This is a genomic window from Sphingomonas bacterium, assembly GCF_028292945.1.
Lineage (GTDB): Bacteria > Pseudomonadota > Alphaproteobacteria > Sphingomonadales > Sphingomonadaceae > Sphingomonas.
Genome location: NZ_JAQGLJ010000045.1, coordinates 1 through 57,204 on the forward strand (window position 1 = coordinate 1; position 57,204 = coordinate 57,204).

At 66.9% G+C, this 57,204-nt stretch carries 49 protein-coding genes and 2 tRNA genes (1 of these 51 only partly in view); 28 read left to right on the plus strand and 23 right to left on the minus strand.

Annotated elements, in window-relative coordinates:
• Positions 1–15 precede the first annotated feature (15 nt).
• Together fabF and mltG are read left to right on the plus strand one after the other, a co-directional pair.
• Positions 16–1,272 carry a beta-ketoacyl-ACP synthase II gene (fabF, locus tag JWN21_RS05640; protein WP_299647123.1) on the plus strand — a complete coding sequence of 419 codons (1,257 nt, stop codon included), beginning with the start codon at positions 16–18 and terminating at the stop codon, positions 1,270–1,272.
• Positions 1,273–1,422: 150 nt separating this feature from the next.
• Positions 1,423–2,391 carry an endolytic transglycosylase MltG gene (mltG, locus tag JWN21_RS05645; protein WP_299647125.1) on the plus strand — a complete coding sequence of 323 codons (969 nt, stop codon included), beginning with the start codon at positions 1,423–1,425 and terminating at the stop codon, positions 2,389–2,391.
• A gap of 45 nt (positions 2,392–2,436) precedes the next feature.
• On the opposite strand, the gene pgl is transcribed toward mltG, so the two are convergent.
• The 5 genes from pgl to JWN21_RS05670 all read right to left on the minus strand — a co-directional run bounded on the left by pgl (position 2,437) and on the right by JWN21_RS05670 (position 6,342).
• Complete coding sequence (gene pgl, locus JWN21_RS05650) at positions 2,437–3,141, minus strand: 6-phosphogluconolactonase (RefSeq protein WP_299647127.1); 705 nt, start codon at positions 3,139–3,141, stop codon at positions 2,437–2,439.
• 172 nt (positions 3,142–3,313) lie between these two features.
• Positions 3,314–4,792, minus strand: coding sequence for a glucose-6-phosphate dehydrogenase (gene zwf / locus JWN21_RS05655; RefSeq protein WP_299647129.1), 1,479 nt, complete (start codon positions 4,790–4,792; stop codon positions 3,314–3,316).
• A gap of 8 nt (positions 4,793–4,800) precedes the next feature.
• On the minus strand, positions 4,801–5,715 hold the full coding sequence (gene argC / locus JWN21_RS05660) for an N-acetyl-gamma-glutamyl-phosphate reductase (RefSeq protein ID WP_299647131.1): 915 nt from the start codon (positions 5,713–5,715) through the stop codon (positions 4,801–4,803).
• Entirely contained in the window at positions 5,712–5,963 is a 252-nt protein-coding gene (locus JWN21_RS05665; RefSeq protein ID WP_299647133.1) for an SH3 domain-containing protein, read from the minus strand. Before JWN21_RS05665 ends, argC begins: the two co-directional genes overlap by 4 nt.
• Before the next feature lie 52 nt (positions 5,964–6,015).
• A complete protein-coding gene (locus tag JWN21_RS05670; protein WP_299647135.1) occupies positions 6,016–6,342 on the minus strand; it encodes a MarR family transcriptional regulator in 327 nt (108 codons plus the stop codon).
• A 207-nt stretch (positions 6,343–6,549) separates the two neighbouring features.
• Here JWN21_RS05670 and secG point away from each other — a divergent pair, with 207 nt between their 5' ends.
• The 3 genes from secG (at position 6,550) to JWN21_RS05685 (ending at position 10,264) form a co-directional block, all read left to right on the plus strand.
• Entirely contained in the window at positions 6,550–6,930 is a 381-nt protein-coding gene (gene secG, locus JWN21_RS05675) for a preprotein translocase subunit SecG (protein ID WP_299647309.1), read from the plus strand.
• An 84-nt stretch (positions 6,931–7,014) separates the two neighbouring features.
• Complete coding sequence (locus tag JWN21_RS05680; protein WP_299647137.1) at positions 7,015–8,649, plus strand: CTP synthase; 1,635 nt, start codon at positions 7,015–7,017, stop codon at positions 8,647–8,649.
• Positions 8,650–8,692: 43 nt separating this feature from the next.
• Entirely contained in the window at positions 8,693–10,264 is a 1,572-nt protein-coding gene (locus JWN21_RS05685) for a hypothetical protein (protein WP_299647139.1), read from the plus strand.
• 102 nt (positions 10,265–10,366) lie between these two features.
• Here the strand turns inward: JWN21_RS05685 and JWN21_RS05690 are convergent, their stop codons facing one another.
• The gene (locus tag JWN21_RS05690) at positions 10,367–10,834 is read right to left on the minus strand and encodes an Hsp20 family protein (RefSeq protein WP_299647141.1); all 468 of its coding nucleotides are present in this window, start codon (positions 10,832–10,834) and stop codon (positions 10,367–10,369) included.
• 239 nt (positions 10,835–11,073) lie between these two features.
• On the opposite strand from JWN21_RS05690, the gene JWN21_RS05695 reads away from it, so the two are divergent.
• The 7 genes from JWN21_RS05695 to JWN21_RS05725 all read left to right on the plus strand — a co-directional run bounded on the left by JWN21_RS05695 (position 11,074) and on the right by JWN21_RS05725 (position 22,040).
• Positions 11,074–13,530 (plus strand): TonB-dependent receptor, encoded by a 2,457-nt coding sequence (locus JWN21_RS05695; protein WP_299647143.1) that lies wholly within the window; start codon positions 11,074–11,076, stop codon positions 13,528–13,530.
• Positions 13,531–13,825: 295 nt separating this feature from the next.
• Positions 13,826–15,076, plus strand: a complete 1,251-nt coding sequence (locus JWN21_RS05700) for a lipoprotein-releasing ABC transporter permease subunit (protein WP_299647145.1) — start codon at positions 13,826–13,828, stop codon at positions 15,074–15,076.
• Positions 15,069–15,743: an ABC transporter ATP-binding protein gene (locus JWN21_RS05705; protein ID WP_299647147.1), complete on the plus strand. Its 675-nt coding sequence runs from the start codon at positions 15,069–15,071 to the stop codon at positions 15,741–15,743. Before JWN21_RS05700 ends, JWN21_RS05705 begins: the two co-directional genes overlap by 8 nt.
• Positions 15,740–16,342 (plus strand): GNAT family protein, encoded by a 603-nt coding sequence (locus JWN21_RS05710; RefSeq protein WP_299647149.1) that lies wholly within the window; start codon positions 15,740–15,742, stop codon positions 16,340–16,342. The genes JWN21_RS05705 and JWN21_RS05710 overlap by 4 nt, the downstream gene beginning before the upstream one ends.
• Positions 16,339–16,818, plus strand: a complete 480-nt coding sequence (locus JWN21_RS05715; RefSeq protein WP_299647151.1) for a glutathione peroxidase — start codon at positions 16,339–16,341, stop codon at positions 16,816–16,818. The genes JWN21_RS05710 and JWN21_RS05715 overlap by 4 nt, the downstream gene beginning before the upstream one ends.
• 39 nt (positions 16,819–16,857) lie before the next feature.
• Complete coding sequence (dnaE, locus tag JWN21_RS05720; RefSeq protein ID WP_299647153.1) at positions 16,858–20,439, plus strand: DNA polymerase III subunit alpha; 3,582 nt, start codon at positions 16,858–16,860, stop codon at positions 20,437–20,439.
• Between the two features lie 17 nt (positions 20,440–20,456).
• Positions 20,457–22,040 carry a long-chain fatty acid--CoA ligase gene (locus tag JWN21_RS05725; RefSeq protein WP_299647155.1) on the plus strand — a complete coding sequence of 528 codons (1,584 nt, stop codon included), beginning with the start codon at positions 20,457–20,459 and terminating at the stop codon, positions 22,038–22,040.
• Positions 22,041–22,097: 57 nt separating this feature from the next.
• On the opposite strand, the gene JWN21_RS05730 is transcribed toward JWN21_RS05725, so the two are convergent.
• The 7 genes from JWN21_RS05730 to JWN21_RS05760 form a co-directional block, all read right to left on the minus strand.
• Complete coding sequence (locus JWN21_RS05730) at positions 22,098–22,226, minus strand: hypothetical protein (protein WP_299647157.1); 129 nt, start codon at positions 22,224–22,226, stop codon at positions 22,098–22,100.
• Between the two features lies 1 nt (position 22,227).
• Positions 22,228–22,743, minus strand: a complete 516-nt coding sequence (locus JWN21_RS05735; protein WP_299647158.1) for a ferritin-like domain-containing protein — start codon at positions 22,741–22,743, stop codon at positions 22,228–22,230.
• Between the two features lie 56 nt (positions 22,744–22,799).
• Positions 22,800–23,873, minus strand: coding sequence for a PA0069 family radical SAM protein (locus JWN21_RS05740; protein WP_299647160.1), 1,074 nt, complete (start codon positions 23,871–23,873; stop codon positions 22,800–22,802).
• A gap of 43 nt (positions 23,874–23,916) precedes the next feature.
• Positions 23,917–24,258, minus strand: a complete 342-nt coding sequence (locus JWN21_RS05745) for a PilZ domain-containing protein (RefSeq protein WP_299647162.1) — start codon at positions 24,256–24,258, stop codon at positions 23,917–23,919.
• Between the two features lie 166 nt (positions 24,259–24,424).
• Positions 24,425–24,952: a molybdenum cofactor biosynthesis protein B gene (gene moaB / locus JWN21_RS05750; RefSeq protein ID WP_299647164.1), complete on the minus strand. Its 528-nt coding sequence runs from the start codon at positions 24,950–24,952 to the stop codon at positions 24,425–24,427.
• Positions 24,953–24,958: 6 nt separating this feature from the next.
• The gene (locus tag JWN21_RS05755; protein WP_299647166.1) at positions 24,959–26,737 is read right to left on the minus strand and encodes a lytic transglycosylase domain-containing protein; all 1,779 of its coding nucleotides are present in this window, start codon (positions 26,735–26,737) and stop codon (positions 24,959–24,961) included.
• Positions 26,734–27,432: a uracil-DNA glycosylase gene (locus JWN21_RS05760; RefSeq protein WP_299647168.1), complete on the minus strand. Its 699-nt coding sequence runs from the start codon at positions 27,430–27,432 to the stop codon at positions 26,734–26,736. Before JWN21_RS05760 ends, JWN21_RS05755 begins: the two co-directional genes overlap by 4 nt.
• Before the next feature lie 119 nt (positions 27,433–27,551).
• Here JWN21_RS05760 and JWN21_RS05765 point away from each other — a divergent pair, with 119 nt between their 5' ends.
• Entirely contained in the window at positions 27,552–29,213 is a 1,662-nt protein-coding gene (locus tag JWN21_RS05765) for an electron transfer flavoprotein-ubiquinone oxidoreductase (RefSeq protein WP_299647170.1), read from the plus strand.
• A 255-nt stretch (positions 29,214–29,468) separates the two neighbouring features.
• Here JWN21_RS05765 and tagH read toward each other — a convergent pair whose 3' ends face one another.
• The 3 genes from tagH to JWN21_RS05780 all read right to left on the minus strand — a co-directional run bounded on the left by tagH (position 29,469) and on the right by JWN21_RS05780 (position 33,982).
• Positions 29,469–31,322, minus strand: a complete 1,854-nt coding sequence (gene tagH / locus JWN21_RS05770) for a type VI secretion system-associated FHA domain protein TagH (RefSeq protein WP_299647172.1) — start codon at positions 31,320–31,322, stop codon at positions 29,469–29,471.
• On the minus strand, positions 31,319–31,882 hold the full coding sequence (locus tag JWN21_RS05775) for a hypothetical protein (protein WP_299647174.1): 564 nt from the start codon (positions 31,880–31,882) through the stop codon (positions 31,319–31,321). The genes tagH and JWN21_RS05775 overlap by 4 nt, the downstream gene beginning before the upstream one ends.
• A gap of 75 nt (positions 31,883–31,957) precedes the next feature.
• Entirely contained in the window at positions 31,958–33,982 is a 2,025-nt protein-coding gene (locus JWN21_RS05780) for a type VI secretion system Vgr family protein (protein WP_299647176.1), read from the minus strand.
• A gap of 258 nt (positions 33,983–34,240) precedes the next feature.
• Here JWN21_RS05780 and JWN21_RS05785 point away from each other — a divergent pair, with 258 nt between their 5' ends.
• The 12 genes from JWN21_RS05785 (at position 34,241) to JWN21_RS05840 (ending at position 48,368) form a co-directional block, all read left to right on the plus strand.
• On the plus strand, positions 34,241–34,960 hold the full coding sequence (locus JWN21_RS05785) for an OmpA family protein (protein ID WP_299647178.1): 720 nt from the start codon (positions 34,241–34,243) through the stop codon (positions 34,958–34,960).
• Between the two features lie 44 nt (positions 34,961–35,004).
• Complete coding sequence (locus tag JWN21_RS05790) at positions 35,005–36,042, plus strand: type VI secretion system ImpA family N-terminal domain-containing protein (RefSeq protein ID WP_299647180.1); 1,038 nt, start codon at positions 35,005–35,007, stop codon at positions 36,040–36,042.
• An 83-nt stretch (positions 36,043–36,125) separates the two neighbouring features.
• Positions 36,126–36,656, plus strand: a complete 531-nt coding sequence (gene tssB / locus JWN21_RS05795; RefSeq protein ID WP_299647182.1) for a type VI secretion system contractile sheath small subunit — start codon at positions 36,126–36,128, stop codon at positions 36,654–36,656.
• A 72-nt stretch (positions 36,657–36,728) separates the two neighbouring features.
• Entirely contained in the window at positions 36,729–38,216 is a 1,488-nt protein-coding gene (gene tssC, locus JWN21_RS05800) for a type VI secretion system contractile sheath large subunit (RefSeq protein WP_299647184.1), read from the plus strand.
• Between the two features lie 69 nt (positions 38,217–38,285).
• Entirely contained in the window at positions 38,286–38,768 is a 483-nt protein-coding gene (locus JWN21_RS05805) for a type VI secretion system tube protein Hcp (protein WP_299647186.1), read from the plus strand.
• A 30-nt stretch (positions 38,769–38,798) separates the two neighbouring features.
• Complete coding sequence (locus tag JWN21_RS05810) at positions 38,799–39,587, plus strand: type VI secretion system accessory protein TagJ (RefSeq protein ID WP_299647188.1); 789 nt, start codon at positions 38,799–38,801, stop codon at positions 39,585–39,587.
• Positions 39,588–39,597: 10 nt separating this feature from the next.
• Positions 39,598–40,134, plus strand: coding sequence for a type VI secretion system baseplate subunit TssE (gene tssE, locus JWN21_RS05815; protein ID WP_299647190.1), 537 nt, complete (start codon positions 39,598–39,600; stop codon positions 40,132–40,134).
• 4 nt (positions 40,135–40,138) lie between these two features.
• Positions 40,139–41,998, plus strand: a complete 1,860-nt coding sequence (tssF, locus tag JWN21_RS05820) for a type VI secretion system baseplate subunit TssF (RefSeq protein ID WP_299647192.1) — start codon at positions 40,139–40,141, stop codon at positions 41,996–41,998.
• A complete protein-coding gene (tssG, locus tag JWN21_RS05825; RefSeq protein WP_299647194.1) occupies positions 41,962–43,005 on the plus strand; it encodes a type VI secretion system baseplate subunit TssG in 1,044 nt (347 codons plus the stop codon). The genes tssF and tssG overlap by 37 nt, the downstream gene beginning before the upstream one ends.
• The gene (gene tssH / locus JWN21_RS05830; RefSeq protein ID WP_299647196.1) at positions 42,998–45,802 is read left to right on the plus strand and encodes a type VI secretion system ATPase TssH; all 2,805 of its coding nucleotides are present in this window, start codon (positions 42,998–43,000) and stop codon (positions 45,800–45,802) included. The genes tssG and tssH overlap by 8 nt, the downstream gene beginning before the upstream one ends.
• Before the next feature lie 77 nt (positions 45,803–45,879).
• On the plus strand, positions 45,880–46,749 hold the full coding sequence (locus JWN21_RS05835) for a hypothetical protein (RefSeq protein WP_299647198.1): 870 nt from the start codon (positions 45,880–45,882) through the stop codon (positions 46,747–46,749).
• Between the two features lie 158 nt (positions 46,750–46,907).
• Positions 46,908–48,368, plus strand: coding sequence for a class I SAM-dependent methyltransferase (locus JWN21_RS05840; protein WP_299647200.1), 1,461 nt, complete (start codon positions 46,908–46,910; stop codon positions 48,366–48,368).
• Between the two features lie 12 nt (positions 48,369–48,380).
• Here the strand turns inward: JWN21_RS05840 and JWN21_RS05845 are convergent, their stop codons facing one another.
• A complete protein-coding gene (locus JWN21_RS05845) occupies positions 48,381–49,130 on the minus strand; it encodes a YaaA family protein (RefSeq protein WP_299647202.1) in 750 nt (249 codons plus the stop codon).
• Positions 49,131–49,305: 175 nt separating this feature from the next.
• Here JWN21_RS05845 and JWN21_RS05850 point away from each other — a divergent pair, with 175 nt between their 5' ends.
• On the plus strand, positions 49,306–50,604 hold the full coding sequence (locus tag JWN21_RS05850) for a hypothetical protein (protein ID WP_299647204.1): 1,299 nt from the start codon (positions 49,306–49,308) through the stop codon (positions 50,602–50,604).
• Positions 50,605–50,637: 33 nt separating this feature from the next.
• Here the strand turns inward: JWN21_RS05850 and JWN21_RS05855 are convergent, their stop codons facing one another.
• Positions 50,638–51,105 carry an Lrp/AsnC family transcriptional regulator gene (locus tag JWN21_RS05855; protein WP_299647206.1) on the minus strand — a complete coding sequence of 156 codons (468 nt, stop codon included), beginning with the start codon at positions 51,103–51,105 and terminating at the stop codon, positions 50,638–50,640.
• Positions 51,106–51,291: 186 nt separating this feature from the next.
• On the opposite strand from JWN21_RS05855, the gene JWN21_RS05860 reads away from it, so the two are divergent.
• Positions 51,292–53,001, plus strand: coding sequence for a hypothetical protein (locus tag JWN21_RS05860; protein ID WP_299647208.1), 1,710 nt, complete (start codon positions 51,292–51,294; stop codon positions 52,999–53,001).
• Between the two features lie 56 nt (positions 53,002–53,057).
• Here JWN21_RS05860 and JWN21_RS05865 read toward each other — a convergent pair.
• The 5 genes from JWN21_RS05865 to JWN21_RS05885 form a co-directional block, all read right to left on the minus strand.
• Positions 53,058–53,134, minus strand: a tRNA-Pro gene (locus JWN21_RS05865).
• Positions 53,135–53,206: 72 nt separating this feature from the next.
• A tRNA-Ile gene (locus JWN21_RS05870) sits at positions 53,207–53,282 on the minus strand.
• A 171-nt stretch (positions 53,283–53,453) separates the two neighbouring features.
• Positions 53,454–53,723, minus strand: coding sequence for a hypothetical protein (locus JWN21_RS05875; RefSeq protein WP_299647210.1), 270 nt, complete (start codon positions 53,721–53,723; stop codon positions 53,454–53,456).
• Positions 53,724–53,760: 37 nt separating this feature from the next.
• Complete coding sequence (locus tag JWN21_RS05880) at positions 53,761–54,114, minus strand: hypothetical protein (protein ID WP_299647212.1); 354 nt, start codon at positions 54,112–54,114, stop codon at positions 53,761–53,763.
• A gap of 30 nt (positions 54,115–54,144) precedes the next feature.
• A complete protein-coding gene (locus tag JWN21_RS05885) occupies positions 54,145–55,560 on the minus strand; it encodes a M20/M25/M40 family metallo-hydrolase (protein WP_299647214.1) in 1,416 nt (471 codons plus the stop codon).
• 105 nt (positions 55,561–55,665) lie between these two features.
• On the opposite strand from JWN21_RS05885, the gene ettA reads away from it, so the two are divergent.
• On the plus strand, positions 55,666–57,204 hold the 5' portion of the coding sequence (gene ettA / locus JWN21_RS05890; RefSeq protein ID WP_299647216.1) for an energy-dependent translational throttle protein EttA. The gene runs 141 nt beyond the window's last position; the window shows 1,539 of its 1,680 coding nt (coding positions 1–1,539); the start codon lies at positions 55,666–55,668; the stop codon falls past the right edge of the window.

Sequence of the window (57,204 nt, forward strand, 5' to 3'; positions counted from 1 at the left end):
TTGAGGAGAGCGCGAATGCGCCGCGTCGTAATTACCGGAGTGGGAATGGTGACGCCGCTGGGCAGCGACGTCGAGACGGTCTGGGCCAGCCTGCTGGCGTCCAAGTCCGGGGCAGGCCCGATCACGCGCTTCGATGCATCGGACCATGCCTGCCGCATCGCCTGCGAGGTGAAGCCGGCCGATCATGAATGGGGCTTCGACGCCAGCAAGCGCGTCGATCACAAGGTCCAGCGCCAGGTCGATCCGTTCATCGTCTACGGGATCGATGCCGCCGGCCAGGCGATCGAGGATGCCGGCCTGCTCGACATGACCGAGGCGCAGCGCTTCCGCGCCGGCTGCTCAATCGGTTCGGGCATCGGCGGGCTGCCGGGCATCGAGAGCGAATCGCTCGTGCTCCATGCCAAGGGGCCGCGGCGGGTCAGCCCGCACTTCGTCCATGGCCGGCTGATCAACCTGATCTCGGGCCAGGTCTCGATCAAATACGGGCTGATGGGCCCGAACCATGCGGTCGTGACCGCGTGCTCGACCGGCGCCCATTCGATCGGCGATGCCGCGCGGATGATCGCGATGGACGATGCCGACGTGATGCTGGCCGGCGGCGCCGAGGGCGCGATCTGCCCGCTCGGTATCGCGGGCTTCGCCCAGGCCAAGGCGCTCTCCACGCGCAACGACGAGCCCGAGCGCGCCTCGCGGCCCTATGACAAGGATCGCGACGGCTTCGTGATGGGCGAGGGTGCGGGCGTGGTCGTGCTCGAGGAATATGAGCACGCCAAGGCGCGCGGTGCGAAAATCTATGCCGAGCTCGTCGGATACGGCCTGTCGGGCGATGCCTATCACGTCACCGCGCCGCACCCGGAGGGGTCGGGCGCGTATCGATCGATGGAGATGGCGATGCGCAAGTCGGGGCTCGCACTGGCCGACATCGACTATGTCAACGCGCACGGCACCTCGACACCGCTGGGCGACGAGCTGGAGCTGGGCGCGGTGCGACGGCTGTTCGGCGACGCGCTGGGCACCATGTCGATGAGCTCCACCAAGTCGGCTATCGGACATCTGCTTGGCGGTGCCGGTGCGGTCGAGGCGATCTTCTGCATGCTGGCGATGCGCGATCAGGTGGCGCCGCCGACGCTCAACCTCGACAACCCAAGCGAGAATTGCGTGGGCGTCGACCTGGTCCCGCATCAGGCGAAGCCGCGCAAGATCAAAGCGGTGCTCAATAACAGCTTCGGCTTCGGCGGCACCAATGCGTCGCTGGTGATGCGGGCGGTTTGAGGTGAACGCCGTGCCTGCGTCTTGCTCTTCCCCGGCGAAAGCCGGGGCGCAGTTTCGAGTACCCTGCCGAGCTTCGATCATCTTTGCCGACGCGGCCGACTGGGCCCCGGCTTCCGCCGGGGAGGGGCGCGTCGCGCACGTGATCTACTGATGCGGAAGCTAGGCTGTGTCGGTCTCGTCGCCATGTTGGTGGCGGTGATTGCCGGCTTCGTCGTCCTGCAAGGCTGGGGCGGTGCCGGCCCGAACCCCAGGACACTCACCTTCCAGGTGCCGCAAGGCGCGTCGCTTGGTTCCACCGCGCGCGACCTCGAAACGGCGGGCGCGATCGAGTCCGCCAGCCGCTTCCGCCTGCTCGCCCGTCTGTTCGGCTCGGGCGACCCGATCAAAGCGGGCGAATATCGCATCCCGGCGCGGCTCAGCCCGTCCGACATCCTCAAGCTGCTGCAAGGCGGCCGGACGCTGCAACGGCTGGTCGTCATTCCCGAAGGCCTGCCCTCGGTGCTCGTGCAGGAACGGCTGGCGGCCGCGCAGGGTCTGACCGGCGCCGCGCCGCTCCCCGCCGAAGGCACGGTGCTGCCCGATAGCTATAGCTTCGAACGCGGCGATACGCGTCAGAGCGTGGCCGATCGCATGGCGAAGGCGATGCAGACCTACCTCGCAAGCGCCTGGGCGAAGCGCAAGCCGACCACGGTGGTGAATACGCCGGCGGAGGCGATCATCCTGGCGTCGATCGTCGAGAAGGAGACCGGCAAGCCGTCGGAACGGCGGCTGGTCGCGGCGGTGTACTCCAACCGGCTGCGGCGCGGCATGCCGTTGCAGGCGGATCCGACCGTCATCTATCCGGTCACGCGCGGTCGTCCGCTCGGGCGGCGCATCCTGCGCTCCGAACTGGACGATAAGGGCAACCTCTACAACACGTACGCGCTCAGCGGCTTGCCGGTCGGCCCGATCGCCAATCCGGGCCGCGCCTCGATTGACGCGGTGCTCGACCCGGAACAGAGCCAGGCGCTGTACTTCGTCGCCGACGGCACGGGCGGGCATGTGTTCGCCAACACGCTGGCGGAGCATAATGCCAACGTCGCGAAGTGGCGGCAGTACCGGCGCGAGAAGGGGATCTGATTTCACCTCCCCCGCGCAGCGGGGGAGGTGCCGCTCAGACGCAGGTTACGGTGCCCAGTGGATGTCGACGGGCAGTTCGACCTCCGCCAGCACGCGACCGATCGGATAGCGCGACGACTCGCCCTGCGCGATCGCCTCCTCCAGCACCTTGCGCTTGGCGGCACCGGTGATGGCGATCGTCAGCACCTTGGCGGTGACGATACCCTGGCGCGACAACGAGACACGCGCGACGGGGGCTTCGGGCGGCAGCGGGTCGGGCATGACGCCCAGCGCGCGGCGTTCGCGCGGGCCGCTCAGCGCCTCGTCATAATCCGGTCCGGGGAAGATCGAGGCGGTGTGACCGTCCTCGCCCATGCCGAGCAGGCACAGGTCCAGCGGCCAGTGCAGGTCCTGCATCAATGCGTCCGCCGAACGCCCCGCAGCCTTGTGATCCGCCGTCGCTTGGGGAACGATGGGCATGACGCGCGCGCCCTTGGGAATGAATGTCTTGCCGATCATCGTCACGTTGGACAGCTTGTCGCCCAGCGGCACGATGCGCTCGTCGGTGGGGACGATCGTCACCTTCTTCCAGTCGAGCTTCGCGGCGGCGAGCTTGGCATAGATCGGCGCCGGCGTGGTGCCGCCCGCCAGCGCGATCACCGCAGCCCCGCGCGCATCGAGCGCCGATTCGATCACGAACTGCAGATCGCCCGCGACAGCGGCGGCGAACTCCGCCGTGCCCTCATATTCCCACCATTCGACTTCGGTCATTGTGTTTCCTTCTTAGCCCTCTCCCCGCAAGCGGGAGAGGGAAAGCTGCCGGAGGCAGCGAGGGTGAGGGCACGACGGACGATCAGCGCAGGCACCCGTCGAACCCGCGTCAGGCCCTCACCCTGCCGCTACGCGGCTGTCCCTCTCCCGCATGCGGGAGAGGGGTCAAGCGCTAATCATCCTGCCAGGTCACATCATCGCGCTCGGTCAGCGCGATCGCGGCAGACGGGCCCCAGGTGCCCGTGGGGTAGCTCTTTGGCTTCATGCCGGTCGTTGCCCAGCCCTCGCGGATACCATCGATCCAGCGCCATTGCGCCTCCACCTCATCACGCCGGACGAACAGCGTCTGGTCACCCTCGATCAGGTCGAGCAGCAGGCGCTCATAGGCGATCCGTCGCCTGGTGCCGGAGAACTCGTGATCGAGGCTGAGGTTCAGCGGCACCTCGCGCAGCCGCACGCCGTCGCGGTCCAGCCCCGGCTCTTTGGCCATCACCAGCAGCTGGACATATTCCTCCGGCTGCAGGCGGATGATCAGCTTGTTGGGTTGAAGCCGGCCGCTGGCGCTTCCGCGATCGGCGGACTGGAACATCGAATGCGGCACGGGCTTGAACTCGATCGCGATCTCCGATCGGCGCGTTGCCATGCGCTTGCCGGTGCGCAGGTAGAAGGGCACGCCCTGCCAGCGCCAATTGTCGATGTGCGCCTTGATGGCGACGAACGTCTCGGTCGCCGAGGGCTTGCCCAGCTCGTCGGTATAGCCCTTGACCACCTCGCCGGCCATCGCGCCTGAGCTGTACTGGCCGGTTACCGTATGCTGTTCGACATCGGCGGCGGTGATCGGGCGCAGGGTATGGAACAGCTTCGCCTTCTCGTCGCGTACCGCGGTGCCGTCGAAGCGGGCAGGTGGTTCCATCGCCACCAGCGCCAGCAACTGGAGGATGTGGTTCTGCACCATGTCGCGCAGCGCGCCCATGCCATCATAATAGCCGCCGCGCCCCTCCAGCCCGACCGTTTCGGAGATGGTGATCTGGACGTTGGCGATGCCGCGCGCGTTCCAGACCGGCTCGAAGAACGAGTTGCCAAAGCGCAGCGCGAGGATGTTCTGAACGGTTTCCTTGCCCAGATAGTGATCGATCCGGAATGTGCGCGGCTCGGGAAACGCCGCGAAGACCGCCTCGTTGATCTTGCGGCTGGACGCGAGATCATAGCCGAGCGGCTTTTCCAGTCCGATCCTGACCGTCTCGCCCGTCAGCCCGACCGATTGGAGACCCGCGATCGCCGCCTCGAACAGCGATGGCGCGGTCGACAGGAAAATCGCAAGCCCGCCCGAGACGTCACCGACCTTCTCGCCCAACGGCTTGAAGCTGGCCAGGTCGGACAGGTCGGCGGGGTTGAACCGCAGCCGTTCGAGGAAGCCGGCGATCGCGGCATCGTCCTTGCGGTCGTCGGGCAGGAATTCGTCGAGCGCCGCCTTGGCGAAGGTCCGGTAGCCGGCGTCGTCATGCTCGGTTCGCGCCGATCCGATGATGGCCAGCTGTTCGGGCAACAGGCCATCGGCGTGAAGATTGTACAGCGATGGCAACAGCATGCGTCGCGCCAGATCACCGGTCGCCCCGAACAGGAGCAGCTTCGCCACGGGATTGCGCTGCATTGCGGCTCCTACAGGATCAGACCGGCGAGCGGGTCCAGCCCGGCCATCAGATTGAGGTTCTGCACCGCCGCGCCCCCTGCGCCCTTGCCCAGATTGTCCAGCGTGGCGATCAGCCGCGCCTGCGTCTCGCGCGCATCGGTTGCTACGTAGAGATCGAGGCGATCGGTCGGCGCACCCGCGGTTGCGAGCAGCAGTTCGCCGGGCATGTCGTCGTGGACGCGGACCAGCGGCTGCCCGTCGAAAAAGCCATGCAAGGTCTCGAGTATCACTGCGCGCGACGGGCGGGCGGGAAGCGCGGCAAGCGACAGCGGCACCTCGACCACCATGCCCCGAAACGCGCGAACCACACTCGGCGCGAAGACGGGCGGGTGCGCGAGTCCCGCGTGGCGTTGCATCTCGGGAACGTGCTTGTGATCGAGCCCGAAGCCATAGCCGCGGAACGCCAGCGCGGGGTCAGCCTCGACCCGCTCGATCAGCGCCTTTCCGCCACCCGAATAGCCGGACACGGCATTGACGGTGAGCGACCAATCGGCGGGGATCACCCCGGCGCGGACCAGCGGCGCGACCAAGGCAAGGAAGCCAGTGGGATAACAGCCAGGGTTGGACACTAGCCGCGCGTCGGCAACCGGAAATCCGAGTTCGGGAAAGCCATAGGTCCAACCGTCCGCCACGCGATGCGCGCTCGACGCGTCGATGATGCGGGTGTCGCTTGCCAGCAACGCCACTGCTTCACGCGCCGCATCGTCCGGCAGGCACAGGATCGCGACGTCTGCGTCGTTCAGCGCCTCGCGCCGCGCCGCTGGATCCTTGCGTCGCTCGCCGTCGAGGACGACCAGAGACAGGTCGCCGCGCGTCGAGAGGCGATCAGCGATTTCCAGTCCGGTGGTGCCGGCCGCGCCATCGATGAAGACGGTGACGGTCACGCCAGTTCCAAGGCCAGGCGGTCGCAGTAACCCACCAGGCCGATGGCGGGCGCGATGCCCCAGGCACGGTCGCGCGTCACTTCCAGCAGTTCGAACGTGTCGCCAACGGCGAGTGCCGCGACTTCTTCACCGTCGGTTGATTTGCTGCGCAGAACGGTCGGACGAATCACGATACAAGGCATTGCTTGGGCATAATGAGGTGCGAACACCTGCTGCGCCAGTCGCACGTCGGCGAGGTCGCCGCGCACTGCGTGGAACCGGGGATCAAGCAAAGTCGATGGCCCGGTGAGCGTGAAGCGCTTACGCGTGGGCGTGCTGGAAGAGTGCGGGTCGCTGTTCGCCCTTGCCGATGAATTGCCCGAACTCGTCAAGAAAAGCCGCTCCCTTGGGCGTGCGCGCGACGAAAATGTTGCGCTTGTCGCTATCGTCACGCTGGCGGCGCAGATAGCCGAGGCCACCCAACCTGTTCAAGGCGCGCGTCACCACCGGCTTGGACACGTTGAGACCTCGTGCCAAGCCCCGCACCGTATGCGGACCGGGATCGAGATACACGACCATCAACAGCGCCATCTGGCGGTTGGTGAGGTCGGGCTCCCCGGAGCGGACATAGTCGACCAGGGTCGACATCCAGCTCGAAAGGGTCGGAATTAAACTCGCCACGCTAGGGTCGCTTCCGCTGTTCAGGCCCCGTGCGAGGCCAGTTTCAAAGACATAACGCTGTGGTTGATGGCTAGTTTCCCTGCCGGTAATTATCGCGACCAGCCGTTCCGGTTGCCCGACGGGCATCACCCGCCTATGTCGCGGCCGTTCTGCACCAGCCCCGAAGGCCGCCCCATGTTCCCGTTTCTGCTCGTCGTCCACGCGATCATTGCCGCTGTTCTGGTGACGGTCATCCTGATGCAACGATCGGAGGGTGGCGGGCTGGGCATGGGCGGCAGCCCGTCGGGGCTGATGTCCGCACGGGGCGCGGCGGACTTCCTGACGCGCGCGACGGCGGTGCTCGCCGTCGCCTTTGTCTCGCTGTCGATCCTGCTCGCGGTACTCGCTGCGGGCCGGCAGAACGCCAGCATCGACACGTCGCTTGCCAAGCCTGCGACGACCGCTCCGGCGGCCAGCACGCCGATCGTCGATCCGGGCGCGCCACCCGCGGCGGCGCCGAACATCAGCGACCCCGTCTCGCCGCCGGCGAACGGGCAGGTGCCGTTCGGGCAGTAACCCAGAGCTTTGTGCCGGTTGGTCGTCCGCACGACGCGCGGGCGCTTGCCGCGCGCGTCCCTTTCCCGCTAGGCGGATACCCCCATGGCCCGGTTCATCTTCATCACCGGCGGCGTGGTCTCGTCGCTGGGCAAAGGCCTCATGGCCGCTTCGCTCGCCGCGCTGCTGCAGGCGCGTGGTTATCGTGTCCGCATCCGCAAGTTCGACCCGTATCTCAACGTCGATCCGGGCACGATGAGCCCGTATCAGCATGGCGAGGTCTATGTCACCGACGACGGCGCGGAGACCGACCTGGATCTTGGCCATTACGAGCGCTTCACCGGCGTGCCGTCACGTCAGTCGGACAACATCACCTCGGGGCGCATCTACCAGCAGATCATCGCGCGCGAACGGCGCGGCGATTATCTGGGCGCGACGGTGCAGGTCATCCCGCACGTCACCGATGCGATCAAGGCGTTCGCGCGGGCGGAGACCGACGACTTGGACTTCGTGCTGTGCGAGATCGGAGGGACGGTTGGCGATATCGAGTCGCTGCCATTCATCGAGGCGATCCGCCAGCTCAAGAACGAAGCCGGGCGCGGCAACGCGGTGTCGATCCACGTCACGCTGGTGCCGTACATCTCCGCGGCGGGCGAGCTGAAGACCAAGCCGACGCAACATTCGGTGCGCGAGCTGGCCGCGCTGGGTGTGCAGCCGGATGTGCTGGTGTGCCGCTGCGAGCACCCGCTGCCGCCGTCCGAGCGCGCCAAGATCGCGCTGTTCTGCAACGTGGCGGCGAGCGCCGTCATTCCGGCGCTGGATGCGAAGAGCATCTACGCGGTGCCGCTGCAATATCACGGCGAGGGCCTTGATTCAGAGGTGCTGCGGGCGTTCGGGATCGAGCCCGGCGCGGCTCCCGATCTGAGCCGCTGGGTCGACATCCAGGACCGCGTGGCCAATCCCGAGGGCGAGGTGACGGTCGGTGTGGTCGGCAAATATGTCGGGCTGCAGGACGCGTACAAGTCGCTGAACGAGGCGCTGGTCCACGGCGGCATCGCCAACCGAGTCAAGGTCAACATCCGCTGGATCGACGCGGAACTGTTCGAGGGCGAGGAGCGCGAGGTCGCCGCCGCGCTGGAGCCTTGCCACGCGATCCTTGTCCCGGGTGCGTTCGGCGAGCGTGGTGCCGAGGGCAAGATCGCCTCGGTGCGTTTTGCCCGCGAGCGTCGCGTGCCCTATTTCGGCATCTGCTTCGGCATGCAGATGGCATGCATCGAGGGCGCGCGAGACCTGGCCGGGATCACAGACGCCAGTTCGACCGAGTTCGGGCCGACGCCCGAGCCGGTGGTCGGCTTGATTACCGAGTGGATGGGCCGTGACGGGTTGGAACAGCGCGAGGCGAGCGGCGACCTTGGCGGGACGATGCGGCTTGGCGCCTACGAGGCGCGGCTGGACGGCAATTCGGTGGTGTCGTCGATCTATGGCGACACGGCCATCTCCGAACGTCACCGTCACCGCTACGAGGTCAACACCGGCTATCGCGCGGCGTTGGAGGGCGGTGGCCTGGTGTTCAGCGGCATGTCCCCCGACGGCATGCTGCCCGAGATCGTCGAGCGACCCGATCACCCCTGGTTCGTCGGCGTTCAGTTCCACCCGGAGCTGAAGAGCAAGCCGTTCGATCCGCACCCGCTGTTCGCAAGCTTCATCGAGGCGGCTGTGAAGCAGAGTCGACTGGTCTAGTTCAGGGGTGCGCAGGTTTATGCGATCTTCACCATGATCTGACATGCGAGCGAGCCTGATGAAGGCGGCGCTGACCTCGTTCGAACGTTACCTTCGCCGCTTCGTTACCAGGCGGCCTCGCGTGACCGTGACGCTACTGACGCTCGGCCTCATGTTGATGGTGCTCGCGATCATTCCACGGCCGCTGTCGCCAGACGTGCTGGGGCAGCTGTGGATCGCCGACCGTCTGCGCGGCGGCGCGCGGCTGTACCTCGATATTAGCGAGGTCAACCCGCCGCTCTGGTTCTGGATGGCGGTTCCCCTCCAAGCGATGGCGGATGGGATTCATGCTCACCCGGATCGGGTGCTGGCAGTCTCGATCGGGGCTGCCGCGCTGCTGAGCCTGCTGACGACCGATCGGTTGCTCCGCGAGCGCACACCCGCGGCGCGCGTCATGTTCCTCGCCTATGCCGCCGCGATTCTGCTGATCATGCCGCTACGGGACCTCGGGCAGCGCGAGCAGTGGGCGCTGATCACGACGTTGCCGTATGTCGCGCTGATCGCGCGGCGGCGCGACGGGAGGCAGGTTCCGCACTGGCTGGCGCTGCTGATTGGGGTGCAGGCGGCCGTCGGGTTCGCGCTGAAGCATTACTTTATCGGCGCACCCATCCTCCTTGAGATCTGGCTGCTCCTGCGTCTGCGCCGGGACTGGCGGCCCATTCGCAGTGAGACGGTCGCTCTGGCAGCCTGCGCGATCGCGTACGCCGCTGCCATCATGGTCTGGACCCCAGCCTTTCTGGCGATTTCGGTCCCCGAAACGGCGCTGGCCTATTCTGCCGCGAGCGTGCCGGAGTGGCGTTACATGCTCCGCCCCGCACAGCCAATTTGGGCGTTGATCATTGCCGGCATTGTCATGCGGCGGCAGGCGACAAGGCAATCGCTCCCGGCGCTCCCGGCGCTGTCGATCGCGTTGTTGGTCGCGGCGGCGGGGTTCGGCATAGCGTGGTTGCTGCAGCTGAAGGGCTGGCCTTATCACAGCATCCCAGTCACCGGCCTCCTCGCGCTCGCGCTGGCGGCGCTGGTGATGGACATGCCACGACTAGGTCTTGTTCGGCCTGTCTTGCTGGCGGGGCTGTGTGCGCCACTCTTGCTTGCTGCCGTGCCGACCCAGTGGAGACCCACCCCGGAGGAGGACATCGCGCCTGCGCTGGCGGACCTCCGGGCGGGCGCGGTGGTGGGCGTGCTTGCAAGGGAGGGCTGGACGACATGGCCAGCGACGGCAGACCGAGGCTTTCGGATAAACGGCCGCCATGGTGCCTTGTGGATCCTGTCGGCAATCGACAGGAACGCGTCGGGCGCACGCGATCCGCGGATCTACGCGCTGGGCCGTCGGATGGTGCGGCGAACGGCGCGGGATTATCGCTGCCTGCCGCCCGAGCGTATCATCTTCTATCCTGGGCGAGCGTCGAAAACGGCCACTTCGGCATCGGACAACCCCCTGTTGTTCTTCAGCCGCGATCCTGAATTCGCCGCAGTGCTCAGCCACTATCGGCGCCTCGCGTTGCCGGGTCGGTTCGACGCGTTCACCCTAGACCGTCCGTTGCCTCGGTTGCCGCCGTCGCAATGCCCGAGGTGAGCGTGGTCCTGAAAGCTTAGCCGGCGCTGATCGACGAGGAGGAGCGCCCCGACCTTTCGGCCGGAGCGTTCCTTGGACGTCGATGACGAAATGCGCGTGCGATCAGGCCGCCTGTGCCTCGTCCTTGGCGCTCTCCACCGCAGCGAGCGGGGCGCCGGTCTTGATTGCCACGGTCTTGGGCTTCATCGCCTCGGGAATCTCGCGGACGAGATCGACCACGAGCAGCCCGTCGTTCAGCCGGGCATCCTGCACCAGGACGAAATCGGCGAGCTCGAATCGTCGCTCGAACGATCGGTTGGCGATGCCGATGTGCAGGAAGTCGCCCGACGGAGCCCTGTCGTCCTTGCGACCGGTGACGAGCAGCAGGTTCTGCTGCGCGGTGATCTCGATCTCGTCGCGCGTGAACCCCGCCACCGCCAGCGTGATGCGGTATCTATCGTCGGCAACGCGTTCGAGATTGAAGGGGGGATAATTGTCCGCTGTGGGCGTCTTCGCGCTGGTCTCCAGCAGGTCGAAGAAGCGATCGAAGCCGATCGTTGAGCGGCGGTAGGGGGTTAGGTCCAGACGCATGTTCAAATCCTCTTGTGAGCGAGTTGACATCGAGCTGGTCAGCCGTGGCTTTCCAGCCCGCATGGCCCTCAAAGGCGCCACGCGACGCGAAAATGGTAAGCGGTCGTCCGCCGTCAAGGGGGTGTCGGGCGACAGAATTTGCGCCGCTAAAGCTGTTCTTGCCGCCTCCCAACATTCGCGTGGGCGCATTTCCTACTGAAACAGTGGACGTTCCGACAATCTGATCTGCGGAGTGCCCCATGTCGCTGACGCTCGCCCTCTTGCTAACTGCTCAAGCAACGGCCCCATCGACCGAGCAGGCCGTTGCCGCACCGCCCGCGCAAGTGGATGAGGCGAGTGGCAGGCTAGGCACCGCGCAGCAGGGCGGCGGCGACGTGGTGGTCACGGCCCGGCGGCGTTCGGAGACTGTCCAGCGCGTGCCGATCGCGATTTCGGTCATCGGTGGCACCGCGATCGCGGAGACTGGCGCATACAACGTCAACCGGATCACGCAGCTGCAGCCGTCGCTGCAATTCTATTCGACCAACCCGCGCAACTCCGCCGCCAACATCCGTGGCCTGGGCGCGCCGTTCGGGCTGACCAACGACGGGATCGAACAGGGCGTCGGCATCTATGTCGACCAGGTCTATTACAGCCGCATCGCGTCGGCGACGTTCGACTTCACGGATACGGAGCGGATCGAAATCCTGCGTGGCCCCCAGGGAACGCTATACGGCAAGAACACCACCGCCGGCGCGATCAACATCTCGACGCGCGCACCGAGCTTCACGCCCGAGGCGCGGGTCGAGCTGACCGGGGGGAACTACGACTTCTTCCAGGGCAAGGCATCGATCTCCGGACCGCTCGTCGACAACAAACTGGCAATCCGACTGTCGACCTCGGTCACGACGCGGCGCGGCACGATCTACAATGTGCACCACGACAAGTATCAGAACAGCCAGGACAATCAGAGTTTCCGCGGGCAGTTGCTGTGGCGCGCGACCGACAATCTCGATCTGACGCTGTTCGGCGACTTTAACCGCCAGGCCCCCGAATGCTGCGTGCAATACTATGTTCGCACCGGTGCGACGCAGCGTCCGCTCAACAGGCAATATGCCGCGTTGGCCGTCGCGCAGGGCTATGCCGTACCGTCCAGCGATCCATTCGATCGCGTAACCGACGTCGACTCCCCGTTGCGCGCAAAGCAGGAGCTGGGAGGGGGATCGCTGCTAGCGAACCTTGATCTCGACTTTGGGACGATCACATCGGTGACCGCCTATCGTCTGTGGGACTGGAAGCCTTCGAACGACCGGGACTTCATCGGTCTGCCGATCACGCCGGTGTCGGCCAATCCCTCCCAGCAGAAGCAGTTCAGTCAGGAACTGCGTATCGCATCGAACGGAACGAAGCCGGTCGATTACGTGCTGGGAGCCTTCTACTTCCGCCAGTCGATCGACACCCAAGGGTCGCAGGTTCAGGGGCCGGCGGCGAGCCGGTTTCTGCTCAACCCCGGCAATGTCGCGCCCGGCGCGAGCGGCTGCGCCACGCCGACCACTGCCGCCTGCAACCCGGCGGTGCTGAACGGGCTCGCGTCGACGAACACGATCGGCTTCACCAACACGTCGGCGGCCCTGTTCGGCAAGCTGACATGGAACGTCTCCGACTCTTTCCAGATCTCGCCAGGCCTACGGCTCAATTACGACAAGAAGGACGGCTCGTACGTCTCCGTTGTCACCACCGGGGCGGGAAGCGCGACGCTGAACGCCGATCAGCGCGGCGTGCTCGCGCCGCAGACCTATGAGCCGGTATTCGATAACTGGAACTTGTCGGGCGATATCACCGCCGCGTGGCGGGTGACGCCGGACGTCAACGCGTATGCGACCTTTGCGCGATCCTACAAGTCGGGGGGCATCAACCTGTCCGGTCTGCCGCTGGACGCCGCGAACAACCCGATTCTGCTTGCCGCCACCGTCAAGCCCGAGAAGGTCAACCATTTCGAGCTTGGGCTGAAAACCCAGTTCGCCGATCGGCGCGCGACGCTCAACATCGCGGCGTTCCGCACCGACATCCTCGACTATCAGGCGACGGTCAGCAACGGGCAGTTGGGCGTGCTGCGCGGTTACCTCGCCAATGCCGGCAAGGTGCGGACGCAGGGCATCGAGGTCGATTCCGCATTCCGGCCGACGGCGCGGTTCAACCTGTACCTCAACGCAGGCTATACCGACGCAACGTATCGCCGCTTCGTCGATGCGCCGTGCCCGCCCGAGCTGACCGGTGGGGCGGCGGCAAGCGCCACCAATCCCGCCAGCCCGGCCGGTACGCCCAACGGCTTCAGCCCGGCCAATTGCGACATCTCCGGCCAGCGCCTGCCAGGCGTGTCCAAATGGGCGTTCTCGTTCGGAGCGGAATATGGCGTGCCGGCCAAGGTCGCCGGGCTCGATGGCCAGTTCTACCTCGGCTATGACGGCAGCTATCGGTCCAGTTTCTCGTCGAATCCCTCGCAATCCGCCTACACCCAAATCGCCGGCTACGCGCTCAGCAATTTCCGGCTCGGCTACAAGGCGCGCGACAGCTGGAACGTGTTCGGCTGGCTTCGCAACGCCTTCGACCGCAATTATCACGAGGTGCTCGCGGTGCAATCCGGCAGCACGGGCCTGATCGTCGGACAGCCTGGTGATCCGCGGACCTATGGGATCACGGTATCGCGAGCCTTCTGACCGGAAATGCAAACGCCCGAACTGCATTGCGTGCAGCCCGGGCGCCTTGCGTGACGATCGCTCGTCAGCCCCCAATACCACCTCTCCGCCCGCACGCTCCTGAGAGCGGGGCATGAGAAGCACCATCCCCGAACCACGGCCATTGCCTATGTCTCGATGTCCGTACGACTAAGTCGCGCCTGACGGTTTGTCACCAGCTGTTCCATGCGCGGACTCGATTGCGGCGAGTCTGTGGCCGTGCTGCCACAGGGCGGATCGGTTGCTCCGGGCGCGGGGGCGCCGTAGAGCGCGCATCATGCTCCTGACCCGCTATGAACGAATGATCGCCCGGCGGTATCTGCTGCCGGGCAAGGGGGAGCGGTTCATCGTCCTCGTGGCCGGGTTCAGCCTGGGCGCTGTGATGCTGGGAGTCGCGGCGCTGGTGATCGTCATGAGCGTGATGAACGGCTTTCGTGCGGAGTTGTTCGACAAGATCGTCGGGCTGAACGGTCATGCCGTCATCCAGGGCGTCGGCGGTCGCCTGCCGGACTGGCGCGCGATCGCGGCGCAGGCGCGCGCCACGCCGGGCGTCATATCGGCGCTGCCGCTGATCGAACAGCCGCTCGCCGCGACCTACAACGGCCGCGCGGAAGCGGTGCTGGTGCGCGGCATGCGGGTCGAGGATATCCGCGCCAATCCATCGCTGCGGGGTAAGGTGGTGGCGGGCTCTTTCGCGTCCGTGACGCAGGGGAGCAATCGCATCGCGATCGGATCGCGACTGGCCGAGATGCTGGGCGCGCAGATCGGTTCGGAGATCGCGCTGTTCAATCCGCAGGGTCAGACGACGCCGTTCGGCACCGTGCCGCGCATCGTCAGCTATCAGGTCGGCGCGATCTTCGAGATCGGCGTCTACGATCTCGACAAGGCGTATGTGGTCATGCCGATCGAGGACGCGCAGACGCTGTTGCTGATGGGCGACGCGGCGAGCATGGTCGAGGTGCAGACCACCGATCCCGATCGCGTCGGCGAGATCCTGGCGCCGCTCGCCGGCCGCATCGGCGGGCAGGCGGTGATCGCCGACTGGCGATCGATGAACGCCGAGCTGTTTGACGCGCTGGCAGTCGAGCGCGTGGCGATGTTCACCGTGTTGTGCATCATCATCCTGGTGGCGGCGTTCAATATCGCCTCGTCGCTGATCATGCTGGTGCGCGCGAAGACGCGCGACATTGCCATCCTGCGCACGATGGGTGCGGGCCGCGCGGCAATGCTGCGCGTCTTCATGGCGGTGGGCACGTCGATCGGCGTGCTGGGGACGCTGGCGGGGCTGCTGCTGGGGTTCGTGTTCCTGTTCTATCGCCAGGGGGTAGTCGGTATCGTCCAGTTCGTGACCGGGCAGAATCTGTGGGATCCGTCAGTGCGCATCCTGACCGAACTGCCGTCGCAACCCGATCCAGTCGAGATCGCGCTGATCGTCGCCATGTCGCTGTTGTTCAGCTTTCTGGCGACGCTGTATCCGGCGTGGAAGGCGGCCAACACCGACCCGGTGCAGGTTCTGCGTTATGAGTGAGCCGGTCCTCGAGACACGCGGTCTGGCGCGCTCGTTCACACAGGGCGACGAGACGATCGAGGTGTTGCGCGGGGTCGACCTGGAGGTCGCGCCCGGCGAGATCGTCGCACTGCTCGGCGCGTCGGGGTCGGGCAAGTCGACCTTGTTGCAGGCGGTTGGCCTGCTGGAAGGTGGGTTCGGCGGGTCGATCCGCATCGCCGGCGAAGAGGCCGCGCATCTGTCGGCCGCCGAGCGCACGATATTGCGCCGCGACCGGCTCGGCTTCGTCTATCAGTTCCATCATCTGCTACCCGACTTCACCGCGCTCGAGAACGTCGTCCTGCCGCAGCTGATCGGCGGTCGTGAGCGCGAGGAGGCGAACGCGCGAGCCGCCGAGTTGTTGACCGCGTTGGGCGTCGGTCACCGTCTGCAGCATCGCCCCGCCAAGCTATCGGGGGGCGAGCAACAGCGCGTCGCCGTTGCCCGCGCGCTCGCCAACCGGCCCGCGCTGGTCTTGGCTGACGAGCCGACCGGCAACTTGGACGAACACACCGCCGACAAGGTGCTGGCCGAGTTCCTGCGCCTAGTTCGCGGCGAACGCTCCGCCGCGCTGGTCGCCACGCACAACGAGCGACTCGCGGCGAAGATGGACCGCGTGGTGAAGCTGCACGAAGGACGGCTGGCGTGAGCGCTTGGCGCGGCACGCCGACGCTGGCCGGCGCGCATGTCTTGCTGCGACCGCTCGATGCGGCCGACCTGCCCGACATCGTCGCGGCGGCGCGGGCTGACGACCTGTGGGATACCTTCTATGCAGCCGTGGCGCAATTGAAGGACGCCGATGCGTGGCTGGCCTCTACGCTGGCGCAGCGCGATGCGGGGCGGGTGTTGCCGTTCACCGTGCTCGACGCGACCGGGGCGATCGTCGGCACCACGCGCTTCATGCGGATGAGCGAGGCCAACGCCCGTGTGGAGATCGGCGGCACCTTCTATGCGCGCCGGGTGCAACGCACCGGCCTGAATACCGAGGCCAAGCTGCTGCTTCTCGGCCATGCCTTCGACGCGCTCGGCTGTCAGTGTGTGCAGATCCGAACCGATTGGCTCAATCGCAACAGCCGGCAGGCCATCGAGCGGCTCGGGGCCAAGCTCGACGGCGTGCTGCGCGGGCATCAGCGGCTGCCGGACGGCCGCTTGCGCGACTCCGCCGTCTACTCCATCCTCGATCGCGAATGGCCCGGCGTGCGCGACAATCTGCGCCTGATGCTGGCGCGCGGTGGGAAGGGCAGATGACGGCGATCACCGACATCGAGGTGCGCGCGGCGGATGGCGGTTCGGTCGGCCTCGACACATGGCGGGGCAAGGTGCTGCTGATCGTCAACACCGCGTCCAAATGCGGGTTCACGCCGCAATATGAGGGGCTGGAGGAGCTGCACCGCCGCTACGGCGACCGCGGCTTCGAGGTGCTCGGCTTCCCGTGCAATCAGTTTGGCGCGCAGGAGCCGGGCGACGCGGCGGAGATCGCGACTTTTTGTTCAACGGTTTACGACGTGACCTTCCCGATGTTCGCGAAGGTCGACGTCAACGGCCCCGCCGCCCACCCGTTGTTCCAGCGGCTAAAGGAAGATGCGCCGGGGGTTCTGGGGTCGCGCGGGATCAAGTGGAATTTCACCAAGTTCCTGATCGATCGCGACGGGAAGGCCGTGCGCCGCTATGCGCCCTCGGTGCGCCCCGACGCGCTGACGAGCGATATCGAGGCGTTGCTGTAGCTGGTTCCCAGAATCGTTAACGCCCGCCATAGTCGCGCGATGCACGCCGGTTTCGTCCCTCTCCGCATCTTCTCCTGCTACACGATGCTCGACGGGGCGATCGAGCCCAAGGACATCGCCGCCCAAGCCGCCAAGCTGAAGTTTCCCGCCGCCGCGCTGACCGACCGTAACGGGCTGTACGCCGCGATGGCGTTTGCCGACGCGGCCGGGAAAAAGGGCGTTCAGCCGATCATCGGCACGATGCTGGCCGTGGCGCGGCCTGACATGCCCGATGGCAGCACGCCAGTGCTCGACTGGCTGGCGCTCTACGCGCAGGACGAAGGCGGATACCAGGCGTTGTGCGCGCTGGTGAGCGAGGCGCATCTCGACCGGCCGATCGAACAGCCGCCGCATGTCTGCTTCGCGGCGCTGGAGGGTCGCACTGCGGGTCTGCTCGCGCTGACGGCGGGCGGGGAGGGCGCGCTCGCACGCCTGTTCGCAGAGGATCAGCCAGCACGCGCGCATGCCTATGCCGATCGCCTGCAGGCGCTGTTCGCCGATCGGCTCTACGTCGAATTGAGTCGACGCGACGATCCGATCGAGCAGGCGGCAGAGCTGGCACTGATCGAGCTTGCCTATGCGCGCGATCTGCCGCTGGTCGCGACCAACCCCAGCTGCTTCGCCGAAGCCGCGTTCGGCGACGCGCACGACGCCATGCTGTGCATCGCCAGCTCCTCCTATGTCGACAGCGAGGACCGCCAGCGCAGCTGCCCGCATGCCTGGATTAAGCCGGCCGACGCCATGACGTCGTTGTTTAGCGATGTGCCGGAGGCGATCGCGAACACGCTGGTGGTGGCACAGCGGTGTGCAGTGTCGGCGCCGGCACGCAAGCCGATCCTGCCCAGCCTTGCCGGCGATCCGTCGGCGGAGGCGGAGCTGCTGCGCCGGGATGCACATGCGGGTCTGGAGGCGCGGCTGGATCGGATCGATGCGCTGAAGTCCCCCTCCTGCTTGCGGGAGGACTTAGAGGAGGGGCTGTCGAACAGCGAACGCATCGTACCTGAACAATCCCACCGCCAACCCCTCCCCCACGGGGGAGGGGAGCAATGGCGGCAACCTTATCGCGACCGCCTCGCCTTCGAGCTCGACGTCATCATCCAGATGGGCTTTCCCGGCTACTTCCTGATCGTCGCGGACTTCATCGGCTGGGCCAAGGATCACGACATCCCCGTGGGACCGGGGCGCGGCTCGGGCGCCGGGTCGGTCGTCGCCTGGTCGCTCAGGATCACCGACCTCGACCCGCTGCAACTCGGCTTGCTGTTCGAGCGCTTCCTGAACCCCGAGCGCGTGTCGATGCCCGATTTCGACATCGACTTCTGCGAAACGCGGCGCGGGGAGGTGATCCGCTACGTTCAGGAGAAATACGGTCGCGACCAGGTCGCGCAGATCATCACCTTTGGAAAGCTCAAGGCGCGCGCGGTGCTCAAGGACACCGGGCGCGTGTTGCAGATGAGCTATGGTCAGGTCGACCGGCTCGCCAAGCTGGTCCCCAATCACCCGACCGACCCGTGGACGCTCGACCGCGCGCTCAATGGCGTCAGTGAGTTGGCGCGCGAATATGCCAACGACAATCAGGTCCGCCGGCTGCTCGATCTGGCGCGTCAGCTGGAAGGCTTGCCACGTCACTCCTCGACTCACGCCGCGGGTGTGGTGATCGGCGACCGACCGCTCGCCGAACTGGTGCCGCTATATCGCGACCCGCGCTCCGACATGCCCGTCACGCAGTTCGACATGAAGTATGTCGAGGGCGCGGGGCTGGTGAAGTTCGACTTTCTCGGCCTCAAGACGCTATCCGTTCTACAGAAAGCGCTGCAACTGCTTGCAAAGCGGGACATCGTCGTCGATCTCGATGCGCTCACCTGGGATGATACCGAGGTGTACAAGCTGCTCCAGCGCGGCGACACGGTGGGCGTGTTCCAGCTCGAGTCGGAGGGTATGCGGCGCACATTGTCCGCCGTGCGCCCGTCCAACTTCGGCGACATCATCGCGCTCGTGTCACTGTACCGCCCTGGGCCGATGGACAATATCCCCAGCTTCGGACGCCGCAAGCAGGGGCAGGAGCCGATCAGCTACCCGCATGCGTTGCTGGAGCCGATCCTGGCGGAGACCTACGGCATCTTCGTCTATCAGGAACAGGTGATGCAGGCCGCCCAGGTGCTTGCCGGCCTGTCGCTCGGGGGCGCGGACGTGTTGCGGCGCGCGATGGGCAAGAAGAACAAGGCCGAGATGGACGCGCAGCGCGCCGGCTTCGTCGAGGGCTGCGCGACCGTGAACGGCATCGGCGCACGCCAGGCCAACGAGCTGTTCGATCTGATCGACAAGTTCGCCGGCTATGGGTTCAACAAGTCGCACGCCGCAGCGTATGCGCTGCTCGCCTATCAGACCGCGTGGCTGAAGGCGCACCATCCGGCCGAGTTCTACGCGGCGTCGATGTGCTACGACATGGCGCTGACCGACAAGCTTGGGTTGTTCGTGGAAGACGCGCGCCGGTTGGGCGTGCCCGTGCTGCCACCGTGCATCCACCGCAGCGGCGCGGAGTTCGACGTCGAGGCGGCAGGCGAGGGCGTCGCGGTCCGCTACGCACTCGGCGCGTTGAAGTCGGTGGGCGAGGGCGCGATGGACAAGCTCGTCGCGGAACGCGACGCGAATGGTCCGTTCCGCAGCCTTGACGACCTCGCCACGCGCGTCGACCCGCGCCTCCTCAACAAGCGTCAGCTGGAGACGCTTGCCGCGGCCGGCGCGTTCGATGCGATCGACGCGAACCGCGCCGGGGTGTTCGCGGTGGCGGAAACGGTGTTGGCGGTCGCGGCGCGGACGCATGCCAACAAGGCCAGCGGGCAGGGCGGCCTGTTCGGCGACACGGAGGTGGCAGGCGATGCGATCGCGCTGCCCGCCTCGGCAAGCTGGACGCTGTCGCAGCGGATGGAGCAGGAGAAGGAGGCGTTCGGCTTCTATTTCTCCGCGCACCCGATCGATCGGCACGCGCACCTCGCGCGCATGTACGGCGCGCGGCAGTACGCAAAGCTCGGCGAATTGCGGATCCCTGACGACGGTACGCGCGCCGGCGCGATGATGGCTGTGCTGGTCGAGGACGCACGCTGGCGGACGTCGGCGCGAGGCAAACGCTATCTGATGGCGACGCTGTCCGATGCCTCCGGCCAGTTCGTCGCGACCTGTTTCGACGACGCGGTCGCCAAGGACCTGGAGGAGGCGGCGGCGAATGGCGGTTGCGGGCTCGTCACCGCCGAGCTCGACCGCCGGCCTGGCGAGGAGACGCCGCGCGTGACGGTGAAGCGCATCCAGCCGTTCGAGGCGTTGGCGTCCACGGCCCGGTTCGCCGTCGAGCTCGAGGTCGCAGACGCCGCAGCCTTCGATGCATTGGCGACGTTGCTGGCGGATCATCGCGGCGCGCGGGGCGAAGTTCGGGCGCGGGTCGCCCTGTCGCCCGGTGTCGAAGTTGGCCTTTTGCTCGGTCGCGACTTCCTGCTTGATGCCGAGCTTGCCGGGCGGCTGGAGTCGATGCACGGTGTCACCGCCGTCACCTTCAAGCAGGCCGCTACGCGTCTGCAGCTGGTCGGCTGAACGGAGAGAGGGCGCAAATGCTGGGTGGAATGCAGGACTTCGAGCTGCGCGTGCCGCGGCTGCTGGAGCATGCCGAACGCGAGCATGGCAGGCGCGAGATCGTGTCGCGCTGGGCGGACGGCACGGAGACGCGCAGCGACTGGGCGGAGGTCGCTGCCAATGCGAGGAAACTGGCGCAAGCGCTTAAAAGGATGGGTTGTCAGGTCGGCGACCGCATCGCGACCTTGGGGATGAATCATGCCCATCACCTGACCGCCTGGTACGGCGCGATCGGCATGGGTGGCGTGATTCACACGATCAACCCACGCCTGTTCGACGAACAGTTGGTCTATATCGCCAATCACGCCGAAGACCGCGTACTGTTCTACGACAAGGCTTTTCAGCCAATCGTCGACCGGCTGAGGCCGCAGTGGACCACCATCGAGCATTTCGTCTGCTTCGACGACGGCAGCTTCAACAGTCTGATCGACCCCGAGAGTGGCGACTATGCCTGGCATGAAGGGCCCGAGCGCGAGCCGTGCATGCTCTGCTATACCAGCGGCACCACGGGCGATCCCAAGGGCGTCCTGTACGAACATCGCTCCACCATGATCCACGCCATGGCCGAGGTTGCACCGGCGGTGTTCAACCTGAGTGCGCGCTCGGTGGTGTTGCCGATCGTGCCGATGTTCCACGCTGCGGCCTGGGGTCTTCCCTTCGCGGGCGCCTTGGCCGGAGCGAAGTTCGTCTACTCCGCGACCAATGACGCTGCCGTGCTGTGCGATTTGATGAACCGCGAGAAGGTGACGCATTCGGCCGGGGTGCCGACGGTCTGGCTGGCGATGTTCGGGCATACGGACGCGACCGGCGAGGCCCCGCGTTTCCTGCAACAGGTGACGATCGGCGGGTCGGCCGCGCCGCGTGCGATGATCGAACGGATCATGGGCATGGGGGTCGAGGTCAAGCATCTGTGGGGGATGACGGAGACCTCCCCGATCGGGACCGCCGGGTCGCCACCCGCCGACTGGGACGAGTATAGCCACGAGCAGAAGCTGGATCGGATCAGCAAGCAAGGTCAGGTGCCGTTCGGGGTCGAGCTGCGCGTGATCGACGACGCCGAGGTCGAACAGCCGCGTGACGGCGTGAGCTCCGGTCGTCTGCAGGTCCGTGGCCCCTGGGTAGTGAAGCGCTACTTCCAGGCCGAAGCCGACGCGATCGATTCCGACGGGTGGTTCGACACCGGGGACGTGTCCGTCATGCATCCCGACGGCACGATGCAGATCACCGATCGCGCCAAGGACGTGATCAAATCGGGCGGAGAGTGGATCAGTTCGGTAGAGCTGGAGAACGCGGCGGTCGGTTGTCCCGGCGTCGCCGAGGCCGCCGCGATCGGGATTGCGCATCCCAAATGGGACGAACGTCCGCTGTTGCTGGTCGTGCGCAAGCCGGGCAGCGCGGTCACCGCGGGCGAGGTGCGCGCGCATCTGGCGACCGCGGTGGCGAAATGGTGGCTGCCGGACGCGGTCGAGTTCCTCGACGACCTGCCGCACACCGCGACGGGCAAGCTGCTGAAGAGCGCGTTGCGCGAGCGGTTCAAGGACTACCGTCTCGAGGAGGCGTAGAACCGCAACGCAGCTTCTCCCCGGCTTTCGCCGCGGAGAAGCTGCGGGCGCCGCCGATTACGCGCTCTTCTCTTCCGGCTCGGCCTCCCCGGGCGCATGACTGCCGTAGCCTGCGCCGGATTCCGCCTCCGGCTCCTCGCCGGTCCGATTGAGCTTGTCTGCGTCGGCGCGCCTGTCGTCGGTCATCTCAGTGGCCGGCCGTCTGACCGGCGGAACGCAGCTCGGCATATTTGCGCGTGATCGCCGGGATGCTGTCGAGCACCAGCTGCGCCATGCGCTTTTCCTCGCCCAGCGACTGCTCCAGCGCCGACCTGGCGTTGGTGAAGCCACCAAGGTCCACCATCGTCAGCAGCGAGGTGTAGGCGGCGATCTCAAAGTTCTCGAAGGCGTGATTGGCGAAGCTGTTCTTGATGATCTCGTCGGGCGTGAAGACATGCGCCAGAGCGGCCACGTTGCCGACTGCGCCCAGCACAACATCCTTGGCGGCCGAGGCCGACGTGCCGAAGCCGTCGAGCAGCGTGTCGATCCGCTGCAACTGCCCCTCCGTCTCGACACGATGCATGCGCAGCATGTCGGCCACCTCGGGATAGTTCTCCAGATGCTCGATCTGCCGGTCCATCAATTGCAGCGCCTGATGCTCGACACCATGCGCGTTCTTGAGACCGGTTATGAAGAGCTGTTGCATATAGGTCTGATCTACCATCGGTGCGATTCCTTGCTGAAAGTGGACCCGTCCAACGGTCGATGTGCGCGTTTGGTTCAAGCGAACAGCTCACCCTGCGGCCCGGGCGGCGCCCGGAACAGATCGTTGCGCAGCTGCAGCCGCTCGCTGTTCAGCCCGTGCTTGCGACAGGCGCGCTGAAAGCGGGTGCGGAGCAGGTCGGCCCATGGACCCTGTCCGCGCATCCGGGTGCCGAAATCCGGGTCGTTGTCACGACCGCCGCGTAGAGACTGGATGATGCTCATCACCTTGCCGGCGCGGTCGGGGAAATGCTCGTCCAGCCAGGCCCGGAACAGCGGCGCTACCTCCCAGGGCAGCCGCACCGGGATGAAGAAGCAGCCGCGCGCGCCAGCCTCGGCCGCGCGCTCGATCAGATGCTCCAGCTCATGGTCGGTGATCGCCGGGATGATTGGTGCGATCGAGACATAGACCGGCACGCCCGCATCGGCGAGGCGGCGGACGGCCGTCAGGCGGCGCTCGGGCGCCGGTGCGCGTGGCTCCACCGTCATCGCGATCTTCGGGTCGAGTGAGGTGACGGACAGGCACACGACGGCCAGTCCTTTCGCCGCCATCGGCGCCAGTATGTCGAGATCGCGAACGACGCGATCGGATTTCGTCGTGATCGTCACCGGGTGATCGCACGCGCTCAGCACTTCGAGCACCTGTCGCGTGATGCGCCACTCGGCTTCGATCGGCTGGTAGGGGTCGGTGTTGGTGCCGAGGGCCATCGGTCGCGCCGCGTAGCCGGGCTTAGCGAGTTCCGTGCGGAGCAGCGCCGCCGCGCCGGGCTTGGCGAACAGCTTGCTTTCGAAATCCAGCCCCGGCGACAGGTCGAGGAAGGCATGCGTCGGTCGCGCGAAACAATAGATGCAGCCATGTTCGCAGCCGCGATACGGGTTGATCGAGCGATCGAACGGGATGTCGGGCGAACCGACACGGTTGATGATGGTGCGCGGGGTCTCGACCGTGACGCTGGTGCGCAGAGGCGGCGCGGCACCGTCGATCTGCTCGCGCGCGTCGAGCCAGTCGCCGTCAGGTTCCGTGGCCGGCAGGGCGAAGCGGCTGCTCACCGCGTTGAGCGTCGCACCGCGTGTCGGTCGAGTACCGGCCATGGCCAACGCTATACCTCGCGTCAGAACATAGCAAGAACCCTGTTCAGAATGAACCGGCCGTTGCAGCGGGCAGAAGCGACCGCATCAGCCCCTGGCTGATCGGCGTATCGAAACGGCACCCGAGTGCACCGTCCCTGCTCCACGCCACCCGTGCGGTGATCGGCATTGTCTTCGGGAGGCGTAGCCAGAGCTGGTGCCCTTCCTCGAGAGGCGCGACGTCGCTCAATCGGCAGCCGAATGTGGAAATGTCATCCAGCGTGGCGACGAACGGCTCCTCGGTTTCGCCCTGCGCCGTCGCACGCACGCATTCGATCCGATGTCGCGGCTCCTGCCGCTGATCGTACAGCGCAGAACTCCTGCGGCTAAAGACAATCCGGGTCGCCATCCCGCTCTCCCCGATAAAGCGTTACACTACCTTCTAGGCAGTCGGATGCTGCAGCCAAGATGAACAGACTGTCAGCATTCGGCTCACTTACGTCAAGTGGCGGCGGGGGAGCGGTGAGTTGAACTTTTCCAGCAGCTTCGACGCAAAAGTTAACGGCCGATAGACTCTATCGCTCAAGCAGGCGCGGCATCAGCTCGACGAAGTTGCAGGGCCGATGGCGGCTGTCGAGCTGATCCCTGAGGATGCCGTCCCACCCGTCCTTCACCGCACCGGTCGATCCCGGCAGGGCGAACAGATAGGTGCCGCGCGCGACCCCGGCGCAGGCGCGCGACTGGATGGTGGAGGTGCCGATGGTGCGGAAACTGAGCCAGCGGAACAGCTCGCCGAAGCCGGGAATCTCCTTTTCCCAGACGCGCGCGAACGCCTCCGGAGTCACATCGCGGCCGGTCACGCCCGTGCCACCGGTCGAGATCACGACATCGACAAGCGGGTCGGCGATCCACGCTTCCAGCCGCGCGACGATCGTGTCGGCATCGTCGGGTTCGATCGCCCGGTCCGCCAGGACGTGCCCGGCATCGGTCAACCGTGCCGCCAGTGTGGCGCCCGATCGATCGTCGGCGGGACCTCGGGTGTCCGAGACGGTGAGAACGGCGATGCGTACCGGCAGGAAGGGCAGCGAGTCGTCGATGGGCATCGATGCTCAGTCGGTGCCCGTCGTGTTCGCCAGCGCCGCCGAGGCGGCCGCGCTCGGGCGAGCATCGAGCCGTACGGATGTCGCGCCCGGAAGGCCGGGAAAGCGTGGCCACAGGCCCTGCGCCAGCGCCGTGCGGCTCGCCGAGGCGGTCTTGCCGGTCTGCGCCTCGTACACCCAGTAGTTGCGCAGCACGGTGGTGACGTAGCCACGCGTCTCCCAATAGGGGATGCTCTCGATGTAGAGCAGCGGATCGCCGCCATCGCGGACGATCGCGTTCCACTCGGCCACCGGCTTGGCACCGGCGTTGTAGGCGGCGATCACCTTGGGCAGCAGCCCGCCGGTGGTCCCCGTCATGTCGCGCAGCCGCTCGAGGTGGCGCTGGCCGACGTCCATGTTGACCGACGGCCGCGTCAACGCGGTGCGGTCCATCGCCGGCAGGCCACGCTCGCGCGCGAAGTCGGTCGCGGCGGCGGGCATGATCTGCATGAGGCCATAGGCGCCGGCGGGGCTGACCACCTTGGCGCGAAAGCTCGATTCCTGCAGCGCGTGCGCGAACACGAGCGCGCGATCGACGCGCCAGCCGCTTTCCGGCTTCCAGCTCGGCGTCGGGAAGCGAGCCTCGGCGGCGGCTCCCGCCCCGGTCGGACGGTTATGCGCCAGCCAGAACGTCGTCGCGGGGAGGTCGAGCGCATCGGCGAGACGCGCCAGCGCGGCGAACTCGCCGGGTTCGCCAATGCGGGCCTGCTGGCGAACCACCTTGTCGGCGAGGTCGGTCTCGCCGATCTCCGCCAGCGCGGCGGCGACGCGGATGTTGGGACGGCGATCCAGCGCCGCCCAATCGCTCGGGACCAGCCGGGGCCGGGGCTTGGTGCCCGACCGCAGGCCCAGCGCCTGTTTCGCAAGCTGGCCGTAGAAGGTCTCATCCCACTGCGCCGCCGTCTTCAGCCGCGCCTCGATCCGGTCGGGTCGGCCGGCCGCCATGTCGGCGCGCGCGGCCCAGTAGAGCGCGGTGGCGCGCAGGTCGACGTCGCCGGCGCGGGTCGCGACGCCCTCGAACGCCGTCGCTGCCGCCGTGGCGTCGCCCAGCCGCCACATCGCCAGCGCGGCTACCCAGCGCGCGGGCACGGCCCAGTCGCCGGCACCGTCCGCACCGAGCAGCGCCACGCGGCGTGCGTCGGCGTCGCGGCCGGACAGGTAGTACATCCAGGCGACGCGCTGCCGCCACTCGGTCAAGGCCTCGGGGGTGAGGCCGGGTGTCGCGTCGAGCAACGACTCCGCCGCCGCGCCGTCGTCGACCTTGACGAAGGGTTGCATGGCGAGCGTCAGGTCGGCCGCGATCCCGTCGCCCTTGACCGCCTTTGCGCGCAGTCGCGCAGGTGCGCCGTCCCGCCAGATCAGCGTCCGCGTGACCGGAAGCGGTGGCAGCTCAAGCGCGCCGCGTGCCTTGGCGAGACGGGCCAGCGCGTCGGACTGGGGCAATTCGGGCGACTGGGTGAGGAGCTCGACCAGCGGCTCCAGCTCGACGCGAGGGCTGCCCTTTGCCGTGTAGAGTTCGGCGCGCGCGATGGCGTGCAGAGGGCCGGGCTTGATCGAATCGAGCTGCAGCTGCGCGTCCTGCCAGCGCTCCTCGCGGATCGCGGCGAACACCGCCTGATAGCCGTCGCGCTGCGCGGCATCCAGTTGGGGCGGAATGGCGGCGGGCGCGGGCATCGGCGCGGCCGGCGCCGCCGCCAGCGCGGGCAGCGAGGCAGCCGTTGCCAGGAACATGGCCAGGCTGGCGATCATCGGGCGCTCATCAGCAATTGCAGGTCCTTCCAGGCGTCCGCCTTTTGCGCCGGGCGTTCCAGCAGCAGGCGCGGGTGAAACGTGGCGATCGCCGCCGCTTCACCACGGTCATGCTTAATAGCATGTAAACCGCCGCGCGCGCGCAGCACTTCCACGCCGGTGAGCGCGCGGGCGGCGGCGTCGCCCATCAGCAGCAATCGCCGCGGCGCGAGCAGGCCGACATGATGCTGCGCGAGCCGGTGCAGTTCCGCCTGCACCTCGGCGGGCATGCGCCCGGCGACCGGGCGCTTGGCGCACACCGCGCTGAGGTGGACCTCCCCCCGCGTCAGGCCGATCGCGGCAAGCATCCGGTCGAACAGCTTGCCCGCCGCGCCGCCGAGCAGGCCGTCGCGATCGTCCTTGTCCGGGCAGTCGACCAGTACCATCAGGCTGGCATCGAGCGGTCCCGTCGCGGCGATCGTCGCCCCGCGCCAGCTCGCCTCGGGCGCGGCGTCACTTGTCCGCCAGGCGAGGAACTCCGCCAAGGTCGCGGGCAGGGCGGTTGCGGCGGGCAGCGGTTCGGCAGGCGGTGCCGGGGGCGCCGCGCGGGCGAGCCAGTCGCGCGGGTGGTCCTCGACCAGTATGTCGACCCCCGCCTCGCGCCACCAGTCGAGCGTGCTCGCGGCGGCGGCGTGCCAATCACCTATGTGTTCCATGCCCACGCCCTGCCGTGTCGCCCGGTTGACGTAGGGGTCAACTTGCTTGATCGGCTTTACGCGTCAAGACGTTGCGCGGCCGCGCCGTTCCGTGGCGCCCGCTCCTGGAGCCGAGAAGAATGAGCGAACGTGAATCCATGCCGTACGACGTGGTGATCGTCGGTGCCGGCCCCGCCGGGCTGTCCGCCGCGATCCGCCTGAAGCAGCTCGCCGAGGAGGGCGGGCGCGAGCTGTCGGTATGCGTGCTGGAAAAGGGGTCGGAGGTCGGCGCGCACATCCTGTCGGGCGCGGTGATCGATCCGACCGGGCTCGACAAGCTGATCCCCGACTGGCGCGCGACGGACTGCCCGCTGGCGCAGACGCCAGTGACGCAGAACCTGCACTGGGTGCTGACACGCAAGGGCAAGTTCAACCTGCCGCACCTGTGGACCCCGCCGTTCCTGCACAACAAGGGGACGTATACGGGCAGCCTGGGCAGCCTGTGCCGCTGGCTGGCGGGGCGCGCCGAGGCGATGGGGGTGGAGATCTTCCCCGGCTTCGCGGCGGCAGAGATCCTGTTCGACGACAATGGGCGGGTGAAGGGCGTCGCGACCGGCGACATGGGCGTGGCGCGCGACGGCACCCACAAATCCGACTACACGCCGGGGCTGGAGCTGCACGCCAAATATACGTTCTTCGCCGAGGGCGTACGCGGACATCTTACCAAGGAGGTGATCCGCACCTTTGACCTGGCGCGCGATGCGCAGCCGCAGGTTTATGGCATCGGGATCAAGGAGTTGTGGGACATTGCTCCCGACAAGCACGAGCCAGGCAAGGTCGTCCACACGCAAGGCTGGCCGCTGTCGGAGACCGACGGATCGAACGGCGGCGGCTGGATCTATCATCAGGCGAACGGGCAGGTGTCGATCGGCTTCGTGACCTGGCTGAACTACACCAACCCGTACCTGTCGCCGTTCCACGAGATGCAGCGGTGGAAGACCCATCCGGCGGTGCGCGAGTTGCTGGAGGGCGGCAAGCGCGTCTCCTACGGCGCGCGCGCGATCAACGACGGCGGATTGCAGGCGATCCCCAAGCTGGTCTTCCCCGGCGGCGCGCTGATCGGCTGTTCGGCGGGCTTCCTCAACGTGCCGCGCATCAAGGGTACGCATGGCGCGATGCTGTCGGCGATGTGGGCGGCGGAAGCGGCGTTCGCGGCGATCGGGCAGGAGCGGGAGCATGACGAGCTGACCGCGTACCCCGAGGCATTCGACAGCTCCGCGCTGAAGAAGGAACTGTCGATCGTCCGCAACGTCGTGCCGCTGGTCAAGAAGTTCGGCGACCTGCTCGGCTCCGGAATCTCGGGTGTCGCGATGTGGACCGAGCATTTCGGGCTGAAATGGCCGGTGACGATGAAGCACAAGCCCGATCACGAGAGCCTGTGGCGCAAGGACCTGGTGCAGCCGATCGACTATCCCAAGCCGGATGGTGTGCTCACCTTCGACCGCCTGTCGTCGGTGTTCCTGTCGAACACCAATCACGAGGAGGATCAGCCGGTCCACCTGACGCTGCGCGATCCCGACATCCCGATCACCTACGACCTGCCGATCTACGACGAGCCGGCGCAGCGTTACTGCCCCGCAGGCGTGTACGAGATCGTCGGCGAGGACACAGGCGATCCCAAGTTCGTCATCAACGCGCAGAACTGCGTCCACTGCAAGACGTGCGACATCAAGGATCCGACGCAGAACATCAACTGGGTGGTGCCGGAGGGCGGCGGCGGGCCGAATTACCCGAATATGTGACGCGCCGCGCGGCTTGGGCCGTGCCGGCGCAAAGACTCGCGCAAGCGCGGCCGGCGGGTGGGCTTGCCGACCCGTTCCACGCCGCGGCTTCGCCGCGGCGTGCCTCCAGCCCTGTACTGCCACCAAGAACCCGGCGCGGCCAACCAGGTCCCGGCTTCGGCCGGGGAGGGATGCCGGGTGGGCGTGACCCAACTCCTCGCCAAGGTCGCTATGCCGATGTTGGATCCCGGCTCAAGGCCGGGATGACGGAGGTCCCTACCGTTTCCGGTTCCGGCTCTGCTCGTCATAGGCCTTGCGGAACTCCTTTGCGAAGACGTCCATGAACGCTTCGTCGGAGCCTTGCGCGACGCCGGAAAACTCGCGCTCATAGGTCTGCCATAGCGTCGCGTCGCGGCCGCCGGGCAGGAGGCGCTGCATGAAACCGCCGGTCTCCGCGCGCTTTTTGATTGCGGTCGGCGAGAAGCGGTCGAGCGTTGCGCGCAATGCGCCCTGCATTGCCTTCAACGTCGCCATCTGGTGCGATTGAAGGTCGAAATAGGCATCCTCGATCGCCTTTTCGGCGGGCATGAAGCCGCGTTCGGGCGGATTGAGGAGCGCCGCGAGCGCCTGATCGGGGCTGCGCGCGAACTTTATCGGGTTGTTGCCGTCGAATTCGAGCCCGGTCCGTTCCGCGCCCATCTGCGACTTGGCGCGCGCGCGGGCCTCCACCATCACCACCAGCCCGCCGACCAGCCGCCGCAACAAGTCGCCCGCCCGCTGCAGCGTTTCGGGGGTCGGCTGCTTCACCTGCTCGGGCCGCAGCCCCGCCGCCGCGGCGAGCGCCATCACGACCTGCGTCATATCGGGCGCGCTGGGGGGCGGTGGCGGTGCAGCGCGCGGCGCCGCTGCCGGCGGCTGCTGCTGGGGAGCGGACTGACGTGGCGCAGGTTGGCGCGCCGGCTGGGTTGGCGGGGGAAGGGTGCCCTGATCGGGTGCCGCGCCCCAGCCGTTATCGGCCAGCGGCGGCATCTGAGGCTGCGGCGCTGGAGGTCGCTGTCTGGGGAGCGCATCGGCGGCGCGCTTGTTCAGCCCCAGCGGGTCGGCGTTCTCCGCCTGCTTCTGCCCGAAGTCGGCGCGCGCCCAGTCGACCACGTTGCTGTTTTCCATCGACCCCCAGATGTCATTGGGAGATGCCGCCTTGGGCCGGTCGGGCACGGCGCTGGACCAGGCGGAGGATTGCTGCACGGGCGCTTGCGCGGAGTCCCAGGGCGAGGCGGCGCGCTCCTCCGCCTGAACGGGCGCGGGTGCCCAGCTGTTGCCGCCATCGGTCGGTCCGGCGGGCATTGCGCCACCACCGCCGCCGCCGCCACCGCCGCGTTGCGCATAGGGGGCGGCGGCGTTGAGGCTCGGGCCCGCCACCGGGGGTGCCCAGGAAGAGGGTTCGGGTGCGTCAGCGGCGGGTGCGGCGCCCCATCCATCGTTCGACGCGGTGGATGCGCCACCCCAGTCGTCCGCCGGTGCCGCCGGCTCGGCGCCCCAGCCGCCGCTTCCACCGTGGGGACTGGGGGGGGCGCCCCAGCCACCGCCTCCACCAACGTCGCCACCGGCCGGCGCACCCCAGCCGTCCAGTGGTGCCGCCGAGCCGCCCATGCCGCTGGCGAGGCCGCTGTTCGCGGGCGCGTCGCCCCAACCGCCCAGGTCGGCTTGGGCAGGGGCAGGGGCATCGCCGCCATGCGCATCCCAGCCCCAACCACCCTCGGCCTGGTGTGCCTGCGCTTCCTGCTCCTCGTGACGTTCCACCGCCGCTGCGGCTTCGCCCGACAGCGCCGCCACGACCTCGTAGTGGCCGATCAGGAACAGATCGCCCGGCTCGATCCGACGCGGCGCGGCCATGCGGTCGGACGCGCCGTTGAGGAAGGTGCCGTTGGTGCTGATATCGTTCCAGAGATAAAAGCCGTCGCGAAAGGTGATCTCGCAATGACGCGACGAGATGTAGTTGCGCGGGTCGGGCAGGCTCCAGTCGCAGGTCGCGGCGCGTCCGATCATCGCGCCGCGCCGGGTGAGCACGAATTCGCGGGAGCCGCCATTGTCCAGCCGGTCGACGTTGCGGATCGTCAGCGTCAGGCTCATCGCAGCGCCCCGGTCCCTTCGGACGCGACGCGCTCGCCGAGCGCCATCGCGCGATCGAGCACCGCATCCCGGTCCTCGGCACGCGCCGCCGCCAGCGTCACCGCGATGGCCGCGAAACGCCCCGCCAGCTCGGGCGCCGGCAGGACTGCCGGCAAGTCGGGATCGGAAATCGAGCCGCCTGAAAAGAACACCCCGGTGCCCAGCATGCGCTCGGGACTGGCTTCGCCCGCCGCTTCGGCCGCGTCCATCGCCGCGCGCCTGGTCACGTCGTTGGGATCGCCCAGCCAGCGCAGCGCATGGTCCAGCGCCTGACGATCCGGGCGACGAAGCTCGCGCGTCGCGCCTTCCATTTCCAACACGCGCGCCGCCCAGGCCAGTGCCTCCAGCCGCTGCAGCGCATGACCGAGGAAGTTGACCGCGCCCGGCCGGTCACCCGCCTCGCGCAAAGCCGCATAATGCTGGTCGGGAGTGACGCCCGCTTCGGGCAGCGCGTCGGCCGGCGTTCCCATCAGCGAGGCGATTTGGTGCGCCTCCGTCCACCTGACCTGATTCCACCCCATCGGCATGTCTTACGGTCCAAACCCGGTCACCACAACGCCTCCGCCTCCTGCGCGCAGCGTGCTTGGCGTCCGCGCCTAGTTAATCAGTACAAGTCCCCCGGTGATCTTGTTGATCCCGCTACCCTCGACGGCGGTCATCGGGCTGGTAAGCTTCGCCGTCGCCTGACCTTTCACCGTCACGGTCGGCGCGTCGATGGTGATGCCGCCGGCGTTCATGGTGATCTTGCTGCCGCCGACCTGGATGGTGATCGAACTGTTGGCGGTCATCTTGATGGTGGTGCCGACCTCGATCACCTGCGACTGGCCGACGGTCAGCTTGTCGTTGGCCTTGACCTCGATCGTGCGCTTGGCCTCGATCGTTTCGGTCTGATCGCCCTTGACCGTCAGCTTCTGGTTCTTGCCGATCAACGTGGTCTCGTCGCGCTTGACCTCGTCGGTTCGGTCGAGGCCAATCACCGTATCTTCGTTGTGGCCAACCTTCAGCGTGGAATCGTGCCGGATACGAGTGTTCATGTCCTTTTCGGCATGGAAGAACACCTCCTCCTCGCCCGATTTGTCCTCGAACCTGAGCTCGTTCGCCCCCTGATCGGCGGTATCCAGCTTCATGGTTTCGGGAAAGGTGGTCGACTTGCCGCCGGGATAGCTGCGGGTGCGCCACAGCGCACGCGTCTTGTTCTCGGGCAGCGCATAGACCGGCATCTGCGCCTTGTTGAACACCCAGCCCATGACGATCGGATCGTCGGGGTTGCCGTGAAGGAAGTCGACCATCACCTCCTGGTTGACGCGCGGCAGGATGATGTTGCCCAACCCCCCGAACTGCGCGACGCGGATCCAGCAGGTGCTCTTCTCGCCCGCGGTTCCTGCACGATCCCAATGGAAACGGACCTTCACCCGACCGTATTCGTCGGTGAAGATCTCCTCGCCTGACGGGCCGCTGACGATCGCGGTCTCCAGCCCCTGCACCACCGGGCGCGGTGTCACGCTTGCACTGTGAAAGCCGGTGGTCGCCGGGATCGCGTGGAACTGGACGTGCGTCTCCTCCTCCTCGGTGTCCTTGTCGGCATCGTCGTGCGCGCGGTATTCCTCCGCCTGGATGACATGCTCGGTCTGCGTGATGAGATAGCTCTGGTTCAGGCGAGCGGCAGGGTGCTGGCCGACCGCCAGCTTGGTGCCGCAGGCGAGGCTGATCGCGCGGGTGCGACCCAGATACACCTGACGATCGCGGCGCAGCGTCGCCATCTCAACGTCGGCCAGGGCGCGACCGCGACCCTCGTCGACATAGCGGGTCGGATAGTCATAGACCTCCCGGTCGTCGCGCGGATGCTCGCCCCGTTCGTTGGCTTGCGCCTGCAGCGCGCGCTCGGGCTTTTCGAAGTCGAACGAGCGCCGCGTCACCAGGGCCTCGCCACCGCTGGAGACCTTCTCGCCCAGCTTTTCCAGGAAATGATCGTGCCCGCCGCGCGCGCCGGACCCGACCTTGTGCACGGAACCTGTGGTGGTGCTGTATTCCAGCGACGCGGGCTCGCCGGCCTCGTGCGCCGACGGCCCATCGCACAGCACCATGGTGTGCTTGTCCTTGGCGTGCCGCCAGTAATAATAGATGCCTTCTTCCTCCATCAGCCGGGTGACGAAGGTGAAGTCGCTTTCGCGATACTGCACGCAGTAAGTCCGGGGCTGATAACTACGCGACAATTTGAGCTCGTAGTCGGACACCTCGGCGGCGCCGAAGACCTTTTCGATGATATCGGGGACCGACAGATCTTGAAAGATCGCCATGTCGCGATTGTGCGCCAGCCACCAGGTGAACGGCCGTGCCACCAGCCGATAATGAAACCCGGTCTGGCTTTCGTGCGTGAACTCACCCGCGGAAATCAGGCCGTGGAAATGCCGCATCAGGTCTTCGTCTTCGTACATCGCGACCGCGATCGGCTTGCCGAGATGGGGCAGGAGGTCGATCTCGCCCAGCCCGGCGATGATGTCGATCTGCAGCTCGAAGGGCTGGCCCAGCTTTTCGCGAAAGCGCGCGCGCTCCAGCACGACCTGTTCGCCGCCCAGGTCGACGGTCATCTGTGCCTGCCGGGTGTCTGTTGTCGCGGCCATGCCGGTCCCCCCTTGTCTCGATTTCGGCCGACAGGCGGCCGTCGCAACGCCCCCGCGACACGACGCTATTGACGTACAGCAGTAACGCCGCCACGCCAAACCTGTCCCTCCCCCAAATGGGGGGTGCGCTTGTCAGCATGGCCGATTCGCTATACGCTGCGCTCCTGCTTTTGGCTCAGTATGAGACGAACAGGGGGGACTATGCGCGGGATACTTGTAACGGCGGCGATCGCCGGATCGATGGTCGGGGGACCTGCCATGGCACAAACCGCTGATGTAAACAGCTATTTGTGCACCTTCGCCGGGAAATGCGGCGACGCCGAGCCGGTCGACGACACGCCGACCAAGGCCGCGCCGCAGACCAAGGGCTTCCGACTCGCGGCCGCCGCGTCGCAGCCGACGATCGCCGCTCCGGCGACGAAGGGCTTCCGCATGGCGACCGGCGCATCGCAGCCGGTCGCGGCCGCACCGGCGACCAGGGGCTTCCGCATCGCACGCGCCGCGCCGTCGGCGCCCGTGGCCGCCGAGCCGATGCGTCGACCCGCCCGTCTGGCTGCGGCCACGCAGGCCCGCAGCTACGGCGCTGCGGCGCCGTCGCGCAATTACGCCGCCGCGACCCGGCCGGCGGCCACGCCGGGCACGGCGCGCGCCGACCTGATGCTGACGTTCGAATACAACTCCGCGGCGATGACGCCGGCGGCCGAAGGTCGTGCGCGCGGGTTCGCTCAGGCGCTGATGATGCCCGAACTCAAGGACAAGCGGTTCCTGATCGAGGGGCATACCGACGCGCGTGGCTCGCGCCAGGTGAATGTCGATCTCTCGCGCCGTCGCGCGCAGACCGTGGCGGACTTCCTGGTCGCCCAGGGCGTCGATCGCACCCGGGTCGAGGTCAAGGGCGTCGGGCCGGACGAACCGCTGCCCGGCCGGGCCGCCTCGTCCGAGGCGAACCGTCGGGTCGAGGCCGTGCTGCTCTCCTGAGCCGGCATTAACTCGGCAGACCTCTGGGGGGAGGGTGAGCGCCTTTGAACATTGACCTGCTGGTCGCGCCGCTCTCCGATGAGCCGGGGGCGATGGCCGGGCCCGATCTGGGCTATTCCGACGCACGTGCCGACATCGAGGCGCCGTTCCAGCTCGACGCCAATGGCGGCGAGGTGGATGAACGATCCTGGCGCGAGGCGATCCGTGGCATCGTCGTGCAGGCGGAGGAGACCCGCGATCTATGGCTCGCGGTCTACCTCGCGCGAGCGGGGGCGAAGGCCGGCGACCTGCAGAGCGTGTGCGACGGGATCGCGATGCTCGCCGGGCTGCTCGAACAGGTCTGGGACGAGGTTCATCCCACGCTCGAGGAAGCCGATTTCGTCGGGCGCAAGACGCCGTGCGACTCGCTCACCAAGATCCGCGAGTTCCTGGCGCCGCTGCGCAAGGTAACCGTGTTCGAGCACCGGATGGGCAAGGTATCGGGCGCGGACCTGGAACGGTTCGCGAGCGAGGGCGCATCCGCGGACGGCTATGCGCAGTTTCGCGGCGCGATCGACAGCAACGATCCCGACCGCAAGGCAGAGGTGGTCGACGCCTTTGCCGAGGCCGTGGCCAAACTGGATGCGATCCGTGACGACATCAAGCGTGTCGATGCGGTGCTGGTCGCCAATGCTGGCAGCGATACGGGCACCAACTTCCAGCCGACCTACGACGTGCTGGCGTCGCTGCGCAGCGCGGTCGCGCCCTATGCCGGCATCGTCGAGGAGCCAGCCGAGTCCGGCGCCGGCAGCTATGAAGATGCCGCAGGAGCCGGCAGCGGTGGACCCGCAAGCGGCCCCGGGCTGTCGGGTCGGGTAAATAGCCGCGAAGACGTGATCCGCGCGATCGACGCGATCGTCGATTATTACAAGTCGCGAGAGCCGGGTAGCCCGATCCCCGTGTTGATGAAGCGCGCAAAGCATTGGGTTAACATGGATTTTCTGGAGGTGCTGGACGATCTGGTACCCGAGAGCATGGCCGCGGCGAAGCAAGTGCTCGTCTCAAAACTCGACGAGCCGGCCGCCAGCGAAACCGACTATTGATTCAGGGTGCGAACCGCGTAACCTGAGGGGGACTTCAGCGGGGGCGAGTCACGGCCATTCCGCACGATCCGGGGGGAATAACTATGGCGGGCAAGAGCGGACAGCGGTTCATTCGCGAAAATCGGGCGCCGCGCGTCCACATCGAATATGAGGTCGAGACTTACGGCGCGAAACAGAAGGTCGAGCTGCCGTTCGTCATGGGCGTGATGTCCGATCTGTCAGGCAAGAGCCATGTCGAGAAGAAGGAAGCGTCCAAGCGCGACTTCGTGGAGTTCGACATGGATAATTTCGAACAGCGCATGGAGGCGATCGCACCGCGCGCCGCCTTCAACGTCCAGAACACGCTGACGGGCGAGGGCAATCTCGCGGTCGACCTCCAGTTCAAGAGCATGGACGATTTCTCGCCGGGCGAGGTCGCCAAGAAAGTGCCCGCGATGGCCAAGCTGCTCGAAGCGCGCCAGCAACTCAACGACCTGCTGCTCTACATGGACGGCAAGGACGGGGCGCAGGAGTTGCTCGACAAGGTGCTCAAGGATCCGACGCTGATGCAGGCGCTGTCCTCGGCCAAGCAAAACAGCGACGCACCGGCCGAAGCGACGTCGCCAGCCGAGTAAGCGCATTGGGCGGCCGGTAACCCGGTCGCCATTTTCTTTTCAGCACAGCCCCGGGGGGCTTGGAGGCGGGTTATGGCGGAACAGGCACTACAGGGCGGGAGCCAGGCGCAGGGCGAGACGATCGCGTTCGACGACTTCTCGTCGCTGCTGCAAAAGGAGTTCAGGCCGCAGGACGACAAGAAGGCCGATCGGATCAGCCAGGCGGTGCAGACGCTGGCGCAGCAGGCGCTGGCCGACGCGGCGGTGATCGGTGACGACGTGTTCACGACCGTCGATGCGATGCGTTCGGCGCTCGATCGCAAGATTTCGGAACAGATGGATGCGATCATCCACCACCCGGACTATCAGAAGCTCGAGTCCGCGTGGCGCGGCCTCAGCTATCTCGTCATGAACACGTCGACCGGCAAGGACATGAAGATCCGGGTGATGAACATGTCCAAGGACGAATGCCGAAAGATGTTCCGGCAATATCGTGACGCGGCATGGGACCAGAGCCCGCTGTTCAAGAAGATCTACGAGTCGGAATTCGGCCAGCTGGGCGGGCAGCCCTATGGTGCGTTCACCTGTGACTATGCGTTCGATCATTCCGCGCCGGACCTGGAAGTCATGCGCGGACTGTCGAAGATCGGCGCGGCCGCGCACGCTCCGTTCATTGCCGGCGCCGCGCCGACGCTGTTCGGGATGGAAACCTGGACCGAGCTGGCTAATCCGCGCGATCTCGCCAAGCTGTTCGACGCGACGGATTACGCCGCGTGGCGCTCGTTCCGCGAGTCGGACGATTCACGCTACCTCGCACTGACCATGCCGCGCTTCCTGGGGCGGCCGGTCTATGGTGCGAAGACCGAGCCGGTCGACGCGTTCGACTATGAGGAGAACACCGGCGGCGATCACAACAACCACCTGTGGATCAACGCCGCCTATGCGATGGCGACACGGATCACCGAGGCGTTCCAGACCTGGGGCTGGTGCACGCGCATTCGGGGCGTCGAGTCGGGCGGCACGGTGGAGGGCTTGCCGACCGCGACCTTCCCCACCGACGACGGCGGTGTGGACATGAAGTGCCCGACCGAGATCGCGATCTCCGATCGCCGCGAGGCGGAACTGTCGGCGGCCGGACTGCTCGCGCTGGTGCATCGCAAGAACACCGATCAGGCGACCTTCATCGGCGGCCAGACGCTGTACCGCCCCAAGATGTTCGACAATGCGGACGCGACGGCAAACCAGAACCTGTCGGCGCGGCTGCCGTACATCTTCGCATCGTGCCGGTTCGCGCATTACCTGAAGTGCATGGTGCGCGACTGGATCGGCGGCACCCGCGAAGCGCCGCAGCTGCAGCGCGATCTCAGCGACTGGGTGATGCAATACGTCGACGGTTCGCCGCAAACCTCGAGCGAAGAAACCAAGGCCAAGCTACCGCTGAAAGGGGCACAGGTCGAGATCCTGCCTGATCCGGAGAACCCGGGTTACTACAAGGGCAAGTTCATGTTCGTTCCACATTACCAGATGGAAGGCATGGACATCGCCATGAGCATGGTCTCGCGTCTGCCCAAGGCCGCCTGATATTCAGGCAGCGCAGCATGATCGGCCTGTCGTCTGGGACGGTGGGCGGCCAAAACGGAGGGAATTGCAATGTCCACTGACTTTTTTCTAAAACTCGACACGATCGAGGGTGAGTCCACGATGGCGGGTCACCAGAAGGAGATCGACGTCCATTCGATGAGCTTCGGCGTCACGCAGCCGCTGCAGATCGGCCGCGGCGGCGCTGGCCTGTCGGCCGGCAAGGCCTCGTTCGGCGAGATCCACTTCACCAAGTACACCGACAAGTCGTCGCCCAAGCTGTATCAAGCGGCCGGCGCCGGCACCCACTTCGCCAAGGCGGTGTTCACCGGGCAGAAGGCCGGCGACAAGCCGATGCTGTATTTCAAGGTGACGCTGTCCGACGTGATGATCTCGTCGTTCCAGAACGCAGGCGCCGGTGGCAGCGAGATGACCGAGCAGCTGTCGTTCGGCTATTCGAAGATCGAGTTCGAATATATCGAGCAGGGCAAGGCGGGTTCCGCCGGCGCCAAGAACCTGGCGGCGTTCAACGTCGTCGAGGGCGTCAAGGCCTAAACACACCAACACCGCGGCAGGGGGACGGCCATGGCTACGGACGCCGACCAATTGCTGCGGGCAGGGGACCTCGACGGCGCACGACGTGCGCTCGTCGAGGTCGTCCGCGCCAAACCCTCCGACGAGGGCGCGCGTATGTTCCTGTTCCAGCTGCTTGCGGTCGCGGGCGAATGGGACAAGGCGGTCAATCAGCTCAATCTGCTCGCCCAGCTGTCGCCCGAGGCGCAGATGCTGAGCGTAGCCTATGGCCAGGCAGTTCAGGCGGAGCGCGAACGCGCCACGGTTTTCGCGGGCCAGGCGCGAATGAAGCTGCTGGTGGCCAGCGAATGGGCCGAAGGACTCTGCGACGCGATCGAGCATTATGCCGCCGGCCGTACGAGCGAGGGCGACGCGGCGCGCGATACCGCGTTCGAGGCAGCACCCGACACTCCGGGCAATCTGGACGGCGAGAATTTCGACTGGATCGCCGACGCCGACAGCCGGTTCGGGCCGTCGGTCGAGGCGATCATCGGCGGCCGCTACGGACTGGTCCCGCTCGATGCCGTGGCCAGCATCAAGAGCGAAGGACCCAAGGACCTGCGCGACACTGTGTGGTATCCCGTCCAGCTCGCCTTCAAGGAAGGCCAGTCGGTCGCCGCAATGCTGCCGACGCGCTATCCGGGCAGCGAAGCCTCAGACGACGTCAACGAGCGACTGGGGCGAGCGACTGGCTGGCGCGACACCGACTGGGGGCAGGCGGGCAGCGGTCAGCACCTGCTGGCGCTTTCGACCGGCGATGATCGCGACCTGCTGTCGGTCCGCTCGCTCGTTTTCAGCTGAGGGCTGAGGATTGGCCGCGGTCAAGCAGCGCCTGACGCCGACGCTGTTCGACAAGCTCGTCTCGGACATCGACATGGCCGGGCTGGTCGACAGCGACACCGGGAGCACTACCGTGGCGCGCGAGAATTTCCGCTTCTACACCGTTCCCCAACTGGAACGCTTCAACGAGGCGGCACTGCGCGCGACAGTAAAGCGCGAGCTCGGCTGGCTGCTCAACACCACCAATTTCGGCGCGACGCGCAGCCTGGAAGGCTTTCCGCACGTCGAGACATCCGTGCTCAACTACGGGCTGCCGGACATGGCGGGCCGTGCGCAACATCGCCGTTCCGTCATGCAGCGCGCGCGTGAGATCCGCGACGCGATCCGGCACTTCGAGCCACGCATCGAGGCCAAGTCGCTGGTCGTCGAGATGGTCGAGCGGCAGGAACACGAGCATCAGGTCACCTTCGTGATCCAGGGCGACATCACCGCCGCCGCGCACGCGATGCCCGTCAAGTTCCACACCCGCGTCGATCCCGACACCGCCGCGGTTGCGGTGGACGAGTAGCCGCATGGATCCCCGCCTGCTCCGCTTCTACAATGACGAACTGGGTTATCTGCGCGAGGCCGCGCGCGAGTTCGGCGAGGAGCATGAGACCGTCGCCAGCCGGCTGGGACTCAAGACGCCGACCGATCCCGATCCCTATGTCGAACGCCTGTTGGAAGGCGTCGCCTTTCTGGGCGCGCGCGTCCAGCTGAAGATCGCGGACCAGTACCCCGAGTTCACGCAGCACCTGCTCCACGCCGTCCAGCCGCATTACCTGGCGCCGATGCCGTCGATCTGCATTGCCGGGTTCGAGCCCAAGGAGGGCGACCAGATCCTGATCAAGGGTCACAAGGTGGCGCGCGGCACCGAGTTGATCGCGACCGCCACCGATCAGGGCAACGCAGCCGTGCCGTTCCGAACCGGGCACGAGGTTACGCTGTGGCCGCTCCGCATCAGCGAGGTCGAGTATCTGTCCAGCCGCGCCGCCGTCGCGCCCTTCGCCGCGGCGGCGGACGTGCGCGCGGAAGCGGGGCTGCGGCTGCGGTTCGAGGCGACCGGCGGCGCGGACCTGACCAAGGTACTGCCGTCCCACCTGCCGATCTATCTCGCCGGTCCCGAGGCGGTGCCGGGCGAACTGTACCGCCAGCTGATCGGCGAAAACCTGGCGGTGCTGGCACGATCGGTCGACGCCGCGAGTGCGCCATGGACCCGGCTACCGGATCCCGGCCAGTGCGGCTTCGAGGATCACGAGGCATTGCTGCCGGCGGAGGAGAGGTCGTTCCGCGGCTATCGGTTGCTGAGCGAGTATTTCGCGTGCCCCGAACGTTTCCTGTTCGTCGACGTCAAGGAGCTGGGGCGCGCTTTCGGGCAGTCTCCCAAGGCGTGCGACGTCGTCTTCCTGTTCTCGCGCTCGTCGCCGATCCTGACCGGCGCGGTCGAGCCGGCCAATTTCAAACTGTACGCGACGCCCGCGATCAATCTTTTCGAGAAGCAGCTCGGGCGGGTGCAGATCACGCCGTACGAGCATGAATATCACGTCGTTCCCGACCGGACCAAGCCGCTCGACTTCGAGGTGTTCCGGCTGCTGGAGGTGAAGGCGTACGACCGCGAAAACGTCAATGCGCGCACGGTGGCACCGCTCTATGCGTTTGGCGCGCTGCTGTACGATTGGCGGGAAGCACTGTTCTACACTACGCAGCTGCGACCGCGCCGGTTGTCGACCCGCGAGCAGCGGCTGCGGCGGCGAACCGAATATATCGGTACGGAGACTTGGCTGAGCCTGACCGCGCCCGGTGACGCATCGCGCCTGGACGATGTCCAGGAGCTGTCGGTCCGCGCGCTGGTCACCAACCGCGAGCTGCCCGAGCTGTTGCAGTTTCGCGGCGACAAGCACTTCCTGATCTCCGGCGTACCGGCGCGTGGCGTGTCCGTACTGCGCGCGCCGACGCGCCCGCGTCCGCCGCTGGGGCTGGGGGATGCCGCATGGCGGGTGATCGGCCATCTGACGCCAAACTACATGACGCTGGCGCCCGAGGATCACAACGACCCGTCGGTGCTGCGCGATCATCTCGCGCTGTACGGGCGGCAGGACGACGCCTCGCTGCGCCGGCAGATCGACGGCGTGCTGGCGATCCAGTCGCGCAAGGTCGCACGCCGCGTGCCCGGGCTTGACCGGATGGCGATCGCGCGCGGCCACCGCATCTCGGTCCGGCTCGACGATGCCGCGTTCGACCGCAGCCGCATGTTCCTGTTCTCGGCGGTGCTCGAACGGTTCCTGTGCGAGTTCGCGAGCATCAATTCGTTCACCGAAACCTATTTCGACAGCCCCGAGGAAGGAGAGTTCGCACGATGGCCGCCGCGGATCGGCCGCCGCCCGAACATCTGAGCTTCCTGCAACGCGCAGGCAAGCAGGTGCGGCGGTTCGGGATGTTCCCGCTGGTGCGCGGCGCGGAGGCGCGTGCACCGGGCATGCCGCGCATCGGCCGCGCGCGCCTGCCCGCGCAGAGCATCGTCGACCTCGCCCAGGTGCCGACCCTCGCCTTTCCCGACGCGACGATGGACGAGGTGGAGGTGCGGCACGGCCGTCCCAACGCGCATGGGCTGTGGCTGGGGCTGACCGGGCCGATGGGGCCGCTGCCGACGCACCTGACCGAGTTCGCGCTGTTCGAGCGCCGCTACGGCACGACCCGCCCGTTCGGGCGCTGGCTGGACGTCATCAGCAACCGCATGCTGCAGCTATTCTACCGCGTGTGGGGCGATTCGCAGCCGGTGGTACAGGCGGATCGCCCCGACGACGATCGCTTTGCGCGTTATCTGGGCCTGCTGTCGGGGGCTGCGGAGGGGGTGCGAGAGGGCGCGCTGCTCCCCGATCGGGCGCGGCTGTTCTACGCGGCGTTGTATGCCTCGCGGCGATCCGCGGTCGGAATCGAGGACGCGCTCGGCAGCCTGCTGCGCCAGCCGGTCCGCGTGCTGGAGTACCAGCCGCGCTGGCGTGAGATCGAACGTGGCGACCAGACCCGGCTCGGCCGAAGCTTCGCGCGACTGGACGAAGGCGTCGTGGTCGGCGCGCGCACCCGCGTCGCGTCCGACGCCTTCAGGGTGGCGATCCGGGCGAACTCGATGACGGAATATGAGCGGCTGCTGCCATCCGGCCCGCGCTTTGCGATCGCGTCCGAGGCCCTGGACTCCTTCGCGCCCAGCCATCTGGAGTGGGACATCATGATCGAGATGGAGGAGCGCCATGCGCGGCCCGCCCAGCTCGATGGTCGCACGCAGCTGGGGTGGACGGGCTGGTTGAAACCGGGCTCTGGGAATCGCCTGCGGAATGATGCACATTTGACGCGACGCGCGAAGGGGACTCGCGCGCCATCCGGGGGGAACAACCATGAGTGAGATCAGCCGTTCGGCCTTGTTCGGCCGCCTCAATCCGACCGGCCTGAAGGCCGTCGAAACCGCGACCGGCTTTTGCAAGATGCGCGGCAACCCGTATGTGGAGCTGGTCCACTGGATCCACATCCTGCTGCAGGACGCCCAGAACGATCTGGCGGCGATCCGCACCGCGTTCGGGCTGAACGACACGCAGGTCGCGCGCGATGTGGTGGCGCAGCTCGACTCGCTGCCACGCGGCGCGACCGCGATCAGCGACTTCTCGCCGCAGATCGAGGAGGCGATCGAGAAAGGCTGGCTGTATGCCTCGCTGCAGTTCTCGGCCGGGCGCGTGCGCACCGGGCATCTGCTGTACGGCATGCTCAAGACAGCAACGCTCAAAAACGCGCTGTTCTCGATCAGCCCCGAATTCCGCAAGGTGCAGGTGGAAAAGCTGGGTGCCGAGTTCGAGTCGATCGTGCGCGCGTCCACCGAGACCACGCAGCGCGACGGCGGGCCGGGCGCGATGACGGATGGCGGCGAGGGTGACGCGGCGCCGGTCGGCGCGGGCGAGGCACTGGGTAAATTTTCGATCGATCTGACCGCGAAGGCCCGCTCGGGCGAGATCGACACCATCGTCGGCCGCGACGGCGAGGTCCGCCAGCTGATCGATATCCTGCTACGCCGTCGCCAGAACAACCCGATCCTGGTCGGCGAGGCCGGGGTGGGCAAGACGGCGGTAGTGGAGGGGTTCGCCAAGCGCATCGTCGATGGAGACGTGCCACCGTCCTTACAGGGCGTGACGCTGCGCGCGCTCGACATCGGCCTCATGCAGGCGGGCGCCAGCGTCAAGGGCGAGTTCGAGAAGCGGCTGCGTGCGGTTATCGACGAGGTCGAGTCCAGCCCGGTGCCGGTGATCCTGTTCATCGACGAGGCGCACACGCTGATCGGCGCGGGCGGGCAGGCGGGGACCGGCGACGCCGCCAACCTGCTCAAGCCGGCACTGGCGCGCGGCCGGCTGCGCACGATCGCGGCGACCACCTATGCCGAATACCGCCAGTATTTCGAGAAGGACCCCGCACTCACCCGGCGTTTCCAGACGGTGGACGTGTCGGAACCCGATACGCCCAAGGCGATCGCGATGATCCGTTCGGTCGCGCCGATGATGGAGAGCCACCACAATGTCGTGGTGCTGGACGAGGCGGTGGCCGCGTCGGTGACGCTCTCGCAACGCTACGTCCCCGCGCGCCAGCTGCCGGACAAGGCGGTCAGCCTGCTCGACACCGCCAGCGCGCGCGTCGCCGTGTCGCAGCATTCCACGCCCGCACAGGTCGAGAACCGCCAGCGCCGCGTCGAGCTGCTGGAGGTGGAGCGCGAGGTCGTCCAGCGCGAGCGCGCGGGCCAGTACCGCTCGGACGATCGGCTCGAAAAGATCGACGAGGAACTCGCCGAGGCACGCGCCGCGTCCGAGGCGATCAACTCCAAATGGGCGGAGGAAAAGGCCGCGCTCGAAAAGCTGGTCGCCGCGCGCGACGCGTTGCGCGAGGCACGGGCTGCGGCGGGTGACGAACCCGTCGACGAGACGCAGCTCAAGGCCGATCTCGACTCTGCGATCGAGGCAATGCGCTCGGTGCAGGGCGACTCGCCGATGGTGTTCGGCGTCGTCGATCAGGATGCGGTCGCGTCGGTGGTCGGCGACTGGACCGGCATCCCGATCGGCCGGATGGTCAAGGACGAGATCCAGTCGGTGCTCAAGATCGCCGACGAGCTGAAGAAGCGCGTCGTCGGTCAGGATCATGCGATGGACGCGATCGCCAAGCGCATCCAGACCAGCCGTGCGAAGCTCGACAACCCCAACAAGCCGCAGGGCGTGTTCATGCTGTGCGGACCGTCGGGGGTCGGCAAGACCGAGACCGCGCACGTGCTGTCGGAGCTGCTGTACTCAGGCGACGATTCGATGATCGTCATCAACATGAGCGAGTTCCAGGAGGCGCACACCGTCTCAACGCTGAAAGGTGCCCCCGCCGGCTATGTCGGCTACGGGCAGGGCGGCGTGCTGACGGAGGCGGTGCGGCGGCGGCCCTATTCGGTGGTGCTGCTCGACGAGGTCGAAAAGGCGCACCCTGACGTTCACGAGATGTTCTTCCAGGTCTTCGACAAGGGGTTCATGAACGACTCCGAGGGTCGCTTCATCGACTTCAAGAACTGCCTCATCCTGCTGACGTCCAATGCCGGCACCGAGCTGATCACTACGCTCAGCGAGGACGAGGAGATGAAGCCCGAGGCCGACGCTTTGGCGACCGCACTCAGGCCCGACCTGCTCAAGGTGTTCCCGCCCGCGCTGCTCGGGCGGTTGGTGGTGCTGCCCTATTACCCGCTGTCGCCCGATATGCTCGGCGGGATCGTCAAGCTGCAGCTCAATCGCGTCAAGAAGCGCATCGCCGAAAACCACAAGATCGCGTTCAGCTATGGTCAGGACGTCGTCGACCTGATCGTCAGCCGCTGCAACGAGGTCGCATCGGGCGGGCGCATGATCGACGCGATCCTGACCAACACGATGCTCCCGGAAATGTCGATCGCACTGCTCGGCAAGCAGATGTCCGGCGAGGTCGTGGAGGCCATCGACGTCGGCGTCGATCCGCAGGGCTTCACCTATACGTTCCGCGACAAGGGCGACCTCAAAGCTGAGGCGACCGCCCTCGCCGAGCCAGGTTCGCCAGGCTCCGGTCTGGTCGCGGACGAGATCGGCCAACCGGCCGATCTTTCCCAAGGTCTCGGAATGGAAGAGGATATGGCACAGTCCGAACCGACAATCCCGGCCTGATCCGATCGTCCCGCCTTGCTCGGTTGCGAACGGCAATCGGGCAGGCGGTACGCTCGGCTGCATAGGGGGCGCGAGCAATGGAAAACCTAATCCTCTCCGGGCAGTTCAAGCCACCGGCGCCGTATTCGCTTGGCGGTCACTTCGACCAGGTGACGAACAACAAGGGCACGGAACAGCATTTCCGGAACACGGGCAACGTGTTCCGCCTTGGCGTCGACGACCTGTTTCGCGTGATCAGCCTACGGCCGGATCCGCTGGAGCGCGCGGCCTTGCTGGACGTTCTGGAGACGCGGCTGCGATCGTTCGGCGAGTCGCGCAAGTATCTGGAGGCTCCGTCACAGCCGTCCAAACCTCCCGGCGAGGTGATGACCAATTTCTTTATCGAGAATGTGCTTGGCCTCTCCGGTGACACGGCCGAACAGAAGGCGGCTTCCGAAATCCGAGGTTTGCTGCGCAAGGCGCTGGAACTGGGTCTCAATGACCGAGGCAAGTCGCAGCTCAAATTCCTGAAGTGGGCATCAGACGTGGTAGACGCGAAGCCCGGCGACCCGCGGTTCCGCGCCGTACTTGCTGGAGCGGGGGAGCAACTGACCAAGCTTCTTGTCAAGTATCAGCCGATGATCCTTAAGGCGATGGTGCGCCGTGGGCCGATCCCAGCCATTGTCGTCGACCGTTTTCGCAAGCTGATCGCGCTCAGGTTGGCCTGGCGTGTAACCTTCGCGGTTCGCTTTGCCTGGGTATCGCCCGTCCTGCTCGCGCTCGACCTTCTGCTCACCCCCTCCGAGATCGAATCCGACGAGAAAATGCTGTTCCTCGGGCTTTACTCGAAAGTCTGCGAAGATCGCCGTCTCATCTACTCGACGATCTTCGATCGGTGCGATCAGACGGAATGGAAGTACAAAATGGAGCCGATAAGCGCATTGCGGGCGGCTATCCAGGCGGGCTGAGGCGACCGGCATCGGCGCGCGCGTGCTTCCTAACGTTTGGGGTCAGCGCTACAGTCGCTCGTATGATGCCGGCGAACCGGGGCGTCGCGGCGAACAGGGACAAGATCAACGATGACAGACGTTGGCCAGCAGCGCCCCTCAAGACGCGGCAAATCGACGTGACCGGCTCGTTGGTCGCCGAAATCGAAACGCCGGTCTCGGCGCAGGCCGCACAGACCGCGGCGTATCAGCGCAACCCGTACCCCTCGTTCATCCATCCGCTGACGCACCCCGACCGGCTCGCCACCATCGCGCGCCTTTCGGGTCTGGACGCCCCCGATATCGGCACCGCGCGCGTGCTGGAGGTTGGCGTCGGCGACGGGCTCAACCTCCTGTCGATGGCGCAGGCGCTGCCGGACGCGAGCTTCGTGGGCTTCGACATCGAGGCGGAAGGGATCGGTCGCGGGCGCGAGCGCGTGGCGGCGGTAGGGCAGGGCAATGTGCGGCTGGAGGTCGCCGACCTGATGAACGGGGCGCCGGAGATCGATGGCTCGTTCGACTATATCATCGCGCATGGTGTTTTCGCGTGGGTGCCCGAGCCGGTGGCACTGGCGTTGCTGGCGCTGATCGGCGAACGGCTGGCACCCAACGGCGTTGCCTTCGTCAGCTTCAACGCGCTGCCCGGGAGCTACGCGACACAGGCCGTGCGCGAGGCGATGATGAGGGCTGCCGGCAACGCGGAAAACGCCGAAGAGCGACTGGAGCGCGCCCGCGCGTTGTTGCGCGCGATCGCTGAGCCGCGTGGCAATGACGGCCAGGTGCAGAAGGGCTTGCGGATCGTTGCGCGCGAGCGGCTGGAGCGCGACGCCCGCGTGCTGGTTCATGACGAGCTGAGCACATCGTGGCATCCGTGGCACCTCAGCGACGTGCTCGATCGCTCCCGCGAGCACGGTCTGATGTTCCTGGGCGATGCGTCGGCCGAGCTGGTCGTCGACGGCATTCTGATGGACCAGGCCCCCGCGCCGGCACCCGCGCTACAGCAGTTCGTCGAGGCGAGAGCCTGCGCCGATGACGACCTTGCCTTTCGCCAGTTTCGCCGCCTGCTGTTGACCCGCGACGACGCGCTGCCGCGCCGGCACGTCGATCCTCGGGTCATCGAGGGTCTGTTCGCGGCCAGCTATGCCGAGGAGGTCGAACCCGAGACCTTCGCCGCCGGACCGCGCAGGATACGCTGCGATCATCCGCCGTTGCGCGATGCCCTGCGACGCCTGATCGCCGCCTCGCCCGAGCGCATCCCGGTGCGCGATCTTGGCCTGAACGACGCCTATCTTCGCGCGTTGATCGGGCTGTTTGATTACGAGATGCTGTCCCTGCATACGGTGCCCACCTCGTGTTCGCCGACTGTCAGGCAAAGGCCAAAGGCGAGTCCGCTGGCGCGAGTCATGGTGTCGGAGGGGATGGACTGGGCGGCGACGCTGGATCACCGCGTCGTCGCGCTCGATGCGGGCGCGAAGGAGGTTCTGGCGATGCTCGACGGAAGCACGGAGCGGGAGGATGTTTATGCCCGCCTTTCAGGGCGTGGCTTCGATGGCGAAGCCGCAGTGGCGGGGCTGGCCGGAATCGCGCTCCTGACCCGCTGACGGGCGTGGGGATCAGTCGCGCACGAAGCGCCAGCGGCCGGAGTCGCTCTCCGAAGCGTCGAAGCGATACCCCTCCCAGTCGAAAGCACGCATGTCCTCGGGCCGTGCGACCCGATGCTCGACCAGCCAGCGCGCCATCGCGCCGCGCGCGCGCTTGGCACTGAACGAGACGAACCGTCGCTCGCGCCCCTCGCGGAAATCGGCCGCGATCACGCGCACGTCGGCCGGCAAGCGGCCGTCGATCGCCGCCCAGTATTCGTGCGACGCCAGGTTCAACACTGCGCGCGTATCGTCGTGCGCCAGATCGTCGATGAGCGCGCGGGCGATGCGATCCCCCCACCAGTCGGTCAGCCGCGCCTGCCGCGGCGCCCAGCGCGTGCCCATCTCCAGCCGGTATGGCCGCATCAGGTCGAGCGGGCGGAGCAGACCGTACAGGCCCGACAGCATGCGCAGATGGTCCTGCGCGAACCGGATCGAGGGCTCGTCCAGCGTTGCTGCGTCGAGCCCATGATAGACGTCGCCGGCAAAGGCGAACAGTGCCGGACGCTCCGGCGCGTCGGCGAAGCCTGCGAAGCGGTCGTGGTTCAGCTTGGCGAGCGCGGACGAGATCCCCATCAGCTCCCGCAACCGCTTTTGCGGCAGCCGTGCCGCCGATCGCGCCAGGCTGGTTGCCTCGGCGGCGAAGCAGGGGACCGTCGGCTCGACGTCGGGTAGCGCCGTATCATAGTCGAGCGTCTTGGCTGGCGAGATGACCGCGATCATGGCCGCGGGCGGTAGCCGGGCTGTTCAGCTCGTTCAACGGGCGTTCAACGCACGCCGGGCAGGCGGGGCAGGCGGTCGGGGGAAACCCCGTGTCGCTTGAAGGGTTGTCGCCACACCGGTAAAGCCTGGCGAGATCATCGTCGCGGGCCACGTCGCGTCGTCAAGGAGAGTAGCTATGAAGTCTGTCTCGAAGCTCGCGCTCGCCGCGCTGCTCGCCACCGGAATGACCGGTGCCGCACTGACCGCGCCAGCGTTCGCGCAGAAGAAGAAGGATGCGGCGAAGGGGCCGATGCTCAGCGCCAAGGTCGCGCCTGCCGCCAATGCGGCGCAGGTCGCGCTCAGCGTTACGCCGGCAAACCCGGCTGCCGCCGAACCGTTGGTTGCCGCCTTCGAAGCTGTCGCCACGTCGGATTTCGAGCGCTACATCGCCTCCAGGTTTCGCTACAGTGTCGAGGACCAGAAGATAAAGGCGGCGCAGGCTGCCAACCCGCGCGCCGCTCAGGATCAAAGCGGCCTCGCCCGCGCGCTTGACGCGCTGATCGCCAACCCGGCGACACCGGCCGAGGACCGCCCGAAGTTCATGGTTGCCCGTGGCGAGATGGCCTATGCCTCCAAACAATATGCGTCCGCGCTCGATCTGTTCACCAGGGCACAGGCGGCAGGCTATAGCAGCGACAATCTGATGCTCAGCATCGTCAAGGCCAAGGTCGACAGCGGCGACGTCTCCGGCGGCGTCGCGGAACTGGAGCGGGTCATCGCCGCCGCGACCGCGCGGGGAGAAAAGCCGCCCGTCGACTATTACCGCTTTGCGATCAGCCAGTCGAACAAGAAGAAGCTTGGTCCGCAAACCGTGGCGTGGATGAACCGTTATCTCGCTGCCTATCCGAGCGGCAAGACCTGGTACGAGGTGCTGGCGACCTACGGCTTCCAGCAGGGTTCGACCGCGACGCTGACCAATCCGCAGAAGATCGACCTGTTCCGCCTGATGCGCGCGTCGGGCGGGCTTCCCGATCAGTATTTCTACATCGAATATGCGCAAAAGGCGCAGGATGCCGGGTTGCCGCTGGAGACGCAGGCGGTGCTGAAGGAAGGTCTGGCCAATGGCAAGATCCCGGCCGGCAATACCGAGGCGCGGGCCCTGATGGCCGAGGCCGCCGGCAAGATCAGGCTTGAAAGCTCGCTGGCGTCGCTGGAGGCGAAGGCGAACGCGTCTGCCAACGGACTGCTCGCTGGACAGACGGCCGATGCCAACCTGAGCACCGGCAATTACGCAAAGGCGGCGTCGCTGTATCGCACCGCGCTGCAAAAGGGCGGCGTGGATGTCGATACGATCAACACGCGCCTGGGCATCGCGCTGGCGCGATCGGGCGACAAGGCGGGGGCGCAAGCCGCGTTCGCAGCGGTCAAGGCCGGGCCGCGCGGCGAGATCGCAGCGTTCTGGACGACTTGGCTGAACAGCACACCGGCGGCCTGAACCGCGGCGGGTCGTGGTGGCGCCACGGCCCGCTCATTCCACGGATATGGGAATGCCCGACAGCTGCTTGGCGGTGCGGATAGTCAACGACGTCTTGACGCCGGCGACGTTGGGTGCCGACGTAAGCTGGGTGGTCAGCAGCGTCTGGAACGAACTCAGGTCGGCTGCGACGATCTTCAGGATGAAGTCGATCTCGCCGTTGAGCATGTGACACTCGCGCACCTCCGCGATCGCCGCGACATGACGTTCGAACGCGGCAAGATCTGCTTCGGCCTGACTGCGCAGCGACACCATCGCGAACACCGTGATCGGGAAGCCCATCGCTGCAGCGTCGAGGTGAGCGTGATAACCATGGATCGCGCCCGCTTCCTCCAGCGCCCGGACCCGTCGCAGGCAGGGTGGAGCGGTCAGGCCCACCTGCTCGGCCAGATCGACATTGGTCATGCGCCCGTGATCCTGCAGCAGCGCGAGGATGTGCCGGTCGATGCGATCAAAGGTCATGCGCCGGCTTGCTCCTCACGACGACGACTCCGTCGGCGACGACGCCCGAGTCTGAAATAAAATTGCGCCGCGTGCAATCGTCCCACATTGCGACGTGACCGGAAATGGCCCGTTCACGCGGCCGTGCGGGGTTGTTAAGGTTCGCTCAGCCGGCGCCGGTTGGGCGAGCGGTGGAGATCTGTTCCAGTGCGCTTCGATGACAGCCTTGCTACCGTGCTCGCTGCGGATGCCGCTCCCGGAATGGGCGCGCAGGTGGCGTGGCGGCAGCTGGTCGACCTGATCGGCCGGGGGCGCGTAACGGACGTCGCGGGTGGGCTGGATCGGTTGCGCGCGTTGCGTCAGGAGGTGCCAACCTCGGTGCGGGCGGCGAGCGCGCGGGCGATCGTCTGGGGGATGCCGCCGGTCGAGCTGGTGGCGCTGTTTGCCGAGGACGAGACGGCGGTCGCCGCCCCGGTGCTGCGCGCTGCGACGCTGACGAGTGATGACTGGCTGGCGTTGCTCCCCACGCTAACCCCGGCAGCGCGCGCCGTCCTGCGCCATCGCCGCGATCTGCCGTCGGATGTCGTGAGGGGTCTGGAGTCCTTCGGGGCGACGGATTTCGTAATTGCCGATGGCAGCCTGTCGGCACCGGTGGCAGCGATCGTTGCCGACGTGCCGGACGCGCCCGAGGCTGAGCCGGTGGCCACGATTCCGGCCGAAACACCGTTCGTGCCCGTGGGTGACGTAGCGCGCGGGTTGCCGGTGGTCGCCGAGGCGATGCGTCAGGCTGCCGAGCCACCGCGCTCGGAGATCGCCGACCTCGTCGCGCGGATCGAGGCTTTTCGCCGCGACAAGCCGGTCGCACTGCCGCCGGTCCCGAACATCTCCATGGTCCCGGCCGACCCCTCGTCGCCATGCGATCGTTTCCGCTTCGAAACGGATGCGCTGGGCGTGATCCGTTGGGTGGAAGGTGTCGCGCGCGCGCCGTTGATCGGCGTGACGCTAGCGCATGCTGCGATTCAGGGCGTTGCGCAGGTCGACGCGGCCGCGGGCGGCGCGTTGCGGGCGCGCTCCGCGTTCCGCGATGTGCGGCTGGAGCTTGGGGGGAGCTTGCCGATAGCCGGGTCATGGCGGCTGTCGGGTGTACCCGATTTCGATCGCGCGACCGGACGGTTCGTCGGCATTGCCGGCGCTGCGCGCCGCGTGGAGAAGGTGGTGCCGCCGGTGTCGGCATCGGACTCGCTGCGGCAACTCGTTCACGAGCTGCGCACGCCGGCAAATGCGATCGCCGGCTTTTCCGAACTGATCGGGACGGCGCTGCTCGGGCCGGTTCCGCCCGTCTATCGGGATCGCGCGCTGTTGATCCAGCGCGAGGCGGCCGGACTGATCGCCGCGATCGACGATCTCGATACCGCCGCCCGGCTGGAGGGTGACGCGATGGAGCTGCGCTCCGGGACGGTGGACCTGGGCGCGCTGCTCGCCCGCCTGATCGGGGAACTGCGCCCTGCAGCCGGTGAGCGCGGCCCGTCGCTGGTGCTCGACGCCGAACCCGGCGCGCTGATCCGGGCCGACGATCGCGCGGTCGAACGCCTCCTGGAACGACTGCTCACCACCTTGGTAGCTGTCGCCGCGCCGGGCGAGCGACTGCGCGCGCAACTGGCGGTCAAGACGCGGCTGGTGCGGCTGCACCTTACTCGGCCGCGCGCGCTGCCGGCGGCCACCGATGATGCCCTGCTGGCGATGGACGACGAGGCGGAGCGCGAGGGGGGGCCGCTGCTGGGCGTCGGCTTCACGTTGCGGCTGGTACGTAATCTGGCGGCTTCGCTCGGCGGATCGCTTACGGTCACCTCCGACCGGCTGACCCTGCGCCTGCCCGCCGCGCAGCTCGACGGGCTAGATCGCGCAGCGGTTCAGTGACCGGCACGGCGCGCCACGCCGAACCGATCATGCGGTCCACCTGACCTGTAGAAAAATGGTCGGGGAGACAGGATTCGAACCTGCGACCCTCTGGTCCCAAACCAGATGCGCTACCAGGCTGCGCCACTCCCCGAGCTGGTGTTCGTGCGCTTAGCGAAGCCGGACGAAAGAGGCAACGAGGGTGTCGTTGCTCGGATGCAGCGCGTGGTGGGCCCGGCAGGATTCGAACCCGCGACCTAGCCGTTATGAGCGGCCAGCTCTAACCGCTGAGCTACAGGCCCACGCGTGAATGCGGCTACCCCAACCGCGCGCAAAGAAAAAGGGCGCTCCCGGGTTGCGGGAACGCCCTTATCTTCGCTGGCCCGCCGCGGCAAAGCCGCGTCGTCGAACGGGCTCGGCTTACCGGGCCAGGCCGTGTCGCACGCAGCTTCGCTGCGCGTCCGTCCGTCGGCTTATTGCAGGTTCGCCTTGGCGGCCTCGGCGGCGTCCTCGACGTTGTCCTTGGCTTCCTCGAGGTTGTCGGCTGCACCTTCGAGCGCGGCTGCTTCGGCCGAATTCGCGGTGTTCTCGGCCAGGTCTTCAAGGTTGTCGGCGGCGTTCTCGAGGCCCGCTTCCATCATAGCGGCGTTGTTGTCGATAGCCGCTTCCTGCGGCGACGGCTTGCTGCAAGCCGCGAGCGACAAAAGGCCGGCGGCAGCGACGGCGAGTACGATGTTCTTCATGTGATTTACTCCGAAACAGTTGATTTGCTCGACTCGATCAGTTCGAATCCGTGGTGTCGTCCGCATGATCTTCGGCGTTGTCGGTGGCGGCCTGCTGCGCCTCGGCCTTGTTCTCGAGCACCGCCTCGGCCGTGTCGTTGCCGGCGTCATCGGCGGCTTCTGCGGCCGCTTCCGTGTTGTCGGTCACCGCCTGCATGTTGTCGGCCATCGCCTCGCGGTTCTGTTCGACAGCCTCATCAGCCTTCGAGTTGCACGCTGCCAGCGACATCAGACCCGCGCCCAGCGCGACCAGTACGATCTTCTTCATGAGGGTTTCCTCGAACAGAACCAATCGCGCCGGCCCCGCGCCGTTGCGACGTGTTTCCAATATCCTACCGGCCGAGTAGGTCAATAAAAAAATGTGGCCAAAAAGTGGCGGCGATTAAGGCAGCACTGTGCCGGGCCGCAACTCCTCGGGCGCGAATGCCACCACGGCGAGCATCGCCGTCCATGCGGCCACGTTCTGGCGCAGCTGCTCTGGATCGACGCGATCGAGCGTATCGTCAGGAGTGTGGTGAATGTCGAAGTAACGAAGGCCCGACTGGTTGAGGTCGACCGCGCCCACACCCTGTGCGAACAGCGGGCCGACATCCGCGCCATCGTGGGCCTTGCCCGGACCACGGCTGATCCCCAGTGGCGACAGCGCCACGCCCAGACGGTCCGCCGCCGCCGCACCGCTCGGCGCGAAATTGGTCTCGACCCGCCAGATGCGATCAGCACCGAAATCGGATTCCGCGGCCACCGCGTGCCGCTCGCCGGCATGCGCGGATCCGTAGGCGCGGCCGCCGAACACGCCGACCTCCTCGGCCCCGAACCAGACCACCCGGATCGTGCGGCGCGGTCGTCGGCCGGAGTCCATGATCCGCTTCGCCGCCGCCGTCACGATCGCGACGCCCGTGGCATCGTCGACCGCGCCCGTACCGAGATCCCACGAATCGAGATGACCGCCGACCAGGACGATGCCAGCGCCCGGATCGGTGCCGGGCACCTCCGCGATGACGTTGCCGGAAGTGCCTTGCCCCAGCTGGCGCGGCGTCAGCACCAACCGCATCGTGATCGGCCGCCCTCGCGCCGCGATCCGCTCCAGCTGGTCGGCGTCGGGATTCGACAGAGCGGCGGCGGGTATGGCCGCCACGTCGGCGGGGAAGTTGGTGCCGCCGGTATGGGGTAGCCGCTGGTTGTCCGTGCCGATCGACCGCACGACGATGCCGACCGCGCCCTTGCGCGCCGCGAGCGCCGGACCGACGCGCCGCGCCGCACCGGACGCGCCATAGCTGGAGCCATCCTGCGTCGGGGCCATTGCGTGGCCGACATAGGCGATCTTACCGCGCAACGAACCATCGGGCGCGGCAAGCAGGTCGTTATAGTCGCGGAAGATCACCACCGGCGCGGTGATCCCCGCCGCCGGCGTCGCGCCCGAATTGCCGAGCGCGGTCAGCGCCAGCTTCTGCGGAAAGGGAGACACGATCTCCGCGCGCTCTTCGCCGCGCACCCAGACGGGGAGGGGGAAGGTCTCGATCCGCACGTTGCGGAAGCCCAGCGCCTTGAGCTTCGCGACCGCCCAGGTCCGCGCCCGCGCCTCGGCTTGCGTGCCAGCGAGACGCTGGCCAATCTCCGTCGTCAGGCCTTCGGTGATGTCATAGGCCAGATCGTCCTTCAGCGCCGCGTCGCGCAGGCGGGTGACAAATGGGTCGACGGCAACCGCGCGTGCCGCGGACGCTGCTGCGGGCTGGACGGGTGTCTGCGCGGCAGCGGGGGCGGCGGCGACGGCAATGGCGAGCAGGGCGATTCTCTTCATGCCGCCGACGGTTACGGGTCCGCTGCCGGTTTGCCAATTCGCGCCCTCGCGCCTACATGCGGATGCGACTTCCCACCGCCACCATTCGGAGCGCGAGCGACCATCATGGCCGTCCAATACACCTATGTCATGAAGGGGCTGACCAAGACCTTTCCCGGCGCCAACAAGCCCGTGCTCAACAACATCCACCTGCAGTTCATTCCGGGCGCGAAGATCGCGATCATCGGGCCGAACGGGTCGGGCAAGTCGACGCTGATGAAGATCATGGGCGGCATCGACACCGAGTTCACCGGCGAGGCGTGGGCCGCCGAGGGGCTCAAGGTCGGCTATCTGCCGCAGGAACCGCAGCTCGATAATTCCAAGACGGTGATCGAGAATGTCCGGCTGGGCGCGGGGCCGGTCGTCGGCATGGTCGAGCGGTTCAACGCGATCTCCGCGGAGATGGGCGATCCCAAGGACGACACCGACTTCGACGCGCTGATGGAAGAGATGGGCGTTCTTCAGGAGAAGATCGACGCCGCCGACGGCTGGTCGCTCGACAGCCAGCTGGAGCAGGCGATGGAGGCGATGCGCTGCCCGCCGTCGGACTCCGCCGTCACCAATCTGTCCGGCGGCGAGAAGCGCCGCGTCGCGCTGGTCCAGCTGCTGCTCGAAAAGCCCGACATCCTGCTGCTCGACGAGCCGACCAACCATCTCGACGCCGAAAGCGTCGGCTGGCTGGAGAACTTCCTGAAGGAGTATCAGGGCAACGTCATCCTCGTCACCCACGACCGCTACTTCCTCGACAACGTCGTCAACTGGGTGCTCGAGCTCGATCGCGGGCGCTACTACACCTACGAAGCCAATTACTCCGGCTACCTGGAAAAGAAGGCGAAGCGGCTGGAGCAGGAGGAGCGCGAGGAGCAGGGCAAGCAGCGCGCGATCGCCGACGAGCTCGCCTGGATGCGCCAGACCCCCAAGGCGCGCCAGACCAAGTCCAAGGCCCGCATCCGCGCGTTCGACGAGCTGATGGAAAAGCAGGAGAACCGCGTCGCGGGCAAGGCCGCGATCCTGATCCAGCTGCCCGAGCGCCTCGGTGGCAAGGTGATCGAGGCCAAGGGGCTGACCAAGGCCTATGGCGACAAGCTGCTGTTCGACAATCTGGACTTCACGCTGCCGCCGGGCGGCATCGTGGGCGTGATCGGGCCGAACGGCGCAGGCAAGTCGACGCTGTTCAAGCTCATCACCGGGCAGGAGACGCCGGACTCGGGCACGATCGAGGTCGGCACGACGGTGAAGCTCGGTTTCGTCGACCAGAGCCGCGACGATCTCGACCCGACCAAGAACGTCTGGGAAGAGATCAGCGACAAGCTGGAGGTGTTCCGCTTCGGCAAGCAGGAACTCGGTACGCGCGCCTATGTCGCCGCGTTCAACTTCCGCGGTCCCGACCCGCAGCAGAAGGTCGGCCAGCTATCGGGCGGCGAGCGCAACCGCGTTCACATGGCCAAGATGCTCAAGGAAGGCGGCAACGTCCTGCTGCTCGACGAGCCGACCAACGATCTCGACGTCGAGACGCTTCGCGCGCTGGAAGAGGCGCTGGAGTCGTTCGCCGGCTGCGCGGTGGTGATCAGCCACGACCGCTTCTTCCTAGATCGCCTGTGCACG

What these genes read in the sequence shown, in the direction of transcription:
- fabF (WP_299647123.1), top strand. Translation starts at nt 16, where the DNA reads ATGCGCCGCGTCGTAATTACCGGAGTGGGAATGGTGACGCCGCTGGGC.
- mltG (WP_299647125.1), top strand. Translation starts at nt 1,423, where the DNA reads ATGCGGAAGCTAGGCTGTGTCGGTCTCGTCGCCATGTTGGTGGCGGTG.
- pgl (WP_299647127.1), bottom strand. Translation starts at nt 3,141, where the DNA reads ATGACCGAAGTCGAATGGTGGGAATATGAGGGCACGGCGGAGTTCGCC.
- zwf (WP_299647129.1), bottom strand. Translation starts at nt 4,792, where the DNA reads ATGCAGCGCAATCCCGTGGCGAAGCTGCTCCTGTTCGGGGCGACCGGT.
- JWN21_RS05670 (WP_299647135.1), bottom strand. Translation starts at nt 6,342, where the DNA reads ATGTCGACCCTGGTCGACTATGTCCGCTCCGGGGAGCCCGACCTCACC.
- secG (WP_299647309.1), top strand. Translation starts at nt 6,550, where the DNA reads ATGTTCCCGTTTCTGCTCGTCGTCCACGCGATCATTGCCGCTGTTCTG.
- JWN21_RS05680 (WP_299647137.1), top strand. Translation starts at nt 7,015, where the DNA reads ATGGCCCGGTTCATCTTCATCACCGGCGGCGTGGTCTCGTCGCTGGGC.
- JWN21_RS05685 (WP_299647139.1), top strand. Translation starts at nt 8,693, where the DNA reads ATGCGAGCGAGCCTGATGAAGGCGGCGCTGACCTCGTTCGAACGTTAC.
- JWN21_RS05690 (WP_299647141.1), bottom strand. Translation starts at nt 10,834, where the DNA reads ATGCGTCTGGACCTAACCCCCTACCGCCGCTCAACGATCGGCTTCGAT.
- JWN21_RS05695 (WP_299647143.1), top strand. Translation starts at nt 11,074, where the DNA reads ATGTCGCTGACGCTCGCCCTCTTGCTAACTGCTCAAGCAACGGCCCCA.
- JWN21_RS05700 (WP_299647145.1), top strand. Translation starts at nt 13,826, where the DNA reads ATGCTCCTGACCCGCTATGAACGAATGATCGCCCGGCGGTATCTGCTG.
- JWN21_RS05705 (WP_299647147.1), top strand. Translation starts at nt 15,069, where the DNA reads ATGAGTGAGCCGGTCCTCGAGACACGCGGTCTGGCGCGCTCGTTCACA.
- JWN21_RS05715 (WP_299647151.1), top strand. Translation starts at nt 16,339, where the DNA reads ATGACGGCGATCACCGACATCGAGGTGCGCGCGGCGGATGGCGGTTCG.
- dnaE (WP_299647153.1), top strand. Translation starts at nt 16,858, where the DNA reads ATGCACGCCGGTTTCGTCCCTCTCCGCATCTTCTCCTGCTACACGATG.
- JWN21_RS05725 (WP_299647155.1), top strand. Translation starts at nt 20,457, where the DNA reads ATGCTGGGTGGAATGCAGGACTTCGAGCTGCGCGTGCCGCGGCTGCTG.
- JWN21_RS05730 (WP_299647157.1), bottom strand. Translation starts at nt 22,226, where the DNA reads ATGACCGACGACAGGCGCGCCGACGCAGACAAGCTCAATCGGACCGGC.
- JWN21_RS05735 (WP_299647158.1), bottom strand. Translation starts at nt 22,743, where the DNA reads ATGGTAGATCAGACCTATATGCAACAGCTCTTCATAACCGGTCTCAAG.
- JWN21_RS05740 (WP_299647160.1), bottom strand. Translation starts at nt 23,873, where the DNA reads ATGGCCGGTACTCGACCGACACGCGGTGCGACGCTCAACGCGGTGAGC.
- JWN21_RS05745 (WP_299647162.1), bottom strand. Translation starts at nt 24,258, where the DNA reads ATGGCGACCCGGATTGTCTTTAGCCGCAGGAGTTCTGCGCTGTACGAT.
- moaB (WP_299647164.1), bottom strand. Translation starts at nt 24,952, where the DNA reads ATGCCCATCGACGACTCGCTGCCCTTCCTGCCGGTACGCATCGCCGTT.
- JWN21_RS05755 (WP_299647166.1), bottom strand. Translation starts at nt 26,737, where the DNA reads ATGATCGCCAGCCTGGCCATGTTCCTGGCAACGGCTGCCTCGCTGCCC.
- JWN21_RS05760 (WP_299647168.1), bottom strand. Translation starts at nt 27,432, where the DNA reads ATGGAACACATAGGTGATTGGCACGCCGCCGCCGCGAGCACGCTCGAC.
- JWN21_RS05765 (WP_299647170.1), top strand. Translation starts at nt 27,552, where the DNA reads ATGAGCGAACGTGAATCCATGCCGTACGACGTGGTGATCGTCGGTGCC.
- tagH (WP_299647172.1), bottom strand. Translation starts at nt 31,322, where the DNA reads ATGAGCCTGACGCTGACGATCCGCAACGTCGACCGGCTGGACAATGGC.
- JWN21_RS05775 (WP_299647174.1), bottom strand. Translation starts at nt 31,882, where the DNA reads ATGGGGTGGAATCAGGTCAGGTGGACGGAGGCGCACCAAATCGCCTCG.
- JWN21_RS05780 (WP_299647176.1), bottom strand. Translation starts at nt 33,982, where the DNA reads ATGGCCGCGACAACAGACACCCGGCAGGCACAGATGACCGTCGACCTG.
- JWN21_RS05785 (WP_299647178.1), top strand. Translation starts at nt 34,241, where the DNA reads ATGGCACAAACCGCTGATGTAAACAGCTATTTGTGCACCTTCGCCGGG.
- tssB (WP_299647182.1), top strand. Translation starts at nt 36,126, where the DNA reads ATGGCGGGCAAGAGCGGACAGCGGTTCATTCGCGAAAATCGGGCGCCG.
- tssC (WP_299647184.1), top strand. Translation starts at nt 36,729, where the DNA reads ATGGCGGAACAGGCACTACAGGGCGGGAGCCAGGCGCAGGGCGAGACG.
- JWN21_RS05805 (WP_299647186.1), top strand. Translation starts at nt 38,286, where the DNA reads ATGTCCACTGACTTTTTTCTAAAACTCGACACGATCGAGGGTGAGTCC.
- JWN21_RS05810 (WP_299647188.1), top strand. Translation starts at nt 38,799, where the DNA reads ATGGCTACGGACGCCGACCAATTGCTGCGGGCAGGGGACCTCGACGGC.
- tssF (WP_299647192.1), top strand. Translation starts at nt 40,139, where the DNA reads ATGGATCCCCGCCTGCTCCGCTTCTACAATGACGAACTGGGTTATCTG.
- tssG (WP_299647194.1), top strand. Translation starts at nt 41,962, where the DNA reads ATGGCCGCCGCGGATCGGCCGCCGCCCGAACATCTGAGCTTCCTGCAA.
- tssH (WP_299647196.1), top strand. Translation starts at nt 42,998, where the DNA reads ATGAGTGAGATCAGCCGTTCGGCCTTGTTCGGCCGCCTCAATCCGACC.
- JWN21_RS05835 (WP_299647198.1), top strand. Translation starts at nt 45,880, where the DNA reads ATGGAAAACCTAATCCTCTCCGGGCAGTTCAAGCCACCGGCGCCGTAT.
- JWN21_RS05845 (WP_299647202.1), bottom strand. Translation starts at nt 49,130, where the DNA reads ATGATCGCGGTCATCTCGCCAGCCAAGACGCTCGACTATGATACGGCG.
- JWN21_RS05850 (WP_299647204.1), top strand. Translation starts at nt 49,306, where the DNA reads ATGAAGTCTGTCTCGAAGCTCGCGCTCGCCGCGCTGCTCGCCACCGGA.
- JWN21_RS05855 (WP_299647206.1), bottom strand. Translation starts at nt 51,105, where the DNA reads ATGACCTTTGATCGCATCGACCGGCACATCCTCGCGCTGCTGCAGGAT.
- JWN21_RS05875 (WP_299647210.1), bottom strand. Translation starts at nt 53,723, where the DNA reads ATGAAGAACATCGTACTCGCCGTCGCTGCCGCCGGCCTTTTGTCGCTC.
- JWN21_RS05885 (WP_299647214.1), bottom strand. Translation starts at nt 55,560, where the DNA reads ATGAAGAGAATCGCCCTGCTCGCCATTGCCGTCGCCGCCGCCCCCGCT.